Source organism: uncultured Lawsonella sp., from assembly GCF_947252745.1.
In the GTDB taxonomy this organism is placed as follows: Bacteria; Actinomycetota; Actinomycetes; order Mycobacteriales; family Mycobacteriaceae; genus Lawsonella.
Map to the genome: position 1 here is coordinate 1 of NZ_CAMXWW010000001.1, position 57,112 is coordinate 57,112.

General features: G+C 57.1%; 53 protein-coding genes, 2 tRNA genes, 1 other RNA gene and 2 pseudogenes (1 of these 58 cut by a window edge). 20 read left to right on the plus strand and 38 right to left on the minus strand.

Annotated elements, in window-relative coordinates; all coding sequences use genetic code 11:
* Positions 1-178: 178 nt before the first annotated feature.
* Positions 179-406: a DUF3618 domain-containing protein gene (locus Q0X28_RS00005; protein WP_296237830.1), complete on the minus strand. Its 228-nt coding sequence runs from the start codon at positions 404-406 to the stop codon at positions 179-181.
* A 114-nt stretch (positions 407-520) separates the two neighbouring features.
* Here Q0X28_RS00005 and bcp point away from each other — a divergent pair, with 114 nt between their 5' ends.
* A complete protein-coding gene (bcp, locus tag Q0X28_RS00010) occupies positions 521-1,009 on the plus strand; it encodes a thioredoxin-dependent thiol peroxidase (protein ID WP_296237831.1) in 489 nt (162 codons plus the stop codon).
* Positions 1,010-1,049: 40 nt separating this feature from the next.
* On the opposite strand, the gene Q0X28_RS00015 is transcribed toward bcp, so the two are convergent.
* From Q0X28_RS00015 to murI, 5 genes are all read right to left on the minus strand, one after another.
* Positions 1,050-1,130: transfer RNA gene (locus Q0X28_RS00015), tRNA-Leu, on the minus strand.
* A 137-nt stretch (positions 1,131-1,267) separates the two neighbouring features.
* A complete protein-coding gene (locus Q0X28_RS00020; protein ID WP_296237834.1) occupies positions 1,268-1,942 on the minus strand; it encodes a non-canonical purine NTP pyrophosphatase in 675 nt (224 codons plus the stop codon).
* Positions 1,943-2,007: 65 nt separating this feature from the next.
* Positions 2,008-2,775 (minus strand): ribonuclease PH, encoded by a 768-nt coding sequence (gene rph, locus Q0X28_RS00025; protein ID WP_296238121.1) that lies wholly within the window; start codon positions 2,773-2,775, stop codon positions 2,008-2,010.
* A 24-nt stretch (positions 2,776-2,799) separates the two neighbouring features.
* Complete coding sequence (locus Q0X28_RS00030; protein ID WP_296237836.1) at positions 2,800-3,561, minus strand: MBL fold metallo-hydrolase; 762 nt, start codon at positions 3,559-3,561, stop codon at positions 2,800-2,802.
* A 165-nt stretch (positions 3,562-3,726) separates the two neighbouring features.
* Positions 3,727-4,635, minus strand: coding sequence for a glutamate racemase (gene murI, locus Q0X28_RS00035; protein WP_296237838.1), 909 nt, complete (start codon positions 4,633-4,635; stop codon positions 3,727-3,729).
* Positions 4,636-4,779: 144 nt separating this feature from the next.
* Between murI and Q0X28_RS00040 the strand changes: the two genes are divergently transcribed.
* Complete coding sequence (locus tag Q0X28_RS00040; RefSeq protein ID WP_296237841.1) at positions 4,780-6,108, plus strand: nicotinate phosphoribosyltransferase; 1,329 nt, start codon at positions 4,780-4,782, stop codon at positions 6,106-6,108.
* Positions 6,109-6,215: 107 nt separating this feature from the next.
* Entirely contained in the window at positions 6,216-8,234 is a 2,019-nt protein-coding gene (locus tag Q0X28_RS00045) for an ATP-dependent DNA helicase (RefSeq protein WP_296238122.1), read from the plus strand.
* A 28-nt stretch (positions 8,235-8,262) separates the two neighbouring features.
* Here the strand turns inward: Q0X28_RS00045 and msrB are convergent, their stop codons facing one another.
* From msrB to Q0X28_RS00060, 3 genes and pseudogenes are all read right to left on the minus strand, one after another.
* Positions 8,263-8,754 carry a peptide-methionine (R)-S-oxide reductase MsrB gene (gene msrB, locus Q0X28_RS00050; protein WP_366936991.1) on the minus strand — a complete coding sequence of 164 codons (492 nt, stop codon included), beginning with the start codon at positions 8,752-8,754 and terminating at the stop codon, positions 8,263-8,265.
* Between the two features lie 12 nt (positions 8,755-8,766).
* Positions 8,767-9,330 (minus strand): annotated as a pseudogene (gene msrA / locus Q0X28_RS00055) (peptide-methionine (S)-S-oxide reductase MsrA); the annotation flags it as partial.
* A 17-nt stretch (positions 9,331-9,347) separates the two neighbouring features.
* On the minus strand, positions 9,348-9,992 hold the full coding sequence (locus tag Q0X28_RS00060; RefSeq protein WP_296237843.1) for an MptD family putative ECF transporter S component: 645 nt from the start codon (positions 9,990-9,992) through the stop codon (positions 9,348-9,350).
* Positions 9,993-10,440: 448 nt separating this feature from the next.
* Between Q0X28_RS00060 and Q0X28_RS00065 the strand changes: the two genes are divergently transcribed.
* Positions 10,441-12,204, plus strand: a complete 1,764-nt coding sequence (locus Q0X28_RS00065) for an oleate hydratase (RefSeq protein WP_296237845.1) — start codon at positions 10,441-10,443, stop codon at positions 12,202-12,204.
* 258 nt (positions 12,205-12,462) lie between these two features.
* Here Q0X28_RS00065 and serB read toward each other — a convergent pair whose 3' ends face one another.
* From serB to Q0X28_RS00090, 5 genes are all read right to left on the minus strand, one after another.
* The gene (gene serB / locus Q0X28_RS00070; protein ID WP_296237847.1) at positions 12,463-13,668 is read right to left on the minus strand and encodes a phosphoserine phosphatase SerB; all 1,206 of its coding nucleotides are present in this window, start codon (positions 13,666-13,668) and stop codon (positions 12,463-12,465) included.
* Positions 13,669-13,781: 113 nt separating this feature from the next.
* Positions 13,782-15,929 (minus strand): class 1b ribonucleoside-diphosphate reductase subunit alpha, encoded by a 2,148-nt coding sequence (nrdE, locus tag Q0X28_RS00075; protein ID WP_298575278.1) that lies wholly within the window; start codon positions 15,927-15,929, stop codon positions 13,782-13,784.
* A gap of 207 nt (positions 15,930-16,136) precedes the next feature.
* On the minus strand, positions 16,137-16,370 hold the full coding sequence (gene nrdH, locus Q0X28_RS00080) for a glutaredoxin-like protein NrdH (RefSeq protein WP_296237851.1): 234 nt from the start codon (positions 16,368-16,370) through the stop codon (positions 16,137-16,139).
* Between the two features lie 387 nt (positions 16,371-16,757).
* Positions 16,758-16,880, minus strand: coding sequence for a type B 50S ribosomal protein L36 (gene ykgO, locus Q0X28_RS00085; protein WP_053962372.1), 123 nt, complete (start codon positions 16,878-16,880; stop codon positions 16,758-16,760).
* Between the two features lie 139 nt (positions 16,881-17,019).
* Positions 17,020-18,465 carry a sugar porter family MFS transporter gene (locus Q0X28_RS00090; RefSeq protein WP_296237857.1) on the minus strand — a complete coding sequence of 482 codons (1,446 nt, stop codon included), beginning with the start codon at positions 18,463-18,465 and terminating at the stop codon, positions 17,020-17,022.
* Positions 18,466-18,550: 85 nt separating this feature from the next.
* Here Q0X28_RS00090 and nadE point away from each other — a divergent pair, with 85 nt between their 5' ends.
* A complete protein-coding gene (gene nadE, locus Q0X28_RS00095) occupies positions 18,551-19,384 on the plus strand; it encodes an ammonia-dependent NAD(+) synthetase (RefSeq protein ID WP_296237859.1) in 834 nt (277 codons plus the stop codon).
* 156 nt (positions 19,385-19,540) lie between these two features.
* Here the strand turns inward: nadE and Q0X28_RS00100 are convergent.
* From Q0X28_RS00100 to Q0X28_RS00120, 5 genes are all read right to left on the minus strand, one after another.
* Positions 19,541-19,613, minus strand: a tRNA-Ala gene (locus Q0X28_RS00100).
* A 196-nt stretch (positions 19,614-19,809) separates the two neighbouring features.
* Positions 19,810-20,604, minus strand: coding sequence for a thioredoxin domain-containing protein (locus Q0X28_RS00105; RefSeq protein WP_298575291.1), 795 nt, complete (start codon positions 20,602-20,604; stop codon positions 19,810-19,812).
* Between the two features lie 30 nt (positions 20,605-20,634).
* A complete protein-coding gene (locus Q0X28_RS00110; RefSeq protein WP_296238124.1) occupies positions 20,635-21,093 on the minus strand; it encodes a MauE/DoxX family redox-associated membrane protein in 459 nt (152 codons plus the stop codon).
* A 125-nt stretch (positions 21,094-21,218) separates the two neighbouring features.
* Positions 21,219-22,913 carry a phosphoglucomutase (alpha-D-glucose-1,6-bisphosphate-dependent) gene (gene pgm / locus Q0X28_RS00115; RefSeq protein WP_298575294.1) on the minus strand — a complete coding sequence of 565 codons (1,695 nt, stop codon included), beginning with the start codon at positions 22,911-22,913 and terminating at the stop codon, positions 21,219-21,221.
* A gap of 140 nt (positions 22,914-23,053) precedes the next feature.
* Positions 23,054-23,890: a carbonic anhydrase gene (locus tag Q0X28_RS00120; RefSeq protein WP_367270663.1), complete on the minus strand. Its 837-nt coding sequence runs from the start codon at positions 23,888-23,890 to the stop codon at positions 23,054-23,056.
* A gap of 469 nt (positions 23,891-24,359) precedes the next feature.
* Here Q0X28_RS00120 and nrdI point away from each other — a divergent pair, with 469 nt between their 5' ends.
* The 3 genes from nrdI (at position 24,360) to Q0X28_RS00135 (ending at position 27,038) form a co-directional block, all read left to right on the plus strand.
* On the plus strand, positions 24,360-24,815 hold the full coding sequence (gene nrdI, locus Q0X28_RS00125) for a class Ib ribonucleoside-diphosphate reductase assembly flavoprotein NrdI (protein ID WP_296237868.1): 456 nt from the start codon (positions 24,360-24,362) through the stop codon (positions 24,813-24,815).
* Positions 24,812-25,825 (plus strand): class 1b ribonucleoside-diphosphate reductase subunit beta, encoded by a 1,014-nt coding sequence (gene nrdF / locus Q0X28_RS00130; RefSeq protein WP_296237870.1) that lies wholly within the window; start codon positions 24,812-24,814, stop codon positions 25,823-25,825. Before nrdI ends, nrdF begins: the two co-directional genes overlap by 4 nt.
* 223 nt (positions 25,826-26,048) lie before the next feature.
* Positions 26,049-27,038 carry a hypothetical protein gene (locus Q0X28_RS00135; RefSeq protein WP_296237872.1) on the plus strand — a complete coding sequence of 330 codons (990 nt, stop codon included), beginning with the start codon at positions 26,049-26,051 and terminating at the stop codon, positions 27,036-27,038.
* 9 nt (positions 27,039-27,047) lie between these two features.
* On the opposite strand, the gene Q0X28_RS00140 is transcribed toward Q0X28_RS00135, so the two are convergent.
* The gene (locus Q0X28_RS00140) at positions 27,048-27,194 is read right to left on the minus strand and encodes a hypothetical protein (RefSeq protein ID WP_366936985.1); all 147 of its coding nucleotides are present in this window, start codon (positions 27,192-27,194) and stop codon (positions 27,048-27,050) included.
* 40 nt (positions 27,195-27,234) lie between these two features.
* Positions 27,235-27,621, minus strand: coding sequence for a DUF488 domain-containing protein (locus Q0X28_RS00145; RefSeq protein ID WP_298575300.1), 387 nt, complete (start codon positions 27,619-27,621; stop codon positions 27,235-27,237).
* Positions 27,622-27,938: 317 nt separating this feature from the next.
* On the opposite strand from Q0X28_RS00145, the gene Q0X28_RS00150 reads away from it, so the two are divergent.
* From Q0X28_RS00150 to Q0X28_RS00170, 5 genes are all read left to right on the plus strand, one after another.
* A complete protein-coding gene (locus tag Q0X28_RS00150; protein WP_296237876.1) occupies positions 27,939-28,739 on the plus strand; it encodes a hypothetical protein in 801 nt (266 codons plus the stop codon).
* Positions 28,720-29,127, plus strand: coding sequence for a hypothetical protein (locus tag Q0X28_RS00155; RefSeq protein ID WP_298575302.1), 408 nt, complete (start codon positions 28,720-28,722; stop codon positions 29,125-29,127). Before Q0X28_RS00150 ends, Q0X28_RS00155 begins: the two co-directional genes overlap by 20 nt.
* Positions 29,128-29,517: 390 nt before the next feature.
* A complete protein-coding gene (locus tag Q0X28_RS00160) occupies positions 29,518-29,745 on the plus strand; it encodes a hypothetical protein (protein WP_298575304.1) in 228 nt (75 codons plus the stop codon).
* Positions 29,742-30,041 carry a hypothetical protein gene (locus Q0X28_RS00165; protein ID WP_298575307.1) on the plus strand — a complete coding sequence of 100 codons (300 nt, stop codon included), beginning with the start codon at positions 29,742-29,744 and terminating at the stop codon, positions 30,039-30,041. Before Q0X28_RS00160 ends, Q0X28_RS00165 begins: the two co-directional genes overlap by 4 nt.
* Positions 30,038-30,193 carry a hypothetical protein gene (locus Q0X28_RS00170; protein ID WP_298575310.1) on the plus strand — a complete coding sequence of 52 codons (156 nt, stop codon included), beginning with the start codon at positions 30,038-30,040 and terminating at the stop codon, positions 30,191-30,193. Before Q0X28_RS00165 ends, Q0X28_RS00170 begins: the two co-directional genes overlap by 4 nt.
* A gap of 1,376 nt (positions 30,194-31,569) precedes the next feature.
* Here the strand turns inward: Q0X28_RS00170 and Q0X28_RS00175 are convergent.
* The 7 genes and pseudogenes from Q0X28_RS00175 to ssrA all read right to left on the minus strand — a co-directional run bounded on the left by Q0X28_RS00175 (position 31,570) and on the right by ssrA (position 36,521).
* Positions 31,570-32,397: a hypothetical protein gene (locus Q0X28_RS00175; RefSeq protein WP_298575313.1), complete on the minus strand. Its 828-nt coding sequence runs from the start codon at positions 32,395-32,397 to the stop codon at positions 31,570-31,572.
* Positions 32,398-32,466: 69 nt separating this feature from the next.
* Positions 32,467-33,024 (minus strand): annotated as a pseudogene (locus tag Q0X28_RS08560) (AAA family ATPase); the annotation flags it as partial.
* Complete coding sequence (locus Q0X28_RS00180; RefSeq protein ID WP_298575316.1) at positions 33,021-33,590, minus strand: hypothetical protein; 570 nt, start codon at positions 33,588-33,590, stop codon at positions 33,021-33,023. The gene Q0X28_RS00180 and the pseudogene Q0X28_RS08560, both read right to left, overlap by 4 nt.
* A gap of 15 nt (positions 33,591-33,605) precedes the next feature.
* Positions 33,606-33,803 carry a helix-turn-helix domain-containing protein gene (locus tag Q0X28_RS00185; protein WP_298575319.1) on the minus strand — a complete coding sequence of 66 codons (198 nt, stop codon included), beginning with the start codon at positions 33,801-33,803 and terminating at the stop codon, positions 33,606-33,608.
* A gap of 354 nt (positions 33,804-34,157) precedes the next feature.
* A complete protein-coding gene (locus tag Q0X28_RS00190) occupies positions 34,158-34,715 on the minus strand; it encodes a hypothetical protein (RefSeq protein WP_298575322.1) in 558 nt (185 codons plus the stop codon).
* A gap of 2 nt (positions 34,716-34,717) precedes the next feature.
* Positions 34,718-35,989 carry a site-specific integrase gene (locus Q0X28_RS00195; RefSeq protein ID WP_298575325.1) on the minus strand — a complete coding sequence of 424 codons (1,272 nt, stop codon included), beginning with the start codon at positions 35,987-35,989 and terminating at the stop codon, positions 34,718-34,720.
* A gap of 159 nt (positions 35,990-36,148) precedes the next feature.
* Positions 36,149-36,521: a transfer-messenger RNA gene (gene ssrA / locus Q0X28_RS00200) on the minus strand.
* 240 nt (positions 36,522-36,761) lie between these two features.
* On the opposite strand from ssrA, the gene Q0X28_RS00205 reads away from it, so the two are divergent.
* Positions 36,762-38,231 (plus strand): hypothetical protein, encoded by a 1,470-nt coding sequence (locus Q0X28_RS00205; RefSeq protein WP_298575328.1) that lies wholly within the window; start codon positions 36,762-36,764, stop codon positions 38,229-38,231.
* An 82-nt stretch (positions 38,232-38,313) separates the two neighbouring features.
* On the opposite strand, the gene smpB is transcribed toward Q0X28_RS00205, so the two are convergent.
* The 9 genes from smpB to Q0X28_RS00250 all read right to left on the minus strand — a co-directional run bounded on the left by smpB (position 38,314) and on the right by Q0X28_RS00250 (position 46,872).
* On the minus strand, positions 38,314-38,793 hold the full coding sequence (gene smpB, locus Q0X28_RS00210) for an SsrA-binding protein SmpB (protein WP_296238128.1): 480 nt from the start codon (positions 38,791-38,793) through the stop codon (positions 38,314-38,316).
* A gap of 58 nt (positions 38,794-38,851) precedes the next feature.
* The gene (locus Q0X28_RS00215; protein WP_296237882.1) at positions 38,852-39,799 is read right to left on the minus strand and encodes a permease-like cell division protein FtsX; all 948 of its coding nucleotides are present in this window, start codon (positions 39,797-39,799) and stop codon (positions 38,852-38,854) included.
* Positions 39,800-39,811: 12 nt separating this feature from the next.
* Positions 39,812-40,498, minus strand: coding sequence for a cell division ATP-binding protein FtsE (locus Q0X28_RS00220; protein WP_296238130.1), 687 nt, complete (start codon positions 40,496-40,498; stop codon positions 39,812-39,814).
* Positions 40,499-40,570: 72 nt separating this feature from the next.
* Positions 40,571-41,107, minus strand: coding sequence for a hypothetical protein (locus Q0X28_RS00225; RefSeq protein WP_296237884.1), 537 nt, complete (start codon positions 41,105-41,107; stop codon positions 40,571-40,573).
* Positions 41,104-42,018 carry a mechanosensitive ion channel family protein gene (locus Q0X28_RS00230; protein WP_296237886.1) on the minus strand — a complete coding sequence of 305 codons (915 nt, stop codon included), beginning with the start codon at positions 42,016-42,018 and terminating at the stop codon, positions 41,104-41,106. Before Q0X28_RS00230 ends, Q0X28_RS00225 begins: the two co-directional genes overlap by 4 nt.
* Positions 42,019-42,195: 177 nt before the next feature.
* The gene (gene prfB / locus Q0X28_RS00235; protein WP_298575333.1) at positions 42,196-43,323 is read right to left on the minus strand and encodes a peptide chain release factor 2; all 1,128 of its coding nucleotides are present in this window, start codon (positions 43,321-43,323) and stop codon (positions 42,196-42,198) included.
* A gap of 142 nt (positions 43,324-43,465) precedes the next feature.
* A complete protein-coding gene (locus tag Q0X28_RS00240; RefSeq protein WP_296237891.1) occupies positions 43,466-44,860 on the minus strand; it encodes an alpha-galactosidase in 1,395 nt (464 codons plus the stop codon).
* Positions 44,861-45,041: 181 nt separating this feature from the next.
* Entirely contained in the window at positions 45,042-45,563 is a 522-nt protein-coding gene (locus tag Q0X28_RS00245; RefSeq protein ID WP_296237893.1) for a low molecular weight phosphatase family protein, read from the minus strand.
* Positions 45,564-45,708: 145 nt separating this feature from the next.
* The gene (locus Q0X28_RS00250) at positions 45,709-46,872 is read right to left on the minus strand and encodes an aminotransferase class I/II-fold pyridoxal phosphate-dependent enzyme (protein WP_296237895.1); all 1,164 of its coding nucleotides are present in this window, start codon (positions 46,870-46,872) and stop codon (positions 45,709-45,711) included.
* Between the two features lie 47 nt (positions 46,873-46,919).
* Between Q0X28_RS00250 and Q0X28_RS00255 the strand changes: the two genes are divergently transcribed.
* The 3 genes from Q0X28_RS00255 (at position 46,920) to Q0X28_RS00265 (ending at position 50,073) form a co-directional block, all read left to right on the plus strand.
* Positions 46,920-48,143: an AMP-binding protein gene (locus Q0X28_RS00255; protein ID WP_296237898.1), complete on the plus strand. Its 1,224-nt coding sequence runs from the start codon at positions 46,920-46,922 to the stop codon at positions 48,141-48,143.
* A gap of 136 nt (positions 48,144-48,279) precedes the next feature.
* Positions 48,280-49,122, plus strand: coding sequence for an inositol monophosphatase (locus Q0X28_RS00260; protein WP_296237900.1), 843 nt, complete (start codon positions 48,280-48,282; stop codon positions 49,120-49,122).
* A gap of 141 nt (positions 49,123-49,263) precedes the next feature.
* Complete coding sequence (locus Q0X28_RS00265; protein ID WP_298575973.1) at positions 49,264-50,073, plus strand: inositol monophosphatase family protein; 810 nt, start codon at positions 49,264-49,266, stop codon at positions 50,071-50,073.
* A 39-nt stretch (positions 50,074-50,112) separates the two neighbouring features.
* Here Q0X28_RS00265 and Q0X28_RS00270 read toward each other — a convergent pair whose 3' ends face one another.
* Positions 50,113-52,728 carry an aminodeoxychorismate/anthranilate synthase gene (locus tag Q0X28_RS00270; protein WP_298575340.1) on the minus strand — a complete coding sequence of 872 codons (2,616 nt, stop codon included), beginning with the start codon at positions 52,726-52,728 and terminating at the stop codon, positions 50,113-50,115.
* A gap of 259 nt (positions 52,729-52,987) precedes the next feature.
* Here Q0X28_RS00270 and Q0X28_RS00275 point away from each other — a divergent pair, with 259 nt between their 5' ends.
* The 3 genes from Q0X28_RS00275 to Q0X28_RS00285 all read left to right on the plus strand — a co-directional run.
* Entirely contained in the window at positions 52,988-54,673 is a 1,686-nt protein-coding gene (locus Q0X28_RS00275; protein WP_298575343.1) for a hypothetical protein, read from the plus strand.
* 312 nt (positions 54,674-54,985) lie between these two features.
* Positions 54,986-56,596 carry a hypothetical protein gene (locus tag Q0X28_RS00280; RefSeq protein WP_298575346.1) on the plus strand — a complete coding sequence of 537 codons (1,611 nt, stop codon included), beginning with the start codon at positions 54,986-54,988 and terminating at the stop codon, positions 56,594-56,596.
* A gap of 153 nt (positions 56,597-56,749) precedes the next feature.
* On the plus strand, positions 56,750-57,112 hold the 5' portion of the coding sequence (locus Q0X28_RS00285) for an arsenic metallochaperone ArsD family protein (RefSeq protein ID WP_298575349.1). It continues 153 nt past the right edge of the window; only the first 363 of its 516 coding nucleotides appear in the window; it begins with the start codon at positions 56,750-56,752; its stop codon lies beyond the right edge, outside the window.

Sequence of the window (57,112 nt, forward strand, 5' to 3'; positions counted from 1 at the left end):
CAAATCTAACCCCCGCGACACGCCGAGCCAGACACACATTTTGACCCTTAACCCGACTAACCTACCCCCACGAAAGCAATAAAGAAGCGCCCACCAGAGAGTGTGGGCGCTTCGTTTATCTGTTAATGATGAGATCTCGCACTAGCCGTTGACATCTGAAGGCTAGAACGACCGCGGATTACTTGCGACGAGCGAGACGGATCACCAGCGTACCGAGAATGACGGCAGCAGCGATACCCAGCGCAATCTGAACCTCGACCTTTTGCAGCGCATCCTGAGCAGCAACCTTGCCCTTCTCCACGACATTGGTGGGATTAACGCGGTCGGCAATCTCATCAAGAGTTGCGGCAAGGTTATCGCGAGCGACGGCAATGTTCAGCTCAATAGCTTCGAAGTCCTGGGCCATAATGTCCTCCAGCAAAGTTTTTCACGTACGCACTCCGAGAAGTGTTTCTCCTCTAGAGTACTGCAATAACGCCCAATCTCCGATGAATCGACGGAAAGTCGCTACTCTGTCACTATGAGCACAGAAACCACCAACGACAAGGCCCGCCTCTCCGAAGGTGACACCGCACCCGCCTTCGCCCTCACCGACGACCACAACAACACCGTCAGCCTCTCCGATTACGCAGGTAAACGCCTTATCGTCTACTTCTACCCGCGCGCTAACACTCCCGGATGCACCAAAGAAGCCTGTGACTTCCGCGACAACCTCGCCCAACTGAACGACGCCGGAATTGACGTTATTGCCATTTCTCCCGATAAGCCGGAAAAACTTGCTGCCTTCCGCGACAAATATGAGCTAACCTTCCCCCTTCTCTCCGACCCTGACAAAGCCGTCATGAAAGAGTGGGGTGCATTTGGCGAAAAGAAAAACTACGGCAAAATCGTCCAAGGCGTCATCCGCTCCACCTTCCTCGTGGATGCAGACGGCACCATTGCCCTAGCAAAATACAACGTCAAAGCTACTGGTCACGTAGCACGCATCATTACCGAACTCGGCGTCTAAAGTAATTAATCCCCGGAAGCCAAGCTTCCGGGGATTCTTGTGCGCGAGGCGGGACTTGAACCCGCACGTCATAGACACTAGAACCTAAATCTAGCGCGTCTGCCAATTCCGCCACTCGCGCAAGCCCTGTAAGCAGGACTCTCATACTCTACAGTTCACACCAGCCTTCACGCCAACCTGGCAGCCAAATGCTAGCCACGACATCAGCAATCCACAGCAGTGATCAGAAGCTCGCAGCCACAACCTCAGTAGTAGCAGCTAGCCGCAAGCAGCTGCAGAATCGGCCTCCAGCTGCGCAAGAGCCCTAAAAAGCGGCACCGCTGCTCGGAGAGCCTGGCCACGGTGCGAACGCGTGTCCTTCTCCTGAGCCGACAGTTCGGCGGAAGTCCGGCCATCTGCATCCAAGGGCTGGAAAATCGGATCGTAGCCGAAACCGTTCTCGCCACGCGGCGCAGACGTCAGCACGCCCCGCCACTCTCCTTCCACCACCATCTCTCGCGCGAGCTCGCGTTCTGCCAACTCCGTGGACGTCGCAAACGATTCTGGAACAACGATGGCCACTGCAGAAACAAACGCTGCCCCGCGGCGTTCCTCGGGAACATCCCGCAACTGCGCTAACACAAGTTCTAGGTTGTCCTGGTCGCGCCCATGCTCACCACACCAGCGGGCAGAAAGCACCCCCGGCATTCCATGCAGCGCATCCACCGCCAACCCAGAGTCGTCAGCGACCGTCACCCAACCGGAATGAGCAGCACCGTCCCGGGCTTTAATGAGAGAATTCTCCGCAAATGTCGCCCCGGTTTCGGGAGTCTCGGGGAAGTCCTCCACCGCATCTAGCCCCACCACCTCGATACTGGCGAGATCAGCAGCAGCAAGCACACGCTTGAGTTCCGCAAGTTTTTTCGCATTGCGGGAGGCAACAAGCAGTTTCATAGTTTCTCCTGATAATAGGGATGCAGATAGTGCTGCACTCCCGACGAATGCAGCCACCACTCAGCCTAAGCGTATGCGCCGCGGCCCAATTTCGCAGGGAACGGATAGGGCGCCGCCAACACATCCTCTTGCACTTTGCCGAGCTCAACACAGCCCAGCTGTCCCATATCGAGCAGACTATCCATCACTGCCCGATCGAACGGCTCGCCTTCAGCCGTCCCCTGCACTTCAACCAGCCGACCATCGCCAGTGCAGATAACATTCATGTCGACCTCAGCGCGGGAGTCCTCCTCATACGGAAGATCCAACCGCACCTCACCGTCAATAACTCCCACCGAAATTGCGGCAATGCTGGTCTTCAACGGGCTTCCCTTAGCAATGAGCCCATGCGAAGACAGGTAGGTGACGGCATCCGCCAATGCCACATATGCACCAGTAATAGAGGCGGTACGCGTACCCCCATCCGCCTGCAGGACGTCGCAGTCCAACGCGATAGTATTCTCCCCCAGCGCGGACAGATCGATACAGGCGCGGAGCGACCGACCAATAAGGCGAGAAATCTCGTGGGTACGACCGCCCACCTTGCCACGCGTGGACTCGCGCTGCGACCGCTCATTCGTAGACGCCGGCAGCATCGAGTATTCCGCCGTCACCCATCCCAAACCGGAGCCCATACGCCAACGTGGCACCCCCTTGGTGACGGAAGCCGTGCACATCACACGGGTGTTCCCCATCGAAATCAGCACAGAGCCTGCCGGATTCTGCGTAAAACCACGCTGGATAGAGACAGGACGGAGTTCATCAACAGCGCGCCCATCGGCGCGAGAATTCACAGTAGTAGACACACCTAGAGCCTACTACCACTCATAAACCGCCCGCGGAGTTACCAGCTCAACGGGCACCGTGGTCGCTGCCCGCGCTTCCGCCAACACGGCCTCCCTGTCCGTCCATGGCGACACATGGGTAAGGAGCAGTCGCCCCACGCTATTCTCAGTAGCGAGCTCTCCCGCCAGTGCACCCGTCATGTGCATATGTTCCGGCAGATGCGGCTGAGTCGTCCAGGTGGCCTCGCAGAGGAATACGTCAACACCAGCACTTGCTGAGTGAATGCCGTTAGCTGGGCCCGTATCACCGGAGAAACAGAACGTCGCACCAGTAGAGTCCTCTTTCACCCGCATACAATATGCTTCACCCGGATGGTCGGCACGAAAAGCCTGGAATGTGAAGCCGCCAAGACTCTGGGGTGCGGCGAGATCCCATGGGTGGAAATCAAACGTATCGGTGAGGTCGTGACGCGTCCCGTAATCGTCCGCAAACCATTCCCCCACTTTCTCGAGGAAGGTGGAAGGTCCTAACACCGTCGCCGGAGTATTAGTGGATTTGTGAGAGTAGCGACGCCACACGATAAGACTGGAGATGTCGGCGATATGGTCGGGGTGCAGGTGCGACAGGACGAGGTCGCAGTCGCTAGGGTCGACAAGGTCTTGCAAGCCCCCCATGGAACCATTACCGATATCCATAATGATGGGACGGTGCGTTGCGGACTGCAGGAGGTAGCAGGAGGCAGGTGTGTGAGCACCCACCACACTTCCCGAACATCCAACAACAGTTAATCGCATGGTTCTATGGTGTCAGTTTTTCTTGCTATTTGTGACACCGGAAGTGGAGACAAAATTGCACAACTGCTGTGGGGTGTGAGGAATTCAACACGTTTCGCTCAAAAAATGAAAACATGTCTCCACTTGGCGAAATTCTGCAGCTCTAGGGCATTTCAGAGAGAGCCGCTACTCCTCCGCTAGCAGCCGAGTAGCGGCAACCGACCCCACTACAGGCCCCAAAAAACGATGTGCAAGCCGCTCGAATAAAACCGGATCACCCGTCGTCTCAAAACGCCTCAGCGGTTCAGCTATGTCCGCTGCATCCGTCACACCCGCCGCATCAACAGTGGCACCCTCCCCATCTGGTTCGCCCGGCGCCAACATATCTTGTTCAGTCAACAACCGAACCAAATCTTTCGCCGTCTCCTCAGCAGAGTTAATCAACGTGACATTTCGCCCCACCGCCATCTGGATGATGCCAGACAGCAACGGATAGTGCGTACAGCCCAACACTAGCGTATCCACTCCCACCTCTTGCAGAGGAGACAAGTATCCTTCCGCTAAACCCAGCACTTGTCGACCAGTCGTAATCCCCCGCTCAATAAAATCAACGAAACGCGGGCAGGCTACACTCGAGACCGTCACCCGAGGCCCGTTCTCTACCTGTTGACCGCTCACACGCGCAAACTCCCGCTCATAGGCACCAGAGTCCACGGTAGCCTGTGTGGCAATAACACCGACTCGGCCGGTACGCGTCGTCGCCACCGCCGTACGTACTGCCGGACTGATCACCTGCACCACCGGGACATCGTAACGGTCCTGGAACGTCTGATAGGCAGCAGCAGTAGCGGTGTTGCAGGCGATGACAAGCGCCTTACAGCCTTGTTCGACCAAGTAGTCGCCGATAGCTACCGCATGTCCACGTACCGCCTCCATCGTCTGGTTCCCATAGGGGCCGTGTGCACCGTCACCGACAAAAAGAATGCGTTCCTGGGGCAGCTGGTCAATAATGGCACGCGCCACGGTCAGACCCCCCACGCCCGAATCAAACACACCAATAGGTGCAGTTTTGTCGCCCACGGCACTGGAAACCATGCGTGTAATCCTTATCCTTTCCCACCCAACACCGTCCGATGCTGGTTAGCGGAGTAGTCCACCCCAGTGTAGTTCACTTGAGAGACACGGAAGTTGAGTAGACTAGGACAGGTCACCCTCGAGAAAACCCCGAGAAGAGCTCCTATGAACACTTATCGCGGCGCCCCTGCGCTGCTGACGGATATGTACGAACTCACTATGGTGGATGCCGCTCTCACCGCAGAAAAGGCGAGTGGCACCCCGCTGGCAAGCCGCCACTCCACCTTCGAGATCTTCGGACGACGTCTCCCCCACGACCGCCGCTACGGAGTTGTCGTCGGTACCGGGCGCCTGCTCGATCAACTGCAAAACTTCCGATTTACCGACGAACAGGTTGACTTCTGCAGCGATTTTCTCTCCGACGAAACACTTGAGTGGATGCGCAATTTCCGCTTCTCCGGCAGCATCAGCGGCTACCGGGAAGGCGAACTCTACTTCCCCGGCTCTCCCATCCTGACTCTGCAAGGTACCTTCGCTGAATGCCAGGTATTAGAGACTCTCGCCCTCTCCATACTCAACCACGATTGTGCTATCGGTACCGCCGCCGCACGGATGGCAGCTGCTGCGGATGGGCGCGCCATCATCGAAATGGGCGCGCGCCGCACTCATGAGGAAAGCGCTGTCGCTTCTGCTCGGGCAGCCTACATCGCCGGCTTCACCAGCACCTCCGACTTAGCAGCCGGCTACCGATGGAATATCCCCGTCGGTGGAACATCGGCACACTCTTTCACCCTGCTCCACACTTCCGATAACCAGCCGGACGAAAGAGCAGCCTTCCGCCACCAGGTGGAGGCTATGGGCACGGACACCACACTGCTCGTAGACACCTACGACATCACGCAAGGCGTCGCCAATGCCATTGACGTTGCTGGCCCGCAGTTAGGTGGCGTCCGTATCGACTCCGGCGATCTGGGTGTTCTGGCCCGCCAAGTGCGTCAACAGCTGGACTCTCTAGGCGCCCACAACACACACATTGTGGTGTCCGGCGACCTCGACGAGTACTCCATTGCTGCACTACGCGCCGAACCTGTCGATGCCTACGGTGTCGGCACCTCCCTGGTGACCGGCTCTGGTGCACCCACCGCCGAACTCGTATTCAAGATTGTTGAAGTGGACGGCCAAAAGGTAGCCAAACGCTCCAGCCATAAGGAAACTCGCGGCGGCAGCAAGCAAGGCTTCCGGACCTCTCGAGCTACCGGCACAATGGTGTCTGAAATCGTCACCCCGCTGGGTGCAGCAGCCCCCGATACTGGCACATTGAACTGCGACAAGCTCACCATTGACTATGTGGTAGATGGCGAAGTACAGCAGGACCTGCCCACTCTCGATGATGCTCGCACCCTGCTCTACGACAACCTCAAGCAACTACCTTGGGAAGGCCTGTCCCTCTCTCGCGGTGAGCCCGCTATCCCCACCCAATTTATGGGCTTCTAGGAGGAAGTGAGGGCTTCGTGGACCACCTTTCTGCCCCTACCCCCTCACAACCTGACTCCTACCAGGTTCCCAGCGTGGCAGAGCTCCTACACACTGCGGTGACGGCTATGGGTGGCCAGGAACGCACCGGCCAGCAACGCATGGCTGCAGCTGTTGATCACGCCATGGCCACCGGCCAACACCTGGCAGTTCAGGCGGGGACGGGCACCGGAAAATCCTTAGCATACCTGGTCCCCGCGCTGCGCCATGCTGTGGAATCTGGAAAGACAGTCGTGGTCTCGACCGCTACCATCGCCCTGCAACGCCAGCTATGCAACCGAGATCTTCCTCTTTTGGTTGATACGCTGGCAGAGGACCTTGGCCGCCGTCCGACCTTTGCCCTTCTCAAAGGTCGAAACAACTATCTGTGCTGGAACGCGCTCCACAGTGCCGAAGATCCCGATACGGATGATGACGGCACACACGCCCTCATTCCCTCCCAGGCGGGCCAACAAGCACAACGGGTCCACGAATGGGCACAGGACACCCATAGTGGGGACCGCGACGACCTCAAACCCGGCGTCTCAGACCTTGTGTGGCGTACCGTCTCCGTCGATACCCAATCCTGTATCGGGGCATCAGCCTGTCCGTTCGGGGAGGAGTGCTTCGCGGAACAGGCCCGCCAGCAGGCCTACCGGGCAGACATTATCGTCACTAACCACGCCATGCTAGCAATTGACGCCGCCTCCCCCATTGACCTTCTCCCCGATCATGACGTCGTTATAGTCGATGAAGCCCACGAGCTTGAGAGCCGCGTCACCAACGTCATATCCGGCACACTATCCACCGCCGGCCTCGATATTCTAGGAAAACGCCTCATCCATTTCCTTAGCGATAGCGACGTTGACAATTTCCTCGAGAGCGTAGAGCGCCTCTCCGCCGCTCTGGAATCCAGCCCTATTGGACGCTGGACTGCCCTAGACGACACACAGGTCTCCGCACTGACTCTCCTCCGCTCTACTGCTACCACCCTGCTAACAGCCCTCGGTCCGGTGAAGGAAGCAGACATCGTCTCCGACCCGAAAAACGCCGCCGCAAAGAAGCAATCCATCGGTGGACTCAACCAGATTGTCGACGTGTGCGATGTGGTGCTCGCAGAGTCCCCCACCCACGTGGTCTGGATGAGCATGCCGGAACGCCGTGGTCACGAAATCCATGTCGCCCCGCTTTCTGTTGCTGCAGTACTGCGCGACCGCTTGTTCGCAGAGTCCACCGTCATTCTCACCTCGGCAACTCTGCAGGCAGGAGGTTCTTTCCGCACTATGGCACGACAGTGGGGCCTACCCGAAGAAGAACGCGAGGCCTCCCCTCTCACCGACATGGCAACATCTCGGGACCCCAATCTGACGGAAGATCTCCGGGAGGTGGAGCCCAACAGTGACCTACGTTGCTATGGTGGTGCCCATTCCCCTGTCGCATGGAGCAGCCTGGACGTGGGATCTCCGTTCTCCCACCGCACAGCAGGAATCCTCTATATTGCGCGGGATCTCCCTAGCCCTTTGCAAGGCCCCACCCAGCTTGCGATACTCGAACGGATGGAAGAGCTCGTCAGTGCTGCCGGTGGACGCACGTTAGTATTGTGCAGTTCGCGGCGTGCCGCCGATGATGTCGCGGCCTATCTGGATGAGCATGTGCCCTATCAGGTATTGCGGCAGGGGCAAGACACCATGAGTTCGCTCATTGCCGACTTTGCTGAGCAGGAAGAAAGTGTCCTGGTGGGCACCCTCGGTCTCTGGCAGGGTGTAGATGTCCCAGGGCCGTCCTGTTCCCTCGTCATTATTGACCGCATACCCTTCCCACGACCGGACGATCCGCTCATGTCCGCCCGGCTCGATTTCGTCAACCAGCACGGTGGGAATGGCTTTATGTCCGTTGCCGCTGCCCATGCTGCCCTGCTTTTAGCACAGGGCACAGGCCGGCTTCTGCGCTCAACTACCGACAGGGGCGTCATTGCTGTAATGGACCCGCGATTGGTGACGGCACGCTACGGCAGTTTCCTCCGGCAAAGCCTTCCCTCTTATTGGGAAACCACCAACACTGAGGTTGTCCTGCAGTCCTTGCGGCGTATAACGACACAAGCAGACTAGTAGTCACCACCCGCTCGGAGTATACGGGTCACTGGTCCCGGGGTGTGACAAACGGGAGGTAACGGCCATAGCCTTCCTCCTCCATCTGTGCGAGGGGGACGAAACGTAGGCTAGCCCCGTTAATGCAGTACCGATGTCCGCCTTCCGCACGCGGACCATCGGGGAAAACATGACCCAGATGGCTCTCACCCTTGCTGGAGGTGACTTCCATACGGTGCATCCCGTGGCTGAAGTCCTCTTCGTAGTTGAGTGCGTCACCGATCATGGGGCGGGTGAAGCTGGGCCAGCCGCAACCGGCGTCGTACTTGTCGTCCGAAGAGAACAGGGGCTGGCCCGTCACCACATCAACATAAATACCTGGTTCGTTGAATGCGTCGTATTCGCTGCTGAAGGGGCGTTCAGTGTCCTTCTGTTGGGTTACACGGAACTGCTCCGTGGTGAGTTTTTCGAGAATCTCCTCCCGGCTGGGAGTGGGATAGTCGGTGGGGTCGAGGGGGCGGTCTGCCGCAGCGAGGCTGATATGGCAGTAGCCACCCGGATTCTTCTGCAGGTAATCCTGGTGGTAGTCCTCTGCCGGACAGAAGTTGCGGAGTGGTTCTGCCTCTACCTGGATGGGGTAGCTGAAGTTTGCCTGTTGGAGGTTCAGGAAGCGGTGAACGCTGCGGGCAGTGGCGTCGTCTGCCGTACCCTCCCAGTAGATGCCGGTGCGGTATTGGGTGCCGCGGTCGTTTCCTTGCTGGTTGAGGCTGAGTGGGTCGATGATGCGGAAGTAGTGCAGCAGGATCTCCACTAGGCAGAGACGCGCGGGGTTGTAGGTGAGCTTAAGGGTCTCGGCATGGCCAGTTTTAGCAATGTCATGGTAGCTAGTGTCGGCACTCACTCCGTTGGCGTAGCCTACTTCGGTGTCGACCACTCCGGAGAGACGCTGAAAGTATCCTTCTACTCCCCAGAAACAGCCTCCTGCCAAGTAGATAACACGGGTTGCTGGTGTCGTTGGCATTAGAAAACCCTTTCTCTCGGTTATTTCCAGGGTATCGAGTAGGAGAAGGGGCGTCAGGAGGTTTTCGCTAGGGGGTAACTGTACCGTCGTCAGCATCGGTGGCGTACAAAGCCTTACAGAGTTTCCTCTGGATTATCCCGCGCGTCGACATCCGTCTCCTGCGGAGCTGCTCCCGCTACCGTTCCGGCCTTGGCATAGTGACGCTTGATGAGAACAGACCCCAGCCATGCGCCCAACGCGCCGACCACAAAGATAGTGGCACCGAAAGCGACAATCACCGGCACGGTAAAGAAGTTCATCATCTCGTGGGCGTAGTTGGCACCGTTCTCTTGGGCTGCAGACTGGAAGTAGTCATCAGCGAACCAAATGATGGGGAGGAGCGGACCGATGAACCAGAGGGTAAACACCGCATAGGCGAAAATGGTGGCGACCGTATTCCGGTACTTCGTCAGCGCCAGAATAAACTCCGCAAGCAGGCCAAAAACGAGTGCCGTGAACACCGTGGTCCAAGAACGGCCAATAGCCATCATGATAAGAGCCATGAGGAGGGCCAGCACGACCACCATCCCAAAGCGATCCACCCGGGTGAGGTACATCATAAACACAGTACCGTTCACGAAAGCGGCTACCACCATCGTGCCAAACAATAAGCCCGGCGTAGCGGCTCCCGCTACCCCGAGAATGGTCACAACGACCATGTAGATGGTGCCAAAAATACCGAGGTTGAGCAGGTCCTTGGTGCGTAGTTTCTCCACCATTGTGCTTCCTTGTAAGTGGCGAGTGCGGTCAGTACACGAGTGTTGTGAAACGCGCGAACGTAGTGCCTGTTTAAGGAAGGCCGTGGACACCACTGCCACGGTACTCAAGCCAAGTATATCGGACAATAGTTTTCCTCCCCTGACTTTCCCACAGTTGTCCTCTTTACCTGCACAAACATGGCACCGAAGGGATTCGAGTTACCGCTTCACTAGACACGCGGCAGCGTTTTTCCCGTACGGGTTACCAGCGAGTTGTAACACTCTACTGCGGTGCATCGATGGAGTGAGTGTTGTCGGCCGACATCGAGCCATTCGACGGAATGGCGCTGCAGTTAAAACCCACATGCCCCTATAGCGTCGTCACCTTCCCCCTGATTACCCATGAGCTACCGAAAGCAGCACGTGGTAAAAGGCTTCGAGGAATGACTCCGCCTGAAAGGACACCCCCTTGTACTACAGCAACGGCAACTACGAAGCGTTTGCGCGTCCCCGTAAACCCGAAGGCATTGATGAAAAGAGTGCCTACATTATTGGCGCTGGCCTTGCCGGCCTGTCTGCCGCAGCCTTCCTTGTCCGCGACGCCCAGATGGATGGATCCCGTATCACCATTCTGGAATCCATGTCACTTCCCGGCGGAGCCTGCGACGGCATCAAAGACCCCAACAAAGGCTTCATCATTCGCGGTGGACGCGAAATGGAAAACCATTTCGAATGCCTCTGGGATCTCTTCCGTTCTATCCCCTCAGTAGAAACCGAGGGAGTTTCTGTCCTGGACGAGTACTACTGGCTCAACAAAGACGACCCCAACTACTCGCTCTGCCGTGCCACCGTCCGGCAAGGCGAGGACGCCCACACTAACGGAAAGTTTGGGCTCTCCGACAAGGCCTCCCGTAGCATCATGAAGCTCTTCCTCGCCAAAGAGGAAGAACTTGACCACAAGAAGATCACGGATGTTCTCGACCCGGAATTCTTCGAATCGAACTTCTGGCTCTACTGGCGCACGATGTTTGCCTTCGAACCCTGGCACTCCGCCACTGAGATGCGCCGCTACCTACAGCGTTTCATTCACCATATTGGTGGGCTCCCGGACTTCACGGCGCTGAAATTCACAAAGTTCAACCAGTTCGAGTCTCTCATCAAGCCGCTAGTGGAATACCTCCGTGCGGCAGGAGTGAATTTCCAGTTCGATACCACCGTCAGCAATGTGAAATTCGATATCCGCGGCGAGAAGAAGACTGCCGTGCAGATTGTCGGCACTCATCAAGGGAATCCCCTGACGATCGACCTCACCAAGAATGACCTCGTCTTCATCACCAATGGTTCCTGCACCGAGGGATCCGCCAACGGTGACCATGACACCCCGGCAGCCTTCAATACCGAGCCGGTGGGATGCTGGGAAATGTGGCGCAACATCGCCAAGCAACACGATTCTTTCGGCAACCCAGAGCGGTACTGCACCCAAACTGACCTCACCAACTGGGAATCCGCAACCCTCACCACCCTGGATAACAAGATCCGCCCCTATATCGAGAAGATCACGAAGCGCGATGCGCTCTCCGGGCGGGTCGTTACCGGCGGTATTGTCACCGTGAAGGACTCCAACTGGCTGATGTCCTGGACCATCAACCGCCAGCCACACTTCAAGGCACAGACCGACGACCAAATTGTGGTATGGATCTACAGTCTCTTCACTGATCGCCCGGGCGACTACATTAAGAAGCCGATGCGCGACTGCACTGGCGAGGAAATCACCGCCGAGTGGCTTTACCACATTGGCGTACCGCAGGAGCAGATCCCCGAGATGGCAGCCCACTCTGCCCACTGCATTCCGGTCATGATGCCCTTTATCACTGCTTTCTTTATGCCGCGTGAAAACAGCGACCGGCCCAAGGTCGTCCCGGACGGCTCCCAGAACTTCGCCTTCATCGGCCAGTTCGCCGAGATCCCCCGCGACACCATCTTCACCACCGAGTACTCTGTCCGCTCCGGCATGGAGTCCGTCTACACTCTCTGTGACGTAGACCGTGGTGTTCCTGAAGTCTTCGGCTCCGTCTATGACGTCCGTACCCTCATGGAGTCCACCGTCAAGATGATGGATGGTGAAACCCCGCTTCAGAAGATCCCCGGTTTTCTCCGTCGTCCGCTGGTGAAGTTCCTGGACAAGACAGTTATTGGAGAGATTATGCGGCGCTACAACTTCCTGCCGAAGTAACTCCCCGAAGGACTCGTCGTACTGGTGATCCCCCACTTCGCTGGGCTTGTGCACCGCCGTCTACAGAGGATCCGCCCCTGGTCTTTGGCGTGACCGGGGGCGGATTCTTTAGCTAGTGGAGCGGGGCCGGCTCTGGTAGGACGACGACGTACGCCACTGTGAGAACCATACGCTGTGGGGGCAATACACTGCGGGAACTCGTTAGAGCGCGCCTAGCCGCTATGGAAATCCGTCATTGCGGGTTGGCTGTGGTGGAGATTAGTCGCGGCGAATATCGCCGTTTACTGCCACTACCTGGGAGCGGGTGATGCCCAACATGAAGAGCACCTCATCCAGGTAGGGGAAGTTGACGGAGTTGTCGGCTACTGTGCGCAGCGCGGGCTTGGCGTTGAACGCGATACCCATGCCGGCGGTCTTCAACATGTCGATGTCGTTGGCACCGTCTCCCACTGCCACGGTTTGCCAAAGGGGAATGCGTTCCTGTGCAGCGAATTCTGTGAGTGCTTTGGCTTTCCCGGCACGGTCGACGATAGCCCCATTGACCTTACCGGTAAGGATCCCATCCTTAATGTCGAGTTCGTTGGCGCGCATGAAGTCCAGTTCCAGACTCTTCGCCAAGGGGGCAATAACCTGGTTGAAACCACCGGACACAACACCACACTTGAAGCCAAGGTGCTTGAGGGTGCGGATGGTGGTGCGTGCCCCGGGGGTCAGCACGATGGACTGGGCGACTTCGTCGATAATGGTGGCTGGAAGCCCTTCTAGGGTGGCAACGCGTTCGCGGAGGGACTCGGCAAAGTCGATCTCGCCGCGCATGGCACGGTCGGTAATCTCCTTTACTTCGGCTTCCTTCCCGGCGTGTGCGGCCAGCATTTCAATGACTTCTCCCTGGATAAGGGTGGAATCGACATCGAAGACGATGAGGCGCTGAGCACGGCGGGCGTGGGCGTCTGGTTCGAAGGAAATATCGACGCCCAATTCAGTGGACAGTTTGGCGAGGGCAGCGCGAATGCCAGAGATACGCTCGCCGGAGGCATTGCGGGCCACGATTTGCAGGGAGATGCCGGTGACCGGATAGTCGGCAATGCCGTTAATTGTGGCAATGTTGACGCCTAGTTCAGCGAGCGTTCCTGCGATGCGGGAGAAGGCTTCTGCGGTGACGGGACGGCCCAGAATGAGAATGGTGTGGGTGGCGTTGGCAGCGGAACCGACTGGGTCGGAGCCAATTTCAATGTCGGCATCCATGCCCAGTGCCGTCATCGCGTTTTCAATGTCGGTGACGAGTGCACCGCAGTGTGGGAGACGCTCGATGAGTGCGGTGAGGATGAGACGGCCACGGATGACTACCTGTTGGACGTCGAGGAGAACGGCGTTGTGTTTGCCGAGTATGCCCATGAGGGCGGACGTAATGCCGGGCTTATCCCTTCCTGTAACGGTGACGAGAACAGTATCCGCTTTCTTCATGCTGCGTCCTTATATCGCGGTGGAGCTCGATAGATCTTATTGTTCCTGGCCAGGTGCAGGAGGTCAAAAACTGACGCCCTGCCTTCCCCGGCAGGGCGTCAGTGTGTCTTTGGTTAGAGCATGCAGGACACGCAGCCCTCGACTTCTGTTCCTTCCAACGCCATTTGGCGGAGACGGATGTAGTAGAGGGACTTAATTCCCTTGGAGTATGCGTAGATCTGGGCCTTATTGATATCGCGGGTGGTGGCGGTATCGGGGAAGAAGAGGGTGAGAGACAGGCCCTGGTCCACATGCTGGGTGGCCATCGCGTAGGTGTCGACGATGGGCTTGTATCCCAGTTCGTATGCGTCGGTGTAGTACTCCAGATTGTCGTTCGTCATAAACGGAGCCGGGTAGTAGACGCGGCCGATCTTGCCTTCCTTGCGAATTTCGATCTTGGAGACAATCGGGTGGATCGAGGAAGTGGAGTTGTTGATGTAGGAGATGGAACCGGTGGGCGGGATTGCCTGTAGGTTCTGGTTGTAGATGCCGTCGCGCATGATGTCGTCGCGGAGTTTCTTCCAGTCCTCCTGTGTGGGGATCTGGACGCTGGACTTCGCGAAGAGTTCCTTGGCTTTGTCGGTGACGGGGGCCCACTCTTTCTCGATGTACTTGTCGAAGAACTCGCCGGTGGCATACTTGGACTTCTCGAAGTTGAAGAAGCGGCTATTGCGTTCTACTGCGAGTTGATGGGATGCCTTGAGGGCGTAGTAGAGGACACAGTAGAAGTAGATGTTGGTGAAGTCGAGAGCTTCCTCGGAGCCATAGTGAACGGATTCGCGGGCGAGGTAGCCATGCAGGTTCATCTGGCCGAGGCCGATGGCGTGGCCTTCAGAGTTAGCTCGGGCGATGGAGGGGACCGACTGGATGTTGGTCTGGTCGGAGACGGCTGTGAGGGCACGGATGGCGGTTTCCACGGATTTGCCGAAGTCGGGGGAATCCATGGCCATAGCGATGTTCATGGAGCCGAGGTTGCAGCTGATGTCACGGCCGACATGTGAGTAGCTGAGGTCGTCGTTGTAGGTGGAGGGGGTGGACACCTGCAGAATCTCGGAACAGAGGTTCGACATGGTGATTTTGCCCTCGATGGGGTTTGCACGGTTGGCGGTGTCTTCGTAGACGATGTACGGGTAGCCGGATTCGAATTGGATGGTGGCGAGTGTCTGGAAGAACTTGCGGGCGTTGATCTTGTACTTCTTGATGCGCTGGTCGTTGACCATTTCACGGTACTTCTCGGTGACGTTGATGTCGGAGAAGGCCTTACCGTAGACACGTTCAACGTCGTATGGACTGAAGAGGTACATGTCTTCGTTGTTGCGGGCAAGCTCGAAGGTGATGTCGGGGATAACGACACCGAGTGAGAGGGACTTGATGCGGATCTTCTCGTCGGCGTTTTCGCGTTTTGTGTCGAGGAACCGCATGATGTCGGGGTGGTGGGCGTGAAGGTACACAGCACCTGCACCTTGGCGGGCACCCAGCTGGTTGGCGTAAGAGAAGGAGTCCTCCAGGAGTTTCATGACGGGGACGACGCCGGAGGACTGGTTTTCAATGCGCTTGATAGGGGCACCTAGTTCGCGCAGGTTGGTGAGGAGGAGCGCGACGCCACCGCCACGCTTGGAGAGCTGTAGGGAGGAGTTAATGGCACGGCCGATGGACTCCATGTTGTCTTCGATGCGTAGGAGGAAGCAGGAGACGGGTTCACCGCGTTGTTTCTTGCCTTCATTGAGGAAAGTGGGGGTGGCGGGCTGCAGGCGGCCGGTGATGATTTCTTCGACGATGTCGCGGGCCATCTGCTCGTTGCCTTCAGCGAGTGCAAGGGCGACCATGCATACGCGGTCTTCGTAGCGTTCGAGGTAGCGGCTGCCGTCGAAAGTTTTCAGCGTGTAGCTGGTGTAGTACTTGTAAGCTCCCAGGAAGGTCTTGAAGCGGAAGCGGTGTGCGTAGGCCTGTTGGAAGAGACTTTTGATGAACTCGAAGGAGTATTGATTGATGACGTCTTCTTCGTAGTAATCATTTTCCAGGAGGAATTCGAGCTTCTCTCGGAGGGTGTGGAAGAAGACGGTGTTTTGGTTGACGTGCTGGAGGAAGAATTGGCGGGCTGCTTCCCGGTCGGACTCGAAACGGATCTGTCCGTTGTCGTCGTAGATATTCAGCATCGCATTCAGCGAGTGGTAGTCAAGGGGCTGTCCATGTTCATCGGTCAGGATCTTCTTTTCGCCCATGGTCGTTTTTCTCTCCTCTGCCTCGTCGGTTGTGCGCTCCGTGGAGTTCGCTGGTGTGGTTACCTGATCATTTTTAGCATTGGGGTGTAATATACGCGTCAACGCCGCCCACTACATATGTGCTATGCGGTGACGGCGTTGCGGTTGTGGCTGCTAGGGGAGGGTGACGGGTGTCTCCTCGTTCGGTACGCGGTTCTGCGTAGGCGGTTAGGCAGCCTGTACAACGTACTTGTTGATGAGGTCAGGGCGGAAACCGCTCCAGTGGGTTTCTTCGGTGACGACGACCGGTGCCTGCAGGTAACCGAGGGCAAGGACGTATTCACGGGCTTCGTCGTCGAGAGAAATGTCCACCAGTTCGAATTCAATACCGGCGTTATTGAGGGCCTTCTGGGTGGCCTTGCACTGCATACAGGCGGGCTTGGTGTAGACGGTGACGCTCACGGTATTCCTTCACTGACGACATACGACTCACATCAATGTGACTAACACTGAAAACACTATAACTTGTGCGAAAATTCCGCTAGTAGCACTAGATATAGGAATTACAAAAGTGAAATTCCCATGTCGGTGTCTCACTTTTTAGGATTTAGTCGCGAAACTCGACAATAGTGATTCCACATCTTGCGTTTACTGAACTAACAAAGATGTGATTCTGTCTGCGGGAATTGTCATCATTATGATGTGATCTATATCACTTTTAGAGGAAAAACGCTGGTCTAGACCCTAAATTCTCCCATAGAGAGCACACATGCCTCTACCCCAGAGCCCACACACAACAAAAAGAGCGTAAGCACAAATGCTCACGCTCTTTTCTCTCAACTCTAAGAATTAACCCTGACGGCCCTTGAACCGAGGATCCTTCTTATTGATGACGTAAAGCTTGCCGCGGCGACGCACAACCTGAGCGCCCGGCTTGTTCTTCAGCGACCGGAGGGAATTACGGACCTTCATGCGGACGCTCCTTTCTTAAGCCAATGAATAAGTCTTCTCGCCAGTCAGTTCCGCGCGGGATAACCGCAGCGCCGACCGACACACTCGGAAGAGTCTACCGGATTTCTCCTGCTACTCCAAAGTGAGGAACAGCAGACCACTACCCCTCCGCCGGCTCCTCCTGTCCAGCAAAACGCAGGCGGAACCCCTCCTCGATCTCCGGCAACGACCGATTCTTCGTCTCCGGAATCATCTTAAACACAAAACTAAAGGCCAACACACAGAGCACAGCAAACACCAGGAACGTCCAAGCCCCACCGATGCCCTCCAATAGCGGCGGGAAGCACATCGCCACCACAAAGTTCATCAGCCACAGCGCCAGACCAGCGATACCCATACCAATGCCACGTACCGCCGACGGGATAAGCTCAGACACCAACAGCCACGTCGCCACCGACACCGCAGACTGCTGGAACACCATGAAGAGACCCATCAGTCCCAACATCAAGCCAGACGCCCACAATTCATCAGTCGGCGCCAGCCAATACACTAGCGTCAACGCCAACAACGAGACCGACGTACCAGCAAGGCCACCCAGCAACAACGGGCGACGCCCAACCTTGTCGACAATCGACAAGCCAATCCAACAGGACACCACCGACACGACACCAATAAGAATGGAGCCGAACACCGCATTCTGGCTGGTCCATCCCACATTCTTCAACATCGTCGGAGCATAGTAGACAATGGCGTTGACACCCGTCACCTGCTGAATCATGGCGACCACAATGGCAATACCCATCACCATCTTGATCCACGGAGTACCCAGCGCAGACCACTCAGACTTCTTATCCTTCTTCGCAGCAACCGCCTGAGCTAACGCCTCCAGCTCCTCATCAACATGCGCAAGATCGTCCCCCCGCCGCAGGTGACGCAGCACTGCAGCCGCATCGTCAACCTTATTATGCAGCAGGTAATACACAGGGGAATCGGGAAGGAAGTAGGTACCAATGGCCAACACAATGGCCGGCACAACACCCAGCCCTAGCATCAGACGCCAGTTTTCCGACGGCGCCAACGCAGAGTTCACGCCATAAGCGATAAGCTGCCCCACCACGATCATAAGAGAGTTCAGCGTAGCCAACCGGCCACGCACACCACGCGGCGCAATCTCAGAAATGTACATCGGAACGATGATGGACGCACCACCAACTGCCACGCCCAGAATGAAACGCGAGATCGACAGCGACACCGTTGCGGCCGCAGCCGACGCCCCACCCGAGAACGCACAGGCAAGCGACGCCACAATAAAGAGAACACCCGCCCAGAACACTGCCCAGCGGCGGCCAATAGCGTCCGCGAGGCGGCCACCTGAAAGAGCGCCCACAGCAGCACCTACCATCAAAATGGAGGTGATGAGCCCCTCTTGAGTAGCAGACATGTCAAACGTGGGTTTGATGAAGAGCAGAGCACCCGACATCACGCCAGTGTCATAGCCAAAAAGAATGCCGCCCAGTGCAGCTATGGTAGATACCAGCCCGATGCTAGAAGTACGGTGCTGGACACTCGCGCGCTTGGTGGCGCTCTCGTCAGTGGTTACTGTCATACCTGGAATTCTCGCACGGACCAGAAACAACCGTACGGTTAAAAGCGGAAACACAGCGGAAATAATGGGGCGCTAAGCTAGCTCTATGACTACTCTCCGCGATCGCATCATCGCAGAACTACACGTGAAGCCCACCATCAACCCGGCTGAGGAGATTCGCACCCGCATCGATTTCCTCAAAGACTATGCGCGCGCCACCGGCTCCCACGGGTATGTCCTCGGCATCAGCGGCGGCCAAGACTCCACTCTGGCAGGACGACTAGGGCAGCTAGCTGCAGAAGAACTGCGTGCCGAAGGCTACCACGCTGAGTTCATTGCAATGCGCCTCCCCTACGGTGTACAAGCAGATGAAGACGATGCCCAACGCGCCTTGCAGTTCATCCAACCCGACACATCTCTAGTGGTCAACATCAAGGAAGCGACTGACGCAGCAGTCGCGGCAGCACGCACTGCACTAGATGGCGAAGAGATCAGCGACTTCGTACGTGGAAATGTGAAGGCCCGACAGCGCATGGTGGCCCAATACACTGTCGCCGGACAACGACGGTACCTGGTCATCGGCACCGACCACGCAGCCGAAGCCGTCACCGGGTTCTACACGAAATTCGGTGACGGAGGCTCCGACCTCACCCCCCTAAGTGGACTCTCCAAACGGCAAGGTGCTGCCCTCCTGCAGAGACTCGGAGCCCCTTCCGCAACCTGGGAGAAGATTCCCACCGCAGACCTTGAGGACGATCGCCCCGCCCTCCCCGACGAAACAGCATTGGGAGTCACTTACCATGAAATCGATGACTACCTGGAAGGAGTCGCCGACGCTCCTAGTACCGAAGCCTGCGCAACCATTGAGTCGCACTTCTTGCGCTCACAGCACAAGCGCACAGTTCCGGTAGCACCCTATGACACGTGGTGGCGCAGCTAACCTAACGCCCAATTTTCGCCAAAATTCCACAATTTACATCGTATTGTGCCTCACAATGGTGCTCATGAGAGGTGACGGGAGTGCGCAAAACTATGTAATGAAGCAGGAAAATAAACAAAACCCCTGGTCATTTCTGACCAGGGGTTTTATACTCTGTGGAGCTAACGGGACTCGAACCCGTGACCCCCACACTGCCAGTGTGGTGCGCTACCAGCTGCGCCATAGCCCCAGTGCCTTTCGGCTGCTTTAGTTAAGTTACACCACTTCGTGAAAGCTCACCAAATCGGCAGGTCACAGGGGCACAGTTTACGTGCAGGCGACGGCAAGAAAGACGCGACGCAACACGCTCGTAAATGAGAAAGCGCCCCGGGAACACTCCCGGGGCGCTTCACTCAGATTGTTTCTTGTTCGCGGTGTGGCGCGAGTTATTTCTTGTTTGTGGTGTAGAGCGAGGTGACCCAGTCGGGGCGGCTAAGGTCGATTTGCCCACCGTTCATGAAGGCGGCCGGGGTACCACCCTTGCCGTCCATACGCTCGTTGAGGACCTTTAGGTTAACGCGACCCATGGTGGCGGCGCGCATGGTGCCAAAGTTTCCAGACTTGATCTGAGAGAGAGTCTCACCCTTAGCTCCGGCCATCTTGGCCTTCTCGGCCAACTCAGCGTTGGTCGGTTCCGGTACACCGCCGCCCTCCGCGGGAGCAGTGTGCCAAAGGATGGAGTGGAAACGGAATGCACTTTCTGCATCTCCAGTGAGTGCAACAGTAATAAGAGCGGCATTGGCGCGGGTGGAATACTGGGAGGCGCCCTGCGAGTTGAGGAAGTCCATCAGGCGGAGTCGGAGCACTACCTGGTCGGATTGGATAGCGTCGGCAAGTTCGGCACCGTGCATCTTTTCCAACTCAGAACAGCCTGGGCAGCGCGGATCCTCGAACAATTCGATAATCTTCGCATCCTTTTTTGCGTTGTTGGAGCGGAACTCGATGTAGTTTTCGGTGACCTTCACAGAGGAATGTTTAATGGCGATATCCGCGCCATTTTCACTGTCTCGGTTGCTCTTCACACCCATATAGATGCCCACGGCAACAATGGCCGCTATGACGATGACAACCAGTAAGCCCCACAGCCAGCCATAGCCCTTCTTATTGGAAGGCACATACTTGGACGGAGTAGAGGTGCGACGACGCTTATCTTTTTTCTTTTCCACGGAGGAACCTTTCATAGGACAACTGTGGGCACGCACACAGTCGAGTTAGGGGCGACGACGGAGGGGGGCACGGCTTCCTGGTTCCACCGTCAAGGGGGTGTGCGGGAAGCAGGCCAACCATACGGCGAACACCATGAAGGCAAGATCACGGGCGATTTCTGAGAGGTATGTGAGGTTGTTTGCAGAGGCGTCGTAGCCGCCGCCGCCGAAGCAACCACAGTCAATCTGTAGTCCTCGCGCCCATGCCTGTACGATCATCACAATAAACAGAGCAAAGACAACAGCAGAGACTATCGCCATCCACCGATTTTTGATGCCCAGAAGGAGGAGGATGCCTAGCAGAATCTCCAATGCTGGCAGCATGAAGGCGACACTTGGCGCAGCCCAGTCCGGCAACACCTGGTAGGCCCGAACCGCTACCCGGGTCTCCAGCATGTTGCTGGCTTTAAGCGAGCCTGACACAATCCAAATGGCCGCCAGCACAAGGCGGGCTAGGAGCGACACCCAGTTGACCCAGGGGCGTACCGCCGAATCGCGGTCTGCCACGGGCTGTATCTCTGGGGCGCTCGCAGCGTTTTCTGCAGTGGTCACGGCTTCTATCCTAGCGGGGAACCGCCAATTCGTCGCTTCTAGCTGCCGAGCGCCGCAGACACGACCTGCTGTGCTTCCTCCTGTACCTGAGCTAGATGGTCCTCGCTGAAGAAGGATTCTGCGTAGATCTTATAGATGTCCTCAGTGCCTGACGGGCGTGCAGCAAACCAGGCATGCTCGGTGGCGACCTTCAGGCCACCAATAGCAGCACCGTTTCCGGGGGCTTCGGTAAGCTTCGCAACAATCGGCTCACCAGCAAGTTCAGTGGCTGTCACTTGCTCTGGGGAGAGTTTCGCGAGAGTCGCCTTCTCTTCCCGTGTGGCGGGCGCATCCATACGGGCGTAGCAGGGTGCCCCAAACTCCTCTGTGAGTTTGGCGTAATGCTGGCTGGGGGTTTTGCCGGTCACAGCAAGAATCTCAGAGGCGAGGAGAGCAAGGATGATGCCGTCCTTGTCGGTGGACCATACCGAAGCGTCCTTGCAGAGGAAAGATGCGCCTGCGGATTCTTCACCGCCGAATCCCAGTGAACCGTCGAAGAGGCCAGGCACGAACCACTTGAAGCCCACCGGTACTTCCACCAGAGTTCGTCCTAAGCTATCCACGACTCGGTCGATCATGGAGGAGGACACCAGGGTCTTCCCTACTCCACACGAGCCCCACTCGGGGCGGTGTGCGAAGAGGTATTGTATGGCAGTCGCCAGGTAGTGGTTGGGATTCATCAGTCCGGCATCGAAGGTGACAATACCGTGCCGGTCAGCATCGGCATCATTACCGGTGGCGATGTCGAAGGGGGCGCGGCCGAGGGCATCCTTCTGCTCCATGCGGGCGGTGAGGGAAGCCATAGCGTAGGGTGACGAGCAGTCCATGCGGATCTTGCCGTCATGGTCCAGCGTCATAAATGACCATGCGGGGTCTACGCTGGGGTTCACCACGGTCAAGGAGAGGTCGTACTGTTCCCCAATAGCTCCCCAATAGTCGACCGATGCACCACCTAAGGGATCAGCTCCAATGCGTACTCCTGCTCCGCGGATGGTCTCAAGATCTAGCACGAGGCCAAGATCGCAAACATACATGTCGAGGTAGTCGAAGGGCACTTTGAGACTCGCGGCTGGTTGGCCCGGTTGGCCGAGCTGGTTGAGATTACAGCGCGCCACACCTTTCAGGGAGGCGCGTAGGTACTCGTTGGCACGGTCGGCAATCCAGGAGGTGGCGTCAGTGTCTGCGGGACCGCCGGAAGGCGGGTTGTATTTGAAGCCGCCGTCGGTAGGAGGGTTGTGAGAGGGAGTGACAACGATGCCATCGGCACGGTCACCAGCTGTACCGGTTACGCCACCGGGGAGCTCGGCGTTGTGGCGCAGGATGGCGCGGGAGACAGCAGGGGTAGGAGTGAAGCGTTCCCGCGCGTCGACCATCACCGTCACCCCATTAGCAAGCAATACTTCGAGGGCAGTGTCCTGTGCGGGACCGGAGAGCAAATGGGTGTCTTTGCCAATATAGAGCGGGCCGGTGTAGCCCATCTTACGTCGGTAGTCGACGATGGCTTGAGTGGTCGCGAGGATGTGGTTTTCGTTGAAAGAGCCGTTGACGGAGGTTCCGCGATGCCCAGAGGTGCCGAACGCGACCTGTTGATTGGGGTCGTCGGGATCTGGGGTGATGTCGTAATAGCAGTCGAGGACATGTTGCACATCAATGAGGTCACTAGGGTCGGCAGGACGACCAGCACGAGGATGCATTTCTCACTCCGTAAGCGATAGGCGGTGTCTTCTTCCATGGTGCCCTTTCCGCGCAGATTCTGCAGGGGTAATTTCCTCCGCGGAAGGGATGTCATTGTTATAAACGCAAAATCGGGGAGATTACGCCCTACGTGGCATATCTACATCTCAAGCTCTTCTACAAGCCCCGAGTCCAGATGGTAGAGCGCAGCCCGGATGGTGAGCTCTCCCGCCTGCCAGAGTCCTGTCAGTGCTGGCATCTCCCGCAACTTGTGGGCGACAAACTGGGCATTACGACGTGAATAATCGCTCGGGTCTACCAGACCGTCGTGTCGTGCTTCCGCAACGATTGGTGCCACGCGTGCCACGATGCCCGGCAAGTACGACTCCGCCTCGGGATTCTCAGCTACCACCCGGGTAAATTCAGTCTTTGCCAACAGACCCGAAGGGGAATGATGCTCTCCATCCCCATGCGCCTCTGTTGTGATGACGGAGGAACCGGTGACAATCATGCCGCCTGCCCCGATGATGGCATCTGCATCCAAACCCTCGATTGTGGAAGAAATATTTTCCTCCGCCACCGTCTCCCCACTATCCAAAGCATCCATGGCAGCTGCTACGGCGCCACAGTTGGTATGACTCATCACCACAACGTGGCGTATCCCCAGCTTCACCACCCCAAACTCGATGGAGGCCGAGACCATGTCGTCAAGTGTTGGTCCGGCTGTACGCACACTAAATAGCTCACCTAAATGGGCGTCAAAAACAATTTCGGGAGGAACCCGAGAGTCGGAACACGACACAAGGACCGTATGCGGATGTTGCTCGTCTATCAGGCTTTTTCTCAAGTCGACGGAATATCCATTAAATCGAGACTTACCTTCGGCAAATCTCCGGTTGCCCTCAAGGAGCTGGCACCACACCTTGTTTTCACTGGTCATAGCGGTTTTAGTACATCCTTCTAGGAGAAACCAAGGCTTCCCTCTTAATGCCAACATGCCTAATACAGATGAATATACACTTATTGTTTTTGCACTAATGCTGTTGGGTGTCCGTTGCGTCTTGTTCACGGGCGTCCATTCCTATCACCGTGAACACACCTTGTCTTTCACACCCTTCATACCGGCTTCTTAGCAGATGGAACGGAAGAGGGACGGCCGATGTCCACAACAATGGGGATGGCGACTCTTCTAGCCTACGTTCTTATTGCTGCGAACTTGGCAATTTCGCACATAGCGAGCTGCCTTGGCCCGTTCTCCTGGTCTCTGCTAGGCTGGAGCCAGTTCATGCTCTTCCCCTTCCCCAGTTTTATACAGAGGGCCTTTTCGCTTCATTTCTCATGCGGTGTGCTGTTCTAGAAAAGACTGCGAAAATATCGGTGCCCCATACCCATTTCTCTGCAATTTGTTTAGGCTTACCTAAGTATAATGAGAACGGTCGAATAACCGCGCCGAAGGAGGAGACCACATGCTCGTCGTCTACTTCTCCAGCGCGACTGAAAATACTCACCGCTTCGTTGACAAACTTGGCCTCCCCGCCGCACGCATCCCCCTCAAAAAAGCAGAATGCCCGCTCACCGTCAACGAACCCTATGTTCTCATTTGTCCCACCTATGGCGGCGGTGTCAGTATCCACGGAGGCGACCCTCGCCCAGTCCCCATACAGGTCATCCGGTTCCTCAACGATCCGCACAACCGCTCCCTCATCCGTGGCGTTATAGCCGGCGGCAACACTAACTTTGGTGCAGACTACGGCGCCGCTGGCGAACTCATCGCGGCAAAATGCCACGTACCCTTCCTCTACCGTTTCGAACTCATGGGAGATGACGAAGACGTCATCCTCGTTCGTAACGGCCTCACGGAGTTTTTCTCCTCCCACACCCCCTCCCTACAAATCACCTCACCGAGAGAAAACCACCCATGAGTATCGACTGCCCCGCCGCAACTCCCGCATACCGCCATCTTCACCCCGAATCACGCTCCTGCCCCGTTGCAGCCATCAACTGGGACCAGCTCATCGACGACAAAGACCTCGAGGTCTGGGATCGCCTCACCGGAAACTTCTGGCTGCCCGAAAAAGTACCTCTGTCCAACGACATCCAAAGCTGGGCCACCCTAAACGACATGGAAAAACGCACCACCATGCGGGTATTTACTGGCCTCACCATGCTGGACACCATTCAGGGTACCGTCGGTGCCGTCTCCCTCATCCCGGACGCCATCACCCCGCATGAGGAAGCGGTCTACACCAACATAGCCTTCATGGAATCGGTGCACGCAAAGAGCTACAGCTCCATTTTCATGACCCTGTCCTCCACCGAAGAGATCAACGATGCCTTCCAATGGTCCGAGGACAACACCAACCTACAGAAAAAAGCCAAGATCATCCTTGACTTTTACGAAGGCGACGACCCCTTCCGCAAAAAGATCGCCTCCACTCTTTTGGAATCATTTCTCTTCTACTCCGGGTTCTACCTCCCCATGCGCTGGTCCTCCCACTCCAAACTCACCAACACCGCAGACGTCATCCGCCTCATCATCCGCGACGAAGCCGTCCACGGGTACTACATCGGCTACAAATACCAACGCAACCAAGACCAGCTCACCCAGGCAGAAAAAGATGAGCTGAAAACACACACTTTCGACCTCCTCAACGACCTCTACACCAACGAAATCGAGTACACCGAAGATCTCTATAACGACATTGGCTGGACCGCAGACGTCAAAAAATTCCTGCGCTACAACGCAAACAAGGCCCTCAACAACCTCGGCTACGACGGCCTCTTCCCCGCTTCCGAAACCAAAGTCGACCCCATCATCCTGGCTGCACTAAGTCCCAATGCAGATGAAAACCACGACTTCTTTTCCGGGTCCGGCTCCTCCTACGTAATGGGTACCGCAGAAGAAACAGAGGACGACGACTGGGACTTTTAGTCACTCCTCTCCCCTGCCCTGGAGCATTGGGGACTCACCCTTTACGGCGCCTAGCCTTCCCCCTATAGCTACTTGGCCACGTGCCGCAGCACCCCGAACGGCGGCACACTGGTTTCACCATAATAAAGGCCTCATCCAGGCCACTGGGAAGGATTCCACTGCTACGATCGTTACAAAAAGTGAACTCCGTCACAAACGCAGCCTCTCAGCGGAAGGACCTCCCGTGACCCCTCCCCGACACCTCCTCGCCACTGCCGCCGCAGCAACTATCAGCCTCCTCACCCTCAGCGCGTGCGGTGAAAACTCCATTTACACCTCCGGAGACGCCACCGGAACAGAAACTACTACCATTACTCAATCCACGTCCCGCACGAGCGACCGCTACGACTACCACAGCAGCACTAAATACAACGGGAATCGCAGCACTGAACGAGACTCCTATCGGCGCTCCTACCGGGACCGTGACGGCGATAACCATGAGGTCACACCGCGGAGTATCCAACGCACCCGCACCAGCGTGGCGCCAACCACGACAACTCTCACAACCACCCAAGTTCGGCCCGCACCCCCAGACGGCCAATCAGACTCCCAGATCTACCACAGCAGTGCAGAATGGGGGTGGCTTAGCTACCCCGGCAGAGTTATTCCCGGCGGACTTATGATCAACATCACTCAGAGCACGCAGTGCTCCGTCGGATGGATCGTCGGACGCGAACAGCGCCGCTTCATTCTCACCGCCGGACACTGCGGAAACATCCGCGACCAATTCGCGATCTCCGACCAAGCCGGCAACCGGGCCATCATTGGAGAAATGGTGGAATCCACCTTCATTAAGGCTGGGGGCGCAGACTATGGCCTCATTGAGCTTTACAGCATGAAATACGTCGACGCGAAACCACCTTTCAAAGAGACTCTCAAAGGCTGGCGAAACACTGCCTGGCTCGACAAACAACGCACCCGCGTATGCCACCTCGGCTACCGAACCGGCCAATCTTGTGGCGCTTACCTTGGCTACAACCAAACCGGAATCTTCCAATTCCGTGGATACGTCGATAGTGGCGACTCCGGCGGCCCCGTCTACACCCTCATTAACAACGAACTCTATGCCGTCGGCATCATCTCCTACCGCCAACCTGCCGATGCCACACGCGTCAGTGCCCAAGACATTGGTCCAGCGATGGAACGGTGGGGTCTCACGATCTATCGGTCGTAACCCCGGGCCTCACCCTTCGGCACGCGTAAGCATGTCCACCCCCACGTATTCGGCAGTAGCTCCCATACGCCCCTCGAAACCGGCGGAATTCGTCCACACTCTGTCCCCGCAGGCTACATCCGCTACGCCCGGCCCAACCTCTACTACCGTCCCCACCAAGTCACGTCCGGTAATAACAAGGTGACGCGATTCCGTCCTATAGACTCCTTTGCGAATACGCGGAATCGCAGTCCAACCACGATTTCAAAATAATCGCGTGATTACACTCCTTGTCTTTAGCTGCGTAGAGCAAAAGAACGTCGTCATCCCGAAGGAGTGTCTGAATCTTCTCCCGCGCTTCATGAGCGTCGCTGTTGTCTTCCAATTCTTCCAAGTAGAGCTGACCGAAGCGGTCGAACCGCTCCGGTCTATGCCCGAACCATTTGCGCAATTCCGGGGAAGGTGTGAGCTCTTTCGCCCAGTTGAACGGCTCCAGAGAATCTCTACTCACACCCCGCGGCCACAACCTATCGACAAGGAATTTGTGGCCTGCTAGTGAATCATCCCACTCGTACACCCGAACAACTTTGATTGTGTGAGCCATACTTCGAGCATACTCAGGGCTAATCCCACCACCAGAGCCAAATAAATCTCCAGTGGTAGCCTCCTACGAGGTATAGAGCGTGAGACGCCAATACCTCATAGTCGTCGTTGAGGCCTAGACGATGAGGTTTTTTACAGGTTTCGAACGTTGCGGTGGCACGTCATACGTGTAGTCAACGTGTTGTTTCTAAAACTCATCATCGACATGATCCTGATCTTTCTCAATTGCTACTGCTCGTAGTGGAGCCATCCATCAACTGTGAGTAGAGACCGACCATTTTGGGAAGAAATAGTTCTCTGCCGTGGCATAGTGAAGTTATGGTGAGTAATCGTTGGCGGATTGATGGGATTGAGCCTGATCTGATCTATAAGAAGAGTAAGGATCCCATGTCTGGGGCCGTCGAAACTTCTATACATATGCGAGAGCGTCTTGCTAGCTCAGGTAAGCCTGTTATTGTGTCATTTTCGCGCGGTAAGGATTCTATTTGCGCGATGATTGCGCTTTTGGCAGCAGGGGTTGAGGTTATTCCGGTGCATTTGTATCGGGTGCCTGGGTTGAAGTTTGAGGAAGACTCCTTGAAGTATTTTGAGGATTTCTTCCAGATGCGGATTTTCAATCTTCCTCATCGCGATTTTTGGTACTACTTGGATCGTGGTGTTTTCCAGGCTCCCTGGCAGATTTCGATTAATCAGTCTGCCGAATTGGGGGTTATTGGCCATGATGAATTGTGGGATGCATTCAAAGAATGGCAGGGGCTGCCGAAGGATACGTGGTTGTGTGATGGTATCCGGTGTGCGGATAGTATCCAGCGTCGTGTGTCAATCCAGAAGCATTCACCGTGGACTGATTCCATTGCCAGAAGTAATGGGCGGGCTTTTGCTAAGCGGTATGCGCATGTTGTTCATGACTGGAAAATCAAGGACATTCGGCGCTGTCTTGAGATCAATAAGGTGAAGCTGCCTGTTGATTATGAGCTTTTCGGTAGGACTTTTGATGGTTTGGACTACCGGTTTGTGAGGCCTTTGCGGGATAAGCTGCCAGATGATTATGACCAGGTATTGAAGTATTTCCCCGCTGTTGAAATGGAGTTTATGCGCTATGAGTTCGTCCAAGTCTAAGGGTTTCGGTAGTGGTAAGACTGGTTTCGGCGGAGGAAAGTCTGCCAATGGTTCTACAGAGGTTCCCTACACCAACCCGCACAAGAACCCCATTGAGGGTGTTGGCGAGTCTGGTGATCTGGAAAAGGATCTGAAGGATATTGCCGAGAAGATGGGTGAGGCCTATTCCGGTTTTGTTGAGAGGAACAAGGCCGAGCGGTCTAGGTTCAAGTTTGCTGTCGATGCAGGTTTCTGGACTGGATTGTGCTTCAAATCTAAGGATGATTTGCAGGCTTTCCTGGATGCTATCGGTATGGGTGATCGTCTTTATGATGGCCTGCATATTGATGGTTATGAACTCGCCGATAAGCTTGGGGTGAAGGTCGATTTTAAGGATCGGAACCGGTAGCTATCACGCTGCCCACTACTAAGGGAGCCTCTCGGGAAGCTTTCTGCCTGTACCAGAGATACGAGGACTCCCCCTGTACACGACAGAACTGCCGCCAAAAACGTGCCAAAACTGAGTCTAAAGGTGTCCCAAACTGTCCACAAGGGGTTAAGATGAAAACATGCAACTACCAGCAAAGATAAAGAAATTCCCAGGTCGTTAATGACCTGGGAATTTCCATATTGTGGAGCTGCCGGGACTCGAACTAGACCCACAATAACCGCTGGTAAAAGCACTAAATCCGCAAATACCGGAAACATCAAGACAAAATCCAGACAAAATCATTGAAGTTTCCCCTCCAGGAAGGCCCTCACAGTGAACCCCTCACAGCCCCCCATAAACTATGACCATGTGGAAGAAACACTATACAAGCAACTAGCCATTCTATGGCTTGAGGCCTGCTTTCCTGACATTCCCTGCTGTGGTGATCCACGTGACCCGCTCACACTCGCACACGTCGGTACTATCGCCGATGCCCTCCTAGAGAAACGAGGTAACGCAGACGATGTAGTGAAGGACATTGCAGAAGCTATTGCGTTCTCGATACTCGACGCCACTCAGGAGGGGGCACAGTCATGAGTATCTTCACCCGCTTCACCTGGACCCCCGCACCCGCCCCTGCTGACGTCCCCATGGGCGAATACACCGAAGGCCAACAGCACACACAGATAGGCGACTACACCGTCCATGTGGGCGTGTTTCCTTACGCCTATGATGGCCGCATTATTGCTATGGATGGAGGGTGCGTGCACCTCGACAGCATTAGTGGCCACTGCTGGGAGGATCTAGACAAGCTCCTAGGCGATACATGGATGCACGACATGGTGCAGTACTCGGAGGATATTGTGCAGGAGATTGAGGACGAACAGAGATGACCACCACAGACCAGGTGCACGCATATATGGCAGAGCATGGAACAGTTCCGTCAATCGCCACTATCTGTGCACTCTATGAGGGGCAAGACGACTATCTTGCACAGGTAGGTGAAGTACTCCGTGCCACTACCGAAAAAGACGTGACTAGCTAATAGACCTCAACAACTCCACACACCTAGCCCCGCTATTGCATGACGTAGTAGCGGGGATTCTTTATGCCCTAAAGGGGGTGGTATTTCACCACCCCCTTCCAGTCACCCAAAGGGGGTAGTGTTTCGCGACCCCCTAGAAGCCACATACAAGGGTCGCATTCCAAATGTGACCCCCATAAACACCCCTAGAAGCCACACACAGCCACCAACACCATAAACCCCATACACACACAAGGGTAGGGGCCCAAAAATCACCAGAACCATTCTCACGGCCTCACTCACGCCGGTGATGGGTCCTTTCCCCCCGCACTGGGTAGGGGGGGTTGACACGGCAATTCTGCCACATTTCTGCCAGTATTCTGCCACTTGGAAAATGTGGGTTACGCTGCATTTCTGCCATTTCTGCCATTTCTGCCAACATGTGTAGATGGAGAGCGCTTTCGCCCCCACTTTGTGTGGTCCAGCTCACAGTGACAGTAGAGGTAGAGACACCAGTAGCACTGAGTGCTTTTCACAGTTATATGACAGTCACCTGCACCCTCCGCCTATACCTTCGAAGGGAAAGGAAAGCTAACCGGCCCGAAATTTTCCGTGTTGGGTAATCCTGGTGATGTTTACGCCCCTCCCTGCTCGTATCCCCCGCCCGCGTGAAGGGTGCGGCAATCCACCGCCCCCCTGCTATCCCCCGCACACATAGAGGGTGTCGGTAATACCGACGTCCTCCCCGCGAATAAACACATAGATGAGGTGGCATTCCACCACCCCATCATCTGCACCCCCCATAACAGCCCCTCAAATCAATTCTAAGCCGCGCTACTCATCTCTTCAGGCATATTTTTACCTAGACACCATCCACAAAGTGGCTTAAAACGGCTCTCAGGGCCCAACCAAAACAGGCCTCTAACCCGTACAAAGTTAGGCCATGTATCCGAGTCGGTAGCGGAACCCTATTGAAGGTGAGTACCCCCCCACCTACCGAACTGGCAGCCAGAGGAGAACCATAAAGACTGTTGCGCCGGGCATGGAGGAAGGGGTTACCGCCTTGGGAACCCCCTCACAGCACCCACGGGGGGCACCCCCACCACACACACCACACATCCCATGGGCTTAGCAGCTATACCCCCCCAGGTGATTTTTCACGCTCTAGAAACGTTTATAAGGCTATTTCTACCCGTCTCACGTGTTGTTGCCTAGGCAAATGTATTTGCTCCTCTACGTGGCTCTCAGGGGCATTTATGGAGAAAGGCCCCTAGGGCGCACCTAGAGACCTCTCCCACACTGATTCAGTTATGTGCCCCAATGGTGAGGCGGATACAGCGAATAGCAGTTATTCTTTTTCCTCACCTGGAAGCCCTTCACCAGTTCCTTCAACTCCATTAGGCATCCATCCTTTCTTCTGGTCGCCATGTCTTACTGTCCACAGTGAGATAGGCGGGGATAAGCCCCTGCGTGTCGTACTCACTCCGTGCTGTCTTATGGTTATCGTCGTTGAGCCCACATAGAGGCACGCCGGGGATTGAGGAATCAGGTCCGAGGGGCTTGCCACACACCACACAGTCAGCCTCAACGGCAAAGAGTGGGAGAGTATCCACAGCAAGCGGAGGGGCCTCAACCGTGGCCAAAACAGCACCTTTTCTGGGTACACTGGCAGAATTGGCAGAATTGGCAGAATTGCAGGTAGATGCCTGTTTTTGAGGTGGCAGAATTGTGGCAGAATTGTGGCAGAATTGGGCCTCTACTCTTGGTTTGAGCACATTCCGTCCTTTCTCCGTAATCCTATAGACGGCTGTTATGCCGTCTCTAGAACTCTCCACGTAGCCTTGCCTACGCCCCCTGCGTATCGCTTTATCTAACTGAGTTTCAGTTAGAGGCTTCAACGCATTTATTGCTGCCTGCCTAGTGCTAGCTCCTCCGCACTGCAAGAGATATCGGAGTAGAGCCTCTAGACTTCCTCCGATCCCCGCGCCCGTAATATCGCCCTCTGCTTTATCTTCGACTAGCTCCCTTATCGTCCTGTCAGATTCGCCCACATACTCGACTGTGAAAATCTCTTCAGTACTCGGACTGCTCTCATCTTCATAGTGGATCGAAACAGGAATTGTGGTTTTTCTGAAGACGACAGCACGAGCAGTACCCGTCACATTGGATTTATCAACACCAACAGTGAAGGTTTCGTCCTCGTTGTCCTTAGCCAAAAGTGCCATACGTGAGGCCTTACGATACTCACTACTTCCGGCCCACTGGTCACGGCTATTAGCCGAATTGGTTCGGTTAGTGTGATGCACACACAACACAGTGGCGCCCGTAGACCGTGCCACCTTCCGCCACCTCGTTAGCACGCCTTGAAGCTGCTCAGGCCGTTTCTGCTCCACACCAACAGGCAGTGTGTGTAGGAAGTTGTCCACGATAATTAGAGCGGGAGCACCGTAGCACTCCGAGAACTCCCGAATATCGTCTTCCACTACATTAGTGAAGCGCGGATAGTGGATGCCCTCTTGGTCATAGGTGAAAATGCGCAGGTAGTTCAGGTTAGCGCCACACGCTTCCAGCACAGGACCGGTACGGGTGCACCACTCATCTTCAGTGCTGTATAGCAGTACTCTTCTAGGCTCACCTGCTGGAATCCCTAACCCTGCATCGCCTCGACCACTGGTGATGACACTAGCAATGTAGGTGGCAAAAGCACTCTTGCCTATGGCCTCGTCTCCTGCCAGGAAGACCATGCTGCCTAGCGGTAGTAGATCGGGGATAAGCCATTTCAGCCGCCGGGGGCGTGCCATGCTGGTAGCTGGCATTAAGCACGAAACATGCTGTTCTGGTGCGTCACTCATGCCACACCCCCTGCCATTGCTTCTAGGGCTGCTAGACGGCCCCTGTGCGCCTTTATCTCGTCCATGCGACTAGAGGACAGGAGTTCATCTAACTCTTCGACCGAGAGCGTTTCAGCCGCCTGCTGGAGCTCCATACCTAGGCGCCTCACACGGTCTCTCCACGACAACTGCACCAGCAAAGAGGCACATATGGTGGCGTCCTCACGGTCACGGCCCGGCGCAACAAGGTTAAGGAACTCTCCGCGCCAATAGGCGTCTCCTGTCCAGCGGGTTGCTGTGAGGGCATGGAACATCCGCATAGAGGTAAGGGGCCCGGTGCTGGCTACCTGCTGCATGCACTCAAATAGTGAGCCGCAACAGGAATTACAGAAGTCTTCTTTCTGCACTTGTTCGAGGAGGCGTTTACTGTTTCCCGTGTCGAAGAGGGCAATGAGAAATTCTGTGTCTAGGCGTTTCCAGTTTTCTAGGAAACCACTGGTGGGGTCGCACTCTGCTACACCATCACTGTATGATGGAAGGGTGCTTACAGGTGCCCCGCTATTGGCGGGGTATTCTTTTGTCTCCATGTCTTGCTTCACTTCCTAGACGAAGCAGGACTCAATGAAACGTTCGAGGCTTTTACGCTCGATACGTAGCACGTGGGAACGGAAATAGCCCGCCTTAAGCTTTCGATCGTTGATAAGGCGGCGAATAGTGTCTTGGGACACATTGCACTCTTCAGCAGCTTGAGCAACTGTGAGGAATCGGGAGCGGACTGGGACAGTTGACGTTGTAGTCATGGGACTGTGAACCTTTTCTGTTTCAAAGCATGAAACATTGACCACCGCCGAAGTAGTGGTTTTTGGTCCAGAGCCTCCATGTTTGAGGCTCTAAGGTAGTTCCAGTAGCTACCGTTGTCCCTGTTTTGTCGACTCTATCCACTGACGGGATAGTTCCCCTCACGGCCCCTTCTACCCCCCTGGCAGGGAGCATTCGCCGTGACACCCCGCTTCTATCCTTGTAAGAGATAGGCGGAGCGGCACCCACTTCTACCCTTGTACGGGATAGGCGGCGTAGCAGCCTTTAGGTGAACAGGTCGTACCTAACGCCGCGGGTTAAACATATTGTAGCCCATGGTAGCGCCAATAGCATTACTACATTCCCAATACTCGAAGTAAACCCTCATAGCTAATTTCATGAATCCCGCTATTAACCAGCTTTGCCACGATAGGGGCTAGCTTCTTAGAACTAATGCTTATATGCTGACCTCGCTTATTAGGGTGAGGCATCATAATATAGCGGCGGGATTCACGAACAGCCCGGTCCCTCAATTCCCGAGACCCACAGGCTTCTATCGACGCCATGGCGTCTGGAGACCCATATGTCCACCATTTCGGATAAACTTCCTTCTCCCACAACTGACGCCGCATAATATCACCGGTTACCCTGGGATTACGGGCCGGTGAAAATAAGGTAAAGAGCTCCTCAGTTCTTGCTGTGTTCCCGGCTGGATAGGGGGGGACATCCTTGCCCACTCTTGCTATAGTAGCCGGACTAACGACCTCCACATATAGGGGGTTTTCAGGGGAGAGTACGTCTAATGTGCCCATGCAATAGTCGCCGTCATAAACAGTTACAGAACTGTTTTCCCCACCGGGAATGACACGTGAAAAATAATCATGCTCCGACCGCTCACTCTTTTTCTTTGCCATGACTAGGCACCCCCCACCAGAGAGACATTAACTCCCTCCTCCAATAAGTAATCATTAATGCCCGTCATCGCCCCACTGAGACGACTTTCATCCACCTTCATATACACATTCATAATGGTGTCCGTATCCTTGTCCCCCATAAGTGCTCCAGCAGTCTTCACACTCGCCCCACTCTCAGCCAATTGAGTAGCAAACCAGCGCCGCCCAGAATGGGGCGTAATCTTCCTTTCTTTAGGAATACCTGCCTTAACCTTGGCCCGCCTCAACACCTCCCGATAGGACGTGTCCCACACAGGCCTACCCTTTGCCGTCACCGTCAATAACTGGACCTCCCGTGTCCCGCCCCCAAACTTTGTGTCCATTGGTATAGCCACAGTCCCACTATCCGCGTAACACTCCATATGGTGCTCCAGAATCGCATTAAACGCGGGCAAAAAGTCAATCATTCTCACCCCCGCGCTAGTCTTTGTATGCTCCAGCACATGAGTGACCGCCTGCCCGCCCCCGTGCTCTAAACGCTGCACATTCTGCCTAATTTGCACTTTGTACTGTGATTCACTTTTAATGTCTTCGACACAGATAATGTCTTTCACCTCGAGGCCGATAACTTCACCAATACGCAGTCCGTGGAAGAACAGCAGCACTGTGAACAGTTTGTACCTGTCCGGGGTGCACTCAAGGATAGACAGCAGTTCCTCTTTCGTCGGTAGACACAAATCATTTTTATTGTGTCTCTCAGTGGCTTTAGGAATACGGACAGGGTTTACTTCCACCATGTCCCTATCCACCGCCTCGATATAGGCAGACTTGAGTTGCTTATAAGCTTTAATGTTTTGCTCTTCAGTATCCGGGTAGGTGGTCTTCACTGCATCCCACCAGCGGTACACGTCCTGTTTCGTCAGCTCAGTGGCCGGGATATCTTTCAGGCGGGTAATGTCCTCCACCCGGTGCCCCGGCGCAATAGGGTCAAGGATCCTATTTGTGACAGTACGCATATAGGTTGCCCGCGTAGTCTCTCTGAGCTTGCGCCGCTCGATACACTGCACTACCCAATCGCCCACAGTGAGGGCTTTCCGGGCTTTATCTTGTTTCCTCTGTTCTCGAGGCGATACCCAGGAACCTAACCCAATGGCTTTTTCTTGTTTTCTCAGCCACTCTCCCGCGGCCCCGTATGTGAGGAATGTTTTGCTGCCCCTCACTCCGTGGTACATGTAGCGGGCGCGGTACCGCCCTGAAGGTGTGGTGTCTATGGTGCCAAACTTTCCCTTTGCCATGACTTCTCCTTTTGGTCTCAAGACAAGAAAAAGACAAAATCCAGACAAAATTCAGCATATCGCAGCATATGGCAGAGTGTGCAGGATATAATGAAATAGTGCTTCGACCAGTGCAAATAAAAGAAAAACCCCGGTCAGAATAACCAGGGTTTTCATACTTTGTGGAGCTGCCGGGAATCGAACCCGGGTCCTCCGCAGCTTTGACAGGACTTCTCCGTGCGCAGTGAACTACACCATTACTCGGTTCTCTGGAACACGCTCACAAGTCCAGAAGGCGAACCCAGCCACTGTTAGATGTCCTGTAGGCTGCCGTAGCCGCAGCTCACAGTAAGCCCCCTTGATGATGTGGGAAAACACCGGATCGGAGACACTTCCGGGCCCACAGACTAGCCGTCGCTATTAGGCAGCGAGAGCGTAGTCGCGCTGAGTATTTTCGGCGCTTAATAGTTTGCTACGACGCTCACGGTGGTCTCTAGCCTGCACCGGCACGCTTCTCCCGACGCAACATACGCAGTCGAAACCGTTCAGCCCCTTGAAAACCAAAAAGCTATCACCTGAAACCAGGTGACACCCCAGGATACGCCAAAACATGATCACACTCAACAGACTGTTCTAGGATTCACCACTGTATCGAGGATGGACGGTCGAACAAATTGAACCCGCCGCAGTATCAACTCCCCACACATTCACTCACTCCGACACGATAAAAGTGTGAAGTAGATAACTGACGATATTCAGTTGGAAACCCGTTTCCCCTCTTTACACTGCACGTATGAGCAACCGTCATCTTTTTGAAGCAGGCCAGGCAACCACCCTCCTAAGTGCAGTTGCGCTCGTTGCCGGCTTGTCCTTTCCCGCGAATGCGACACCATCGCCCGCGGGTAACCTACCTTCCACTACCCCGTCCCTCACTACTCTGTCACCCTCCACGACTTCATCACTCACCCCTGCCTTCTCCCCTACGAATGTCCGCCTCATGCATCGCGACATGAACTCCAGCGACACTCTCCCCTGGGCGGGCCCAGGCAACAACCCTTCCGTCACCTTCTCTATACCTTTTGGCGCTTGCTCCACCGCTTTCCAGACATCCACGAAGATGACAATTGCCCTCTGCACCAAGTATGTGGGCTTGCAACATGGCATCACCCCTATCGCCCCTACTGTGGTCCTTATGGACCCACGCACTGCCCAGCCACTCGCCACGTGGGAACTCCATAAGAACGGCCTACTGGGTGGCGTTTACGGCTACCTCGATGAACAGGACCGCGTGGTGATGACGGAAGGAAACAAACTACTCAAAATTGCCTTCCGAGCAGTCGGACGACCTTCCACCAACCGCCATTGGGAGTTCTACGTTGCTGAGTCCACCACCATTCCCGGTCTCCCCGAAACGGTGAGCATTGCCGGGGTGATACCAGATGGGGCCGGAAATACCTGGTTCTCCACCTCCACTGCGCTGGTGGGAAGCATCACCCCCACTGGTAAAGTCCGCACACTACAGTTGGGGAAAGGAGAGCGCGTAGCCAATGGCCTCACCCCACGACCCAACGGGGTGTCTGTCCTCACCACGCACAAACTGTGGGAAATCAGTGGCCCTGTTCCTAAGGTCAAGTGGGCCCGCGCCTACGACCGTGGCAGAGCACGCAAGGCGGGACAGCTCTCCTGGGGATCCGGCACAACTCCCACGTTCTTCGGCCCTCATCATTCCCGTGTGGCCATTGTTGACAGTGCAGATTTCACACCACATCTGCTTGTCTTTGATGCAGAAACTGGCCGTACTATCTGCAAGATGCCGGCGTTCCGGGCTCCAAACCAAGGCACCGAGAATTCAATCATGGCCCATGGGAATAGCCTCTGGATTCCATCCACCTATGGCTTCACTTACCCCAAGCTGGCGGTAGAAGGCCCCCAGTTCCCGGAAAAAGCTACCTTCCTTGGTGGACTCACCCGCATCGATCTGGTGAATGATCGTTGCGTGCGCCGGTGGGAGAATATGCATCGCATCAGCACTTTACCCATGCTGACGCTGAAAGATTTCCGAATCTGGTCGCTGACGACTGATCAGGACTCGTCACGAGTGTGGGTGGTTTCGGTGGATGCTCGCACCGGCAAGGAAACGTCACGTACTCCGGTGGGGTGGCTACCATTTGATGAACCCATGCAGCTTACCGGCATGATTACGCCCGATGGGGTGATGTGGCAAGCCACTGCTACCCGCATGCTACGTATTGCCCCGCAGTAGCTAGGAGGAGCTGACGAGCCTCACCTCCGACGCCCGTCAGCTTCCCCTAGGGCACAGCAGAGCGAGAGCGTGATAGCCCTAGCTAGCCGCGCATACCTTTCACGCGACGACCCAACTCTCGAATAACATCGCGTTCCGCCTGGCGGCGGGCCATATCCTGACGCTTGTCATGGGCTTGCTTGCCGGCGGCTAATCCCAACTCAATCTTGCAGAGACCATCTTTGAAATACATTTTTAACGGCACCAGGGTAAGGTGTCCGTCCCGGACTTTACCCTGCAAGTAGTCAATTTCACGCCGGTGGGCAAGCAGTTTACGGGTACGCCGCGGAGCATGGTTAGTCCACGTCCCATACGAATACTCAGGAATGTGCAAGCCTCGCAGCCACAGTTCACCGTCCTCAATGGACGCCCACGCGTCGACCAGCGATGCTTTCCCTTCCCGAAGACTCTTCACTTCGGTACCGACGAGCATGATGCCCACCTCGTAGGTATCCAGAATGGTGTAGTTGTGGCGGGCAGCCCGGTTGGTGGCAACAGTGAAATTGCCACCATTCTTTGCCATCTCAGCTGCTTTTTTCTGCTGAGCTTTCTTGGACTTCGCGCCCACCTAGCTACACCACCTATCGACGAACATACAAGGGCAGCACCAGCACAGATGCCAGCGCGGAACCAACAATAGCAACGAGAATAAGAATAGGCGACACCAACCCAACATCAGCCACAGTGATCTGGGCGATGGCACGGCCTTCCCACACATTCTTCAACAACGGGGTCAGAATCCACGCGTGGACGGCGAACAGGCCAGCAATCGCCACCAGGGCACCAATGAAGGAACTCAACACCACTTCCAGAGTGAAAGGAGCGGTGACGGTGGTGCGGCTAGCTCCAACCAGCCGCATAATCTGGGTGGTCTTCCGGCGGGTAAAGGCAGCCATCTGCACCATATTGGCAATAAGCGCTAGGGCACCCAGCCCGAGGAATGCGGCCAGGGCGTAGGCAGCATTGCGAGTGAGGTCAAGGAAGCTGAAGAGGCGGTTAATGAGCTCTCGTGAGTCCGAAATATAGATGGCAGGCTGTCCATTGCGGGCTTGTACAGCCGGCTGTGCAACCTTCGGGAAGCGGGAAACAGTGGCCTCTACAGGGGTGGAGTCGGTATGTTCACCATTCAGTTTCACCAGCAACGTGCCAGGCATGGCACGCGCATCGGCACGGTCGAAGATCTCTGCTGTGTCTGCACGCGCTGTCTTCTTACCAACCTCCAGAGACTGGTGCTGGTCGCGGTAACGAACAGACTTCACACCTTCCGTGTTGAGCAGGGCTTTCCGGAGGTCCCCACATCCCTTCTTGTCACAGTCGGGGTCTTTCACTGCCACACTGGGTTCGACAAAGATCGAGATCTCGGTACGGTCTACCCACTCCTGCTTTGAGTTGTCGGCCATGCCGGCAATGAGAATGCCCACACCCAGCATGACAAGGGAAATGGAGGCGGTGACGATCATAGCGAAGGTGATGGCGAGGTTGCGGCGGAGTCCACGGAAGGCCTCACCGAACAGGAATTTCACGTTCATAGCTGGCCTTCCTTAGATACGCCCGTAGACGCCGGACATTTCGTCGCGGATAACTTTGCCATGGCGCATTTCGACGACATGCTGGCGAAGATCATCCACAATGCGGTCGTCGTGGGTGGCCATGAGGATGGTGGTACCTATGCGGTTGATCTTTTGCAGCAGGGTGACGATTTCGTCGCTGATTGAGCGGTCCAAGTTACCCGTCGGCTCGTCGGCCAGCAGTACCAGCGGGTGGTTGACGAAGGCCCGGGCAATCGCCACGCGCTGCTGCTCACCACCGGAGAGCTCGTTGGGGAAACGCCGCCCCTTACCGGCCAAACCAACCATATCGAGTGCCTCGGGGACAGCTTCTTTGATGAAGCGGTCACGCTTGCCGATGACACGCAGAGCGAAAGCCACGTTCTCCTCCACCGTCATGCGTTCTAACAAGCGATAGTCCTGGAAGACGCAGCCGATATTCCGACGGTAGCGTGAAATCGCACCGCCGCGTAGTTTATCGACACGCTGTCCTGCCACCGTAATGGTGCCGGAGCGGATCTTCTGGTCTGCCAACAGTGTTGACAACACCGTGGACTTGCCCGAACCAGAAGGGCCAATAATAAAGGCGAACTCACCTTTAGCTACCTGGAAACTGACATTGTCGAGTGCCGGGCGGGTAGCGCCTCGGTATTCGACTGAGACATTCTGAACGTCGATCATCACGGTTATCACTCTAAAAGGTTCGCAGGGGCTGTTGCCACAGGACGCACGGAGACGGGATGGAAACTCACTCTACTGTGCTGGGGCAGACTCGGGCGCTGGGTGAGAATCCGAAGGTTGAGTCGAGCCAGAATCATTGAACGGCGGTAGGAGGGGCCGGCGGGTGGTCTCACTGTCACTCCCCGGCTCTTCCCCTGGGGCAGGCTCCGTTGTCAGCTCGTCGGAGGGCGATGAAGAGCTTTCCGAACTCGTAGGGGGCGTCGTCTGCGAGCTCGGCTGTTCCTGTTGCATCTGCTTTTGGTATTCCTCCCACGGGATGATGGGGATTGGCTGCACAGTGCTGCTCGTCGGGGTCGGTTGGAAGAGCTCAAAGCGAGTAGAACCGTGCAGGTACAGGTAAGTACCGAGGAGAGCGACAAACAGTACCGCGAGCACGATTGTGGAGGTTACTTTGCTGCGGTGCTCCCGCTCCCGCTGCTCCCCCCAGTGGAGGCCGAAGCTGTGCTCCTCGTGGCCCTTGTCCTTTTCCACTGGTGTCTGTTCCCCGGTGTTGTCGGCGGTGACGACTTCATGGGCGCCACTCACGTTCTGCTGGTTACGCTCCGTCATGCGTCCTCCCCCTTTCGTTCGCTCCGCTGCACACTTTCGGACAATTCCCCATTGGTGCCTACTGCCTGTACCTTGTCAGAATCCACTCCGAGGCCTGCCAGACTATGCGCAACACGCACACGTAGTTCACGAGACACCTCAAACTGCTTTCCGGGCAGCGAGCGGGCAACAATACGCAGCACTGTTTCCTCCGCGCCGATCTCCTCCACGCCAATCACGGTGGGTTTGTCGAGTAGCAGGTCACGGAATTGCTGGTCATTAATAATGTCGTCACATAGCTCATGCAGACGGTGGGTAGCTGGACCAATGTCCTGGTTTCGGACGGGCACATCCACCACCGCGCGGGCCCAGTCCTTCGAGCGGTTGATGGTCTTGACGATCTGACCATTAGGTACCGTCACCACTTCACCGTCAGCGGTCCGAACCCGGGTGATACGCAAGGTGACGTCCTCCACGGTTCCCTTCGCCGGCTCGCTACAGCCCGTCACCCAGATGGTGACCACGTCGCCGTATCCGTAGTGGCGTTCCGTCACCACAAAGAATCCTGCGAGGAAATCTTGCACCACACGCTGTGCACCAAAACCGAGAGCAGCGCCGAGGACGGTGGCAGGTGCCACCAAAGTGGTGAGAGAGATACCCAAGCGATCCACGACGCCTACTGCTGCGACTACCACAATGAGTGCCACCACCACATAGGTGATGACCTGCGCTACCGCATAGCGATGCTTAGCGGTTTCAGATTGCACCAGGCTGTCACGGTTTTCTTCGCCTTGCGCGATGCTTCGCGTGACACGTCGGCTGACAAACCCTGCCAGCCGAGCTAAGAGAATGGACCCGATGACGATAAGGAGAATCTGTATCCCTTGTGTACCGAGCCAGGACAGTATTGACGCCCACGTAGGGTTAGACATGCCGATCCTTCCTGCGTTCATGCACCACCTTGGGGCCGGCAGCGGGCCGCTGCAACAATCCGGTGGAGGCAGGTCTGCTGCCCCAGGAGGTACCAACGCGGGTTGGTGAAAAAGTAGCTACATCCAGCTTAACGGGCACACGGCAGAGTCGCCTGCGAGTGGGCTAGTTCCGCACAGTTAGTTCTCTGCATCCGCCCCACCATTAGCACGCCACCGGATTCCTGCCTCCAAGAAACCATCGAGATCCCCATCCAATACCGCCTGCGGGTTATTGACCTCGTAGCTCGTGCGCAGATCTTTGACCATCTGGTAGGGGTGCAACACGTAGGAGCGCATCTGATTTCCCCAGCTGGCGTTGCCACCAGCCCCCAGTTCACGCAGCGCATCCTTTTCTTCTTGGCGCTTCTTCTCGAGCAGTCGGGACTGTAACACAGCCATAGCAGCCACTTTATTCTGCAGCTGCGACTTCTCGTTCTGACAGGTGACGACGATGCCGGTGGGGAGGTGGGTGATACGCACTGCCGAGTCTGTAGTGTTCACCGACTGGCCGCCAGGCCCAGATGACCGATACACGTCCACTCGGATGTCAGAATCTGGCACATCAATATGATCGGTCTGCTCGACTACCGGGAGTACCTCTACCTCCGCGAACGAGGTTTGGCGCCGGTGTGCATTATCGAAGGGACTCAGTCGCACAAGGCGATGGGTGCCCTGTTCCACCGAGAGTGTGCCATAGGCATAGGGTTCATGTACGACGAAAGTAGCGGACTTAATTCCTGCCTCTTCCGCGTAGGACGTGTCGTACAAATCCACCTTTGCACCGCGTTTCTCCGCCCAGCGAATGTACATACGCAGCAGCATCTCCGCGAAATCTGCCGCATCCACGCCACCGGCACCTGAACGAATATTGACGACTGCGTCACGCTCGTCCAATTCTCCGGAGAGTAGAGTAGTCACCTCCGCCGATTCGATGTCACCACGCAGTCCGGCGCGCTCGTCGTCGGCGAGTGAGATGGCATCCTGCTGAGCACTGGAGTTCTCTTCTTCCTCCGCCAGTTCGTACATGATGGGGAGGTCGTTAAGGCGATCGCGGAGCGCTGTCACCTTCCGCAGCTGTGCTTGTACTTGGGAGAGTTGGCTAGTGACATGCTGTGCATACTCCTGGTCATTCCACAGATCAGGGTCGGCGGCTTTCTGCTCCAGTTCGTCGACTCGACGCTGGAGGTCTTCCGGGTCGAGTACTTTTTCGATAGAGGCGAGCCGGGTTTCCAGATCCTCAATGTCTGCGGAAATTTCAGGGGTCATACGGCCAGGATACCGGGTGTAGTACCGCAGGTGTTAGCCTCTCGGTAACGTCCCGCAGGTGGGGCTGCCGGTCAGCGAAGCCCGCAGCCACACCGTCAACAGGGTGGTGAGGAAAGCTCGACGGAGTGCGTGCGTGTTGGCGTTAGCCAAAGAGTTTGTCGAGCGGGCTCTTGTCTTTAGCTGGCGTTGAGGCTTCCTTCTGCGCCTTTACCTTTTCAGAGTAAGCCTGAGCCTTTTCTTCACGGACACGCTTGGCTTCTGCCTTTTCGTACGCTTTGCGTGCTGCTTCGGAGCGCTTGAAAGCATCCGCTTGGCGAGCCGTGATCGGCGTGACAATGTAGAAGATGGAGTCGTGCTTTTCCAGGCGGCCTTCCACATACCGTTTTCCGAGGCGGTTGTATTCGCCCCACACGTCTGTCACGAGGTAGTTGCTGGATTGCTTCAGACCGTGCTGGGTGAGGGTGCTGAACCACAGGGAATTCTGCTGTACTTGCCCAAAGAGGTTGAAGATGGCAACGGCGACACGACCGTAGGTCAGACGGCGCACCACAATGAGGGACTTCCCGTTGAAGTAGACAGTCTGCGCGGCGGCACCCAGCGGGTCCTGATTGATGGCGATCGTGTAAGGATTGTTGAGCAGCTCCAGATTCGACGCGTGAATTTTACGCAGATCAGTGCCGATCATGAGGGGGGAACCCATGATGGACCAAAGGGTCATGTGGGTGCGATATTCGCGGTAGGTCATCCCACCGTTGCCAACCTCCAACATGTCCGCATCATTCCAGGCGCCGGGGCGCTGGTAGCGCTGCCCGAAGAGGTTGATGAGACCGGTACCGATCATGGAGGTCCAGTTGTCCTGGATGTCAGGAGTAGTGCGCCACATGTTAGCGACGGTGGGTTCCCAAGCGAGCACCGGAAGCTCGGGCTCACTGTGGATGGAGTACACGATGGGACGACCGGTCTTCTTCAGAGCACGAGCCATCTTGGTGTATGCGGCTTGCTGTTCCTGACCATCTTCGTCAGCGTTGCACCAGTCGTACTTCAGGAAGTCATAGCCCCACTTGGCGAAGATGTTAGCATCCTGCTGTTCGTGCCCCAGCGAGCCAAGTTTTCCTGGATACTTGTCCCAGATGTTTGCACAAGTGCGGGTGCCGGGGGTGGCGTAGATGCCAGCCTTCAGGCCTTTCGAGTGGATGTAGTCGGCCAGTGCCTTCATGCCTGACGGAAAGCGCTTGGGGTCCCCTCGGAGGTTGCCGTTGGCGTCACGAGTGGAGGCTTGCCAGCAATCATCAATGTTGATGTAGGTGTAGCCAGCATCTTTGAGACCCAATTTCACCATGGCGTCGGCCATAGCGCGGATCTTTCCTTCCGTAATGTTGCAGTGGAAGGCATTCCAGCTGTTCCAGCCCATGGGAGGCGTAAGTGCAATGCCGTTGCTAGCAGCCTGAGCCTGGGTGGGATTGATCACCAGGCTGCCAGCTATGGTGGCACACGCGAGGGTGGCGCTGGCGAGTCGGACCCGGAAATTACGAGGCATGAGTGGGACTCCTATAGGAAGATATGTTCACTGTAAAAATAGTGCATTTTCTACTGTTTTTCCTATTGGGTGGGCGATTTTTCTTCTTGCATTCAGAAAACGGACATCCGTCTAGATCAGGAGATGCAGCTAGCCCCCGTCGGGAGTGACGGGGGCTAGCTAAAAAGTAGTAGTGATGTGGTTACTTCACGCCGGTGAGGCGACGACTGGACTTCTGCCCACCGGTTTGGTCGAGGATATCTTCTCCGCGGTAACCGGAACGGAGGGTACCATCGCTGGTCATGGCTCCGACGGCAAGGGCGTCGACACGCCGAATGAGGTAGTCGCGCAGCAGGTTGGCGCGTTCGCGGCCGGAAATGCCGGTGTCGGCGGGTTCATCAACTCCCCAGCGAAGGATGATGCCTTTCATTCCAGGTACCGGATCGATCATCATCTTGCGGGAGACGATGATGACGAGATTGGCGTTGCGGAAAAGTTCTTCATCAACGGGGGTGGAGACGCCGTCAAGGGTAATGCCGGCTTCGGCACAGGCGGCGACACAATCTGCATCCCGTGGGAGATCCGGTTCACAGTTCGTACCGGCAGAGTAGGCCTTGAAGAGGTTTCCATGGCGGGCGTTGGTGATCGCTTCCGCCATTGCGCTCTTCTCGACGTTGTTGGCACCGAGGAAGTAGACGATAGGAAGATTGTCGGTATTGCTCATGCCGACATACTAAAGGCGGATTTATTCCGCTCCCAAGACACGGTTGGCATTTTGGACAACTTTAGGCTCTTCAGCATTTGCGCAGGCTGGACGCTACGTCGCTAACAATAACTCAGATAAATTCCGGAAACTTTGGCAACAATTATTAATTCCCCTGTTGAAGTGCGTCTCGCAACACGGTAATGGCGCGGATCAACTGTTCAGCCGAGAGGTCAGCTCGACCCCCTAACCGCAATCCGCTTCGTTGCCACGGCACACTTGGCGGACGGAAGCACCCCACCCCTACTCCAGCGGAGAGCACCGTACGGTGAACGGCGATAGCACGTGTGGGATCACCCAGGGGGATGGCAACTACTCCAGCAGTGACCGAAGGGAGATCGAGAGCGTTCGTTAACGCTGACATGTGCTGGTGGAGCCTCTCAACGCGTGTCGGTTCACTAGCGATAATCTCCAGTGCGGTGGTGGCGGCAGCAGCACAGGCAGGTGCGAGGGCAGTATCGAAGATGAAGGAGCGGGCGGTATTGACCAAATGTTGCCGTTGCTCCGCCGAGCATAGTACTGCTCCCCCTTGACTCCCCAGAGCTTTAGAAAGGGTGCAGGTGATGACGAGATCTGTTGGCGCCTGTCCATTCGTCCACAGCGTGGGAAGCGCGCCTCGCCCATCGTGTCCCAGCACTCCGAGCCCGTGTGCGAAATCAGCGATGAGCAGCGAACCTGCCGCATGAGTGGCGTGGTAAATCGAGGGGATGTCGAGCACACTACCATCGGTGGAGTCCACAACATCGCAGACAACGACTGAGGAGGTCGCCTGCTGGAGTGCGGCGGCAAGTTCCTGCGGCTTCGTCACATCACAGATGATGCGGGGAGCTGTGGTGAGGCGGCAGGCGTCGATCAGGCTGGCATGGTTGCGGGTGTCGCAAATCAGAGTGGCTCCCGACGGGACGAGCGCAGTAATGGCTGCCAGATTTGCAAGGTATCCCGAGGAGAAGAGCAGCGCGGCAGGGAAACCGAGAAAGCCGGCGAGTTTCGCTTCACAGCAATGGTGCGGCGGGACAGTACCAGCGACGACCCGAGAGCCTGTTGCTCCGACACCCCACTGGTCGATTGCCTGATGTGCGGCGGTCTGTACGCGCGGATGTCTCGCTAATCCCAGATAGTCGTTGCTAGCTAGATCGATGAATGTGTGGGCGGCTGACCGCGGCGTGTCCTGGCGAACAATCGGGATTTCCGGGGCGAGGTGTGAGACGCGCTGTGAGGAGTGAAGTGCACTCTGCTGCGGCGAGGTCTGCGCATGGTTGCGGGTGGTCATATAGCGAGCATATTGCATTCTCCTACACACTGTTCAATAATGGCGCTGTGCAGGACCTCATCGAAGCATTACCGCTACCTCCATACGCCCACATGGCCTCAATCTACCCTGTACTGCGAGACTGCCTCCACGGCACCACCCCGCCACTCCTCGCCCTCCCCCCTAACCCCTCCGAGGCCGAGCGCCTGCACAGACACTTCGTTGGACACCCTTCTCCCGGCAGCGCCCTCATCATGGCCACCTCCGGCACCACCGGAACCCCCAAAGGTGCCCGCCTCTCCGCCGCCGCACTCCGCGCCGCCATCGACAGCACCCACGCGGCACTCGGCGGCCCCGGACGCTGGCTCCTCGCCGTCCCCGCCCACCACATCATCGGCATGCAAGTCCTCCTCCGCAGCCTCCACGCCGGATACGACCCTGTCACCATCCCCATAGAGAATGGCTTCCACCTAGCGGATCTCCCCGCCGCCATCGCCGAACTCCGCGACGGCAGCACCACCTCGCACCGACGCCACTACGCCTCACTTGTCCCAAGCCAACTCGACACCCTCTACCACGGCCTCCACTCCTCCCACCTCCCCACCAGACGCATAGCAGAAGAAGCCCTCGCTTCCTGTTCCCACCTCGACGCGATCCTCTCCGGTGGCGCTCCCCTCCCCGATCACATCAACACCTTCCTCACCCGCGCAGGACTCACTATCGTGCGCGGCTACGGCAGTTCCGAAGTCGCTGGCGGAGTGCTCTTCAACGGCCGCCCCGGCCCCGCCACTCAGCTCCGCATCGATCCCACCACCCACCGAGTGAGCATCAGCGGAGCCACCCTCGCCGACGGATACGTGGGAAAGGCCACCCACCCCGACTGGACCTACGACGACGGCCAACGTTGGTACCACACCCACGACCTCGGTCATTGGGACGACGCCGGACGCCTCATCATCGACGGACGCCTCGACGAGGCCATCAACAGCGGCGGCATCATCGTCATCCCCCAACCCCTAGAAGCCGCACTCTACACCCATCCCGGCGTCAAGGAATGTGCTGTTATCGGCCTCCCCCACCCGCACTTCGGACAGTGCGTCACCGCCGTTATCGTCCCCACCAACGCCACCACAGCCCCCACACTGGAAGAACTCAACGCCTTGCTCGAACCCACCTTCGGCCACTACTCCATTCCCAAAAACGTCATCTACCTCCCCCAACTACCACACCGCAGCAACGGCAAACTCAACCGGACACAGCTCGTCACCCTCGTCACGCAAATCCACCACTAGCACCAGCCCTCACTACAGAGCCGCACCCCCGCTTACCCGCCCCGGGCACATCCCCTGACCAATCTTCTGTCCTACCTCCTCCCCTCTCCTCCAGACACCCTCGAAAAACTCCGCGCAAGCCGCTACCGTGGAAAGCGTGAACACGACGACAAGCAATCTGTATCTCGCAGCCAACCTCGTCCACACCGCCGGAAACCTCGCCCTCTCTCTCCGTGCGGGCGGCCTCACCATCGACACCAAAACTTCCATCTCCGACGTCGTCACACAAGCCGACCGCGCTGCGGAAGACTACGTCGTCACCACCCTCCACGACCAACGCCCCGCCGACGCAGTATTCGGCGAAGAAGGCACCACCCACCTCGGCACCAGCGGAACTCGCTGGACCATCGACCCCGTTGACGGCACCTACAACTTCGCCAACAACTTCGAATACTGGTGCTCCGCCATCGCCTTCACCGAACAGGACCCCACCAACCCTGCACGGTTCAGTAACCGCGACCGCTACCTCTCGCCCTCCACAAACGTCACCGCAGGCGCTGTCTACCAACCCTGCACCCACACGCTCTGGATGGGCGGCCCAAACATCCCCACCACCCGCAATGGACAACCCCTCCCTCACTTTGGAGAAACCGGACGACCCCACCGAGACAACCTGGCGGCCGCCTGCATCAACACCTACCTACACCCCACCTTCTACCAAGACCCCGACATTTACGCTGCTTTCCTGCGGGTTATTGGCCGCTCCGCCACCTACCGCATGATGGGCTCCGCCTCTGTCGACCTCGCGTCGGTTGCTGAAGGCGACACCGACCTGTGGATGCAACACCGCCTCCCCGACTGGGATCGCCTGCCCGGCGCCGCCCTCGTCCTCGGAGTCGGTGGAGCCGTACAGGACGTTGAAGCAGCCGGGGAAATATGGACACTCGCTGGCGCACCACACCTCGTCGAGGAAGCTGCTGCGGCACTTCGTGGCGACTAAGCCCAGTATCCTCCAACGGCTGGAGTAGGCTAGCCTTAAGAAACCATGCGAGCTGCATCGGGACGATAGACTCCCCGAGCCGTAACAGAGGAGAAGCTGGCAGTGAACGCCTACCCACCTGCCGTCGACACCCTTCCTGGTCTGGAAGGCGAGTATCAGGACGACCTGCGTGTTGCCTGGGAGCTGGCGAACATTGCCGACAGCATCACCATGGACCGCTTCGAGGCGGACAACCTCAAGGTGAAGGCGAAGCCGGACCTTACCCCGGTCTCTGATGCGGACCTTGCCGTCGAACGCGCCATCCGTACCTACCTCAACGACCACTGCCCTACAGATGACATTGTGGGTGAAGAGTTCGGGGGTAACGCCGACTACGTCGGACGCCAGTGGGTCATCGATCCCATCGATGGCACGAAAAATTTTGTCCGTCGCGTCCCCACCTGGGCCACCCTTATCGCCCTTATGGTGGATGGAATCCCCCGCATGTGTATGATCTCCGCCCCTGCTCTACAACGACGCTGGTGGGCAGCAGAAGGCGCAGGGGCTTACCGCTGCTCCGCCAACTCCCCTGCCAAACAGATTCACGTCTCCGAAGTGAGCGAACTACGCCACGCCTCTATTTCCTTCTCCAGCCTCATCGGGTGGAAGCGCAAAAACCTCATGGACAACTTCATCAATATGATGAATTACTCGTGGCGCATGCGCGGCTACGGAGACTTTTTCTCCTACTGTCTGATGGCGGAAGGTGCGGTAGACGTCGCCGCAGAGCCTGAGGTCTGTCTGTGGGATCTCGCCGCTCTCGACATTCTGGTACGCGAAGCCGGCGGACGTTTCAGCTCTCTGGATGGGCGTCCCGGACCGCATTCCGGCGAGGCCGTCGCCACCAACGCTCTCCTCCACGACCAAGTGTTGCGCGCGATCAACCTGGGGGAGCTCCCGCCTCGCGACTAAGCTCTCCAGCTCACCTCACCCACCTGTGCGCGTGCAGCTCTACTCAACCCAGCGGTCGATTTCGCGCACCCCATGAAGCGCGTTAACAGACCATACCCGGTAGTGGGGCAGCTCTGTCGCTGCCAACCAGCGTTCTTCCACCGCATAGCCTTGGGAGCGTGCTTCCTCTTCCACGAGCAGGCGCATCGTGGATGGCATCACTGCATCGTGCGGTGGTCCACAGAGTGTGTCCCCGTCCCACCACAGAATTGCCGAATGGCTTCCCTCCCGTACCATTCCCCATCGGTCAACCAGCACCACTTCCTGCGCTCCCTGCTTTCCGGCGAGGGCGCGCAGCTCCCCGTAAACCGGCATATCGGGCCCCTTAATGCGCGGGAGGACCAGCCGCGCATATCGGTCGGTAAAACAGGCCGCACTTCCGATGAGACCGACAATGTGGGTGTACCTGGGTGGGCATGGACGAGTCAGTTGAGCACTACCACCCGTTGCCTCCCAACAGATTTGCGGGAAGAACTCACCAGTGGAGGGAAGCGCGGCACAACACTGCGCGTAGAACTCCGCGGCCTTCGCCGCTGCGGCGGGGCCATAAAGGTTCTGCACACCCGCCACGAAACGCTGCTGATGGAGCTCTCGGGCCCGGCTGTCTCCATCTCCCCCATTGCCTTGACGGAAGCCCGCAAAGCCCGTAGTGAGCTGTTGCGCGAAGACACCGTCACGGAGGTAAAACGAGTCCACTACTCGCGGAGTCCATGCTGCCGGATCGAGTATTGACCCCACCACATAGCTAGCCTTGTGCAGCATCTCCGCATACTCGTCGTTGCAGGACGACTCTGCGGTAATGGCGCCACCCGCCCCCACGAAAACTTCCCCAGCGCGCGTAAACCAGGCGGAGCGGATGACCACAGACAGCGAAGCGGATCCGTCATCACCGAGGAAACCTAAAGTGCCGGAGTAGATTCCGCGATTCTGCCTCTCAATGTCTCGGAGCAGCTGGACAGTCCGTTCCTTCGGGGCACCCGTCATACTCGCAGGCGGGAAACACGCCCGAATCGCCTCCACGGCGCTGCATTTCGGGCGGAGCCGACCCGTCACTTCCGTCACCAGCTGGTGCGCGGTGCGGTAGCTCTCCACGACCCTATCCTGCGGGACGGTGACGCTACCCGGTTGGCACACACGCGCCACATCACTGCGAGCCATATCAATAACCATCAAGTTTTCCGCGCGCGTCTTGGGATCCTGCTGCAGGTCAAGCGCCCGCTCGCGATCCACAACAGGGTCCGAGAGGCACCGTTCCGCCGTTCCCTTCATGGGGCGAGTAGTAATACTGCCATCCACACTGATCTGTAAGAAAAGCTCGGGAGAAGCAGAGACAATTGCCTCCACTGGGCCTCCGGCCAGCTGCATAAACGCCCCAAAAGACGTTGGGCAGGTGTGCCGTAACCGCAGATAAGCCTCCCACGGGTTGAGGGTAAGCCGACGTGGCAGCCGCAGCACATCTGTCAGACACACTTCGTAGCTCTCCCCACGAGATAGCACGTTCTGACAGTTCGCAAATGAGCGACGGTACCGTCCTGGACTGAGCGCAAAGGCGCCGATAGTCGACGCTAACTCGGCGACTTCAGAGGCGCTCCTCCTGCCCGGCTCTTCCGCCTGTTCCGCATCGGCACGGCGTGTAGCGACACAACACGCGGCGGCACGTTTCCGCAGTGCCGCAACACGCTCCGCGTCCTCCCCTGCCAACTGCCAACGAGTGCCACTCCCCCATGCCACCACACGGGTATGGGCAAAATCTGCTCCGTCTACCTCATAGGGCAGCACCCCAATCCAGCCGGAGTAGGGGTACGGCGGGCACGCTGGGGTGATGGCAGGCAACCCTCCGGGCTCGCCGCAAATCGCCAAAAGACTCGTCGTCTCCCCCAAACTGTCATCTAGCCAGCGGAAACTCTCCCCCTCCTGCAGCGCACACCGCAGCACCTCGGCCAACTGCACCGCAGTTATTCCCTCCACCACCGGAACGGAAGCCGACACTGCCGCACGGCGCGTCCCCCACCACTGGTGGGCCAGCCTCAGCACATTCATCGCCAGCTGCAGCCCGCAGGTGGAATCTATGGATTCTGGGTGAAACTGCACCCCCCAGCGTGGTGCCCCAACCGACTCGTATTGTAACGACATCACAGTGCCGTCCTCTGCCCAGGCTGTTGCCTCTACCCCCTCCGGGAGCGGCTCCGCCACCGCTAACGAGTGATAACGCACCACCTGCGCCGAGGGTGCCACCCCCTCCCAGATACCGTCACCATGGTGACGAATCTGCGACACTACCCCATGGTGCGGTACATGGTCAGGTCGCAACTGAGCCCCCTGGGACACTGCCATCAGCTGATGTCCTAAGCACACACCCAACACTGGAACCGGTTCCAGCAAAAGCTCCCTGGAAACTCCCACATCTGTTGCTACCAAAGGGTTTCCCGGACCCGGGGAGAGCACCACCAAGTGGTAGCGGGACACCTCGTCCTTTCGCCCAGCCTGCCACGATGGGCAATCATGGGGAACAATATCCACCTCCACGGCATAACCTAACTGCTGGCCAGCACGGTACAAGAGGTGCCCCAGAATGTGTGTGTAGGAATCATGATGGTCCACAAGCAGGATGCGCACGCCCTTAACCTTAACCCCAACCCTGGCCAGGCTTCTCCTCACCGCAAATGCACCCCGGCACGTCCAGACGCAATCTCCGACGCACCAGTATCACTCTTGCTATCACCACGCCGTTACGTCCGTAGTGTGCACCCACTTTTTTAGGTAAGGCAACATTGTGCCTACCACTCTAGGAAAGCTGACCAAAAAAGAGAACGATGAGGATGTCAGAGTGTTTTTACACAATTCCATAAACCGCAACGGACTTTGGGAGAATCTCATGCATTCCTCTCGCACCGGCGCACTTGCCGCTGCCTCCGTCCTCTCTCTGGGCGTTTCTCTCCTGGCCTCTCCACTAGCCACCGCTGCTCCCACCCCCCTCCTCGGCGCCTCCACCGGCGCCGCCCTCCACGCTGCCCACACGCAGCACGCCACCTACCCCGACTGGCCGGGCCAACCGCCCCGCCCAGCACGCAAAGGCGCCCCGCTCAGCTGTGTCCCCGTGCACGATGATGAACCCGAAGCGACCAACGCTGAAGATTTCGACGAGCTCCCTCTCGCCCGCGTCGCTGGGCTCCCCACCCGCGTCGACATGCGGGACAACACCAGCTCCTACAACCGAGAGTGGGAGGTCACGCTGAAAGACGGGCAGCTCTATACCCGCCCCCGCCACAGCACAAAAGAATGGCGCCTCGCTCCCATGCCCAGCTGCATGCGCGGCCAGCTCATCGGGGTCTCCATGGACGCTGAAGAAATCGTTGCGCTCGACAAAAACGGTTGGGTCTACACCATGTTCGAGGCCCAAGAAGACACTGACGAATGGTACTGGAAGACCGCCTGGGGCAGCCTCCTCCGCACCGAAGATGGTTTCCAAATGGCCAACACACACTCCGGCCAATGGTCCCTCTCCATCATCAATGTTAATGACGACAAGTACTACACCGACAAAGACGGCGTGACCCACCACATCTCCCTCGCCGGCTGCACCCAGATATTGGAGCTCAGCCCCGACGGCCGTCACCTCTTCTCTCACGACCCGTGGCTTCCCAACGACTACAGCTACGAATGGGGCACCCCAGTACAGTCCCGTTTCATCGCCCGATCTGTTTCTGCCTCCGGCTCCGTCGCCCTCATCACCAACAAGTATGGCGATCTCTATACCCGCATGTGGGACTACGACTATTCCGGCGGCGACCCCGCACAGTTCCGCTACACCTTCACCAAAGACACCTCCCGCCACGAGGCAGAGGACTGGTTCGACCAGCGACTCAACCCCAGTACTCCAAAGATCCGCATCCCCGTCCCCGACTGGACTCAACAACCGAAGATCCCCGGTGAGATCACCGACCGACTCTCGGTGGAATCCGTAGCAGTAGGCTCCGCTCACCGCCTCCTCAAGGTTGAGGGACGCAAGAATGGCGTCACCGGCTACTGGAAGAAGATGCTCAACGACCGCCGCTGGACCTTTGTCCCCACCAGGCTTCCACTCCGCGGCACACTACTTGAGAACAGTCCACGTGATCGGACCATGGACACCCTCGCCCCCTCCTCCCCGTTGAACTACCGGGGTAAGCTGTCCGCCAACGCCTCCCTCACCGTTCCCCACTTCGCCTACCAATCCCCGCATCAGCCGGTCACTCTCACCGTCGGAGGGAAGAGCTACCCCATCACCATGCACACGGTCTACGGACGACTAGGGACAATGGCAAGCCAAGAACTCTTTGCACACTCATACGGAGTGACCCAACAGCCACGCCGCTACGCCATCGCCTTCGAACTGCCCTCCGCAGTCTGGACGGCACAGCATAGCAACCCCGCATTGGCCGCCTTTGTGAAGAGTTATTTGCGAGGTGAGCGCACCCACACGATGTACATGACCGTCACATCTGACACGATGACTCTTCTCAACCCGCTCGTCCCCGGAATCTCCCTCACCCCCCAGGTGGCCGAACTCGACCGCTACTAACCCCTGCCCGAGTTGGGTGTGCCAGTCTAAACTCACCTGCACCGCAACCCACCTGAGCAGCACCGCACAAACTCCGCCCTTTCCCGGACGGGGCGGACTCCCACCATAACGGCTAGCTCTTCCCCCACGCCTGCAGAGCCACTCCGGCCGGCACCATCCGCCGACTGCGCTGCAGTGCTAGCGGGGAAGAGCTGGCCGTTATAGGTAGACTGAGAGGAGGCGGGCTGAGCGCCACCCCGACGTCATCTCCCACTCCGGAAGGCTCTCCCACCCCAGCCCCACCACCTTTACACTATCCACATAGAGGACGAGATGACGACTACCCCCGGACGTACCCCGCACCCAAATACGCCCTTCCGCCCCACCAGTGACGGCCCCAACACCATCATCCCCGTCCGCATCAAAGACGACACGGACCTCAGCTACCAACAGCCTTTCGCAGACCTCCCTGTAGCGACCGACCCGCGGCTACCCACCCGCATCGATTTACGGGACAACACCTCCAGCTTCAACCGGCACTGGGAAATGACCCTTCTCGACGGCACCCTCTACATGCGCCACCGAGAGACAGACGAACCGTGGCGCTACGCCCCCATGCCGGAAGGCTTTGACGATACTCTCATCGGAATCTCCCTCGATGCCGACCGTCTAGTAGGTGTTGACGCAGACGGCTGGCTCTACACCATGAAAGGCACCCTCAAAGAACCCGAAGAGTTCGTGTGGATCCGCGCCTGGGGCGGGCCCGGCCGAATCTTCGACGGCTTCCAAATTGCCAACACCACCCCTGGGCAATGGGTGCTCTCCGTCATCAGCGCCAGTGAGGACCAAACCTACATCGACGGTGACGGTCGCGTTCACCCCGTCTCCTTCGCCGGACTCACCCAAGTACTCTTCCTCGCCGGCAACGGACAACACATCATCTCCTGCGACCCCTGGCTCACCCGCGACTACTCCTACGAGGTCGGCACCCCCGAGGACTGCCGCTTCCTCGTCCACTCCCTGTCGTCGGCCGCCTCCACCACCTTCATCACCAACAAGTACGGGGACATGTACACCCGCCTCTACGACGTTGACCTCGCCGGCGGCGACCCTGCCCAATTCCGCTACACGTGGGTAGGAAAACCCGAACGCAAAGGAAGCGGCTCCTGGAAAGAACACCGCATCAACTTCCGCACCGCCCCCATCAAATTACCCCCACAGGAATGGCTACACCACAGTAAGATCCCTGGCACCATCACCGACCGGATCTCCATCCACTCCACTGCACCCGGCGCCGAGAACCGCGAACTGCGCGTCGAAGGGGAGCACGCCGGCCACACCGGCTACTGGCACAAGATGCTGCTCGACGAGGAATGGGGCTTCACCGCCACCGGGCAACCACTACAAGGCACCATCCTCAACAACAGCCCTACCGACCGGACGTCCGACACTCTCGCCGACCCCTCACCCTACAGCTACGAAGGCCGCCTCTACGGCAACAAGAATGTGCGCGTAAAACTTCCCCACTTCGCCTATGCCGCCACGAGCCACCCGGTAGAAGCCACCGTCTACAACACTTCGGAAGACGCCGAAGCGGGCGGACCCCACAACGCCTGGGGAACTGGCCGCACCTACCACATGACCATCGCCACCGCCTACGGACGCCTCGCAAGCCCCTTATCGCAACGCCTGTTCAGCCGCGCCTTCGGCCTAGATGACGAACCTCGCTACTACAAAGCCGCTTTGCTCATTCCCCCCGAGGTCCTCGAACAGCGCGCTCAAGACCCTGCCCTGGATGCCTTCCTCGCGGAAAACATTGACGAAGACCCCGTCGTCCCCTTCTATCTCAAAGTCACCGAAGAACAGATCAAGGTTATCGTGCCTCCTTTGCCGTTCGCTGCGATCGATTTCCCCACCCGAGTCTCCCGCCTCCGCCGCATCTAGCAGCGCCTACCCCACGGCAGAGTTGTTCTCTGGTCGTGGAAATCCCCCTGCCGCCGGCTACTTGTTGGAACGCACTCGTATACTGAAGACAAGTTAGCCTAACGGACGTTACCCTGCCCGGCTCCGTCCCCTTACAGTAAAAAAGGATCATCTATGCCCTCCATCATCGTCTACGACAATGTCCCCCATTCCCACTGCGGCTGCGGCGCCGACCACAACCCGGAAGTCACCACCTTCACGTTCGAAGCATCCGCAGTGCGCGCCGCCGGCGCCGACATCACCCGACACAACTTTGACGAAGAGCCGATGGCGTTTATGTCTACCCCGATCAGCTCCTTCGTCGCAAAGAAGGGTGTTCACCGTCTGCCTGCCGTCGTCGTTGACCGAGCAGTCGTGCTAGATGGCCGCTACCCCACCCGCGAAGAACTCGCCGAATGGGCAGAACTGTCTACAGACCAATTGGCCACCCTCGTTGAGATTCCCGAGGAAACCCTTCCACTGGCAGGCCACGGATCA

Bases quoted from the DNA above. Each gene is read 5' to 3' on its own strand.
- Q0X28_RS00090 (WP_296237857.1), bottom strand. From the start codon at position 18,465: ATGACAGTAACCACTGACGAGAGCGCCACCAAGCGCGCGAGTGTCCAG.
- smpB (WP_296238128.1), bottom strand. From the start codon at position 38,793: ATGGCAAAGAATGGTGGCAATTTCACTGTTGCCACCAACCGGGCTGCC.
- Q0X28_RS00105 (WP_298575291.1), bottom strand. From the start codon at position 20,604: ATGAAAGGTTCCTCCGTGGAAAAGAAAAAAGATAAGCGTCGTCGCACC.
- Q0X28_RS00165 (WP_298575307.1), top strand. From the start codon at position 29,742: ATGAGTATCTTCACCCGCTTCACCTGGACCCCCGCACCCGCCCCTGCT.
- Q0X28_RS00250 (WP_296237895.1), bottom strand. From the start codon at position 46,872: ATGACCACCCGCAACCATGCGCAGACCTCGCCGCAGCAGAGTGCACTT.
- Q0X28_RS00190 (WP_298575322.1), bottom strand. From the start codon at position 34,715: ATGGCAAAGAAAAAGAGTGAGCGGTCGGAGCATGATTATTTTTCACGT.
- serB (WP_296237847.1), bottom strand. From the start codon at position 13,668: ATGAAGAAAGCGGATACTGTTCTCGTCACCGTTACAGGAAGGGATAAG.
- Q0X28_RS00005 (WP_296237830.1), bottom strand. From the start codon at position 406: ATGGCCCAGGACTTCGAAGCTATTGAGCTGAACATTGCCGTCGCTCGC.
- nrdF (WP_296237870.1), top strand. From the start codon at position 24,812: ATGAGTATCGACTGCCCCGCCGCAACTCCCGCATACCGCCATCTTCAC.
- nrdE (WP_298575278.1), bottom strand. From the start codon at position 15,929: ATGGGCGAAAAGAAGATCCTGACCGATGAACATGGACAGCCCCTTGAC.
- Q0X28_RS00275 (WP_298575343.1), top strand. From the start codon at position 52,988: ATGCATTCCTCTCGCACCGGCGCACTTGCCGCTGCCTCCGTCCTCTCT.
- Q0X28_RS00280 (WP_298575346.1), top strand. From the start codon at position 54,986: ATGACGACTACCCCCGGACGTACCCCGCACCCAAATACGCCCTTCCGC.
- Q0X28_RS00195 (WP_298575325.1), bottom strand. From the start codon at position 35,989: ATGGCAAAGGGAAAGTTTGGCACCATAGACACCACACCTTCAGGGCGG.
- nrdI (WP_296237868.1), top strand. From the start codon at position 24,360: ATGCTCGTCGTCTACTTCTCCAGCGCGACTGAAAATACTCACCGCTTC.
- Q0X28_RS00245 (WP_296237893.1), bottom strand. From the start codon at position 45,563: ATGAGCAATACCGACAATCTTCCTATCGTCTACTTCCTCGGTGCCAAC.
- Q0X28_RS00170 (WP_298575310.1), top strand. From the start codon at position 30,038: ATGACCACCACAGACCAGGTGCACGCATATATGGCAGAGCATGGAACA.
- ykgO (WP_053962372.1), bottom strand. From the start codon at position 16,880: ATGAAGGTCCGTAATTCCCTCCGGTCGCTGAAGAACAAGCCGGGCGCT.
- Q0X28_RS00150 (WP_296237876.1), top strand. From the start codon at position 27,939: ATGGTGAGTAATCGTTGGCGGATTGATGGGATTGAGCCTGATCTGATC.
- Q0X28_RS00145 (WP_298575300.1), bottom strand. From the start codon at position 27,621: ATGGCTCACACAATCAAAGTTGTTCGGGTGTACGAGTGGGATGATTCA.
- Q0X28_RS00180 (WP_298575316.1), bottom strand. From the start codon at position 33,590: ATGGAGACAAAAGAATACCCCGCCAATAGCGGGGCACCTGTAAGCACC.
- Q0X28_RS00020 (WP_296237834.1), bottom strand. From the start codon at position 1,942: ATGAAACTGCTTGTTGCCTCCCGCAATGCGAAAAAACTTGCGGAACTC.
- Q0X28_RS00240 (WP_296237891.1), bottom strand. From the start codon at position 44,860: ATGCCTCGTAATTTCCGGGTCCGACTCGCCAGCGCCACCCTCGCGTGT.
- Q0X28_RS00215 (WP_296237882.1), bottom strand. From the start codon at position 39,799: ATGAACGTGAAATTCCTGTTCGGTGAGGCCTTCCGTGGACTCCGCCGC.
- Q0X28_RS00220 (WP_296238130.1), bottom strand. From the start codon at position 40,498: ATGATCGACGTTCAGAATGTCTCAGTCGAATACCGAGGCGCTACCCGC.
- Q0X28_RS00040 (WP_296237841.1), top strand. From the start codon at position 4,780: ATGAACACTTATCGCGGCGCCCCTGCGCTGCTGACGGATATGTACGAA.
- murI (WP_296237838.1), bottom strand. From the start codon at position 4,635: ATGGTTTCCAGTGCCGTGGGCGACAAAACTGCACCTATTGGTGTGTTT.
- nadE (WP_296237859.1), top strand. From the start codon at position 18,551: ATGACTACTCTCCGCGATCGCATCATCGCAGAACTACACGTGAAGCCC.
- Q0X28_RS00030 (WP_296237836.1), bottom strand. From the start codon at position 3,561: ATGCGATTAACTGTTGTTGGATGTTCGGGAAGTGTGGTGGGTGCTCAC.
- Q0X28_RS00225 (WP_296237884.1), bottom strand. From the start codon at position 41,107: ATGACGGAGCGTAACCAGCAGAACGTGAGTGGCGCCCATGAAGTCGTC.
- Q0X28_RS00120 (WP_367270663.1), bottom strand. From the start codon at position 23,890: ATGTTGGCATTAAGAGGGAAGCCTTGGTTTCTCCTAGAAGGATGTACT.
- Q0X28_RS00205 (WP_298575328.1), top strand. From the start codon at position 36,762: ATGAGCAACCGTCATCTTTTTGAAGCAGGCCAGGCAACCACCCTCCTA.
- Q0X28_RS00230 (WP_296237886.1), bottom strand. From the start codon at position 42,018: ATGTCTAACCCTACGTGGGCGTCAATACTGTCCTGGCTCGGTACACAA.
- Q0X28_RS00045 (WP_296238122.1), top strand. From the start codon at position 6,216: ATGGGTGGCCAGGAACGCACCGGCCAGCAACGCATGGCTGCAGCTGTT.
- bcp (WP_296237831.1), top strand. From the start codon at position 521: ATGAGCACAGAAACCACCAACGACAAGGCCCGCCTCTCCGAAGGTGAC.
- Q0X28_RS00175 (WP_298575313.1), bottom strand. From the start codon at position 32,397: ATGGCACTTTTGGCTAAGGACAACGAGGACGAAACCTTCACTGTTGGT.
- prfB (WP_298575333.1), bottom strand. From the start codon at position 43,323: ATGACCCCTGAAATTTCCGCAGACATTGAGGATCTGGAAACCCGGCTC.
- Q0X28_RS00060 (WP_296237843.1), bottom strand. From the start codon at position 9,992: ATGGTGGAGAAACTACGCACCAAGGACCTGCTCAACCTCGGTATTTTT.
- Q0X28_RS00185 (WP_298575319.1), bottom strand. From the start codon at position 33,803: ATGACTACAACGTCAACTGTCCCAGTCCGCTCCCGATTCCTCACAGTT.
- Q0X28_RS00155 (WP_298575302.1), top strand. From the start codon at position 28,720: ATGAGTTCGTCCAAGTCTAAGGGTTTCGGTAGTGGTAAGACTGGTTTC.
- pgm (WP_298575294.1), bottom strand. From the start codon at position 22,913: ATGCATCCTCGTGCTGGTCGTCCTGCCGACCCTAGTGACCTCATTGAT.